Annotated in this window: 43 protein-coding genes (1 of these 43 running past the window's edge); 37 read left to right on the top strand and 6 right to left on the bottom strand. The window is 34.7% G+C overall.

Translation table 11 applies throughout. The features are described from left to right. The 3 genes from EG814_RS16950 to EG814_RS16940 form a co-directional block, all read left to right on the top strand. A protein-coding gene (locus EG814_RS16950; protein ID WP_125723086.1) for a TonB-dependent receptor crosses the window boundary here: on the top strand, nt 1-1,577 show its 3' portion. 814 nt of this gene lie to the left of the window's left edge; 1,577 of the gene's 2,391 nt are visible here — the last part of the coding sequence; its start codon lies beyond the left edge, outside the window; the stop codon is at nt 1,575-1,577. Nucleotides 1,578-1,601: 24 nt separating this feature from the next. Further along, nucleotides 1,602-2,834 (top strand): DUF4374 domain-containing protein, encoded by a 1,233-nt coding sequence (locus EG814_RS16945; protein WP_125723085.1) that lies wholly within the window; start codon nt 1,602-1,604, stop codon nt 2,832-2,834. 145 nt (nt 2,835-2,979) lie between these two features. After that, a complete protein-coding gene (locus EG814_RS16940; RefSeq protein WP_235831003.1) occupies nt 2,980-4,350 on the top strand; it encodes a PepSY-associated TM helix domain-containing protein in 1,371 nt (456 codons plus the stop codon). Nucleotides 4,351-4,438: 88 nt separating this feature from the next. Here EG814_RS16940 and EG814_RS16935 read toward each other — a convergent pair whose 3' ends face one another. Continuing rightward, nucleotides 4,439-5,374: an alpha/beta hydrolase gene (locus EG814_RS16935; RefSeq protein ID WP_125723083.1), complete on the bottom strand. Its 936-nt coding sequence runs from the start codon at nt 5,372-5,374 to the stop codon at nt 4,439-4,441. A 405-nt stretch (nt 5,375-5,779) separates the two neighbouring features. On the opposite strand from EG814_RS16935, the gene EG814_RS16930 reads away from it, so the two are divergent. From EG814_RS16930 to EG814_RS16895, 8 genes are all read left to right on the top strand, one after another. Further along, entirely contained in the window at nt 5,780-7,375 is a 1,596-nt protein-coding gene (locus EG814_RS16930) for an MFS transporter (protein WP_125723082.1), read from the top strand. 97 nt (nt 7,376-7,472) lie between these two features. Then, entirely contained in the window at nt 7,473-8,312 is an 840-nt protein-coding gene (gene kduI, locus EG814_RS16925; protein WP_125723081.1) for a 5-dehydro-4-deoxy-D-glucuronate isomerase, read from the top strand. Nucleotides 8,313-8,315: 3 nt separating this feature from the next. Next, the gene (locus EG814_RS16920) at nt 8,316-9,107 is read left to right on the top strand and encodes a gluconate 5-dehydrogenase (protein WP_125723080.1); all 792 of its coding nucleotides are present in this window, start codon (nt 8,316-8,318) and stop codon (nt 9,105-9,107) included. A 24-nt stretch (nt 9,108-9,131) separates the two neighbouring features. Next, nucleotides 9,132-10,532, top strand: a complete 1,401-nt coding sequence (gene uxaC / locus EG814_RS16915; RefSeq protein WP_125723079.1) for a glucuronate isomerase — start codon at nt 9,132-9,134, stop codon at nt 10,530-10,532. A 63-nt stretch (nt 10,533-10,595) separates the two neighbouring features. Further along, nucleotides 10,596-11,615 carry a sugar kinase gene (locus EG814_RS16910; protein WP_125723078.1) on the top strand — a complete coding sequence of 340 codons (1,020 nt, stop codon included), beginning with the start codon at nt 10,596-10,598 and terminating at the stop codon, nt 11,613-11,615. A gap of 10 nt (nt 11,616-11,625) precedes the next feature. Then, nucleotides 11,626-12,294: a bifunctional 4-hydroxy-2-oxoglutarate aldolase/2-dehydro-3-deoxy-phosphogluconate aldolase gene (locus EG814_RS16905; protein ID WP_125723077.1), complete on the top strand. Its 669-nt coding sequence runs from the start codon at nt 11,626-11,628 to the stop codon at nt 12,292-12,294. 219 nt (nt 12,295-12,513) lie between these two features. Then, a complete protein-coding gene (locus EG814_RS16900; protein WP_125723076.1) occupies nt 12,514-13,959 on the top strand; it encodes a tagaturonate reductase in 1,446 nt (481 codons plus the stop codon). Between the two features lie 216 nt (nt 13,960-14,175). Beyond that, nucleotides 14,176-15,798, top strand: coding sequence for a UxaA family hydrolase (locus tag EG814_RS16895; RefSeq protein ID WP_125723075.1), 1,623 nt, complete (start codon nt 14,176-14,178; stop codon nt 15,796-15,798). Between the two features lie 256 nt (nt 15,799-16,054). Here EG814_RS16895 and EG814_RS16890 read toward each other — a convergent pair whose 3' ends face one another. Further along, complete coding sequence (locus EG814_RS16890; protein ID WP_125723074.1) at nt 16,055-17,083, bottom strand: LacI family DNA-binding transcriptional regulator; 1,029 nt, start codon at nt 17,081-17,083, stop codon at nt 16,055-16,057. 286 nt (nt 17,084-17,369) lie between these two features. Between EG814_RS16890 and EG814_RS16885 the strand changes: the two genes are divergently transcribed. The 15 genes from EG814_RS16885 (at nt 17,370) to EG814_RS16815 (ending at nt 38,645) form a co-directional block, all read left to right on the top strand. Then, nucleotides 17,370-18,809 (top strand): glycoside hydrolase family 28 protein, encoded by a 1,440-nt coding sequence (locus EG814_RS16885; RefSeq protein ID WP_125723073.1) that lies wholly within the window; start codon nt 17,370-17,372, stop codon nt 18,807-18,809. Nucleotides 18,810-18,839: 30 nt separating this feature from the next. Beyond that, on the top strand, nt 18,840-21,968 hold the full coding sequence (locus tag EG814_RS16880) for a SusC/RagA family TonB-linked outer membrane protein (RefSeq protein WP_125723072.1): 3,129 nt from the start codon (nt 18,840-18,842) through the stop codon (nt 21,966-21,968). 12 nt (nt 21,969-21,980) lie between these two features. After that, complete coding sequence (locus EG814_RS16875; protein WP_125723071.1) at nt 21,981-23,669, top strand: RagB/SusD family nutrient uptake outer membrane protein; 1,689 nt, start codon at nt 21,981-21,983, stop codon at nt 23,667-23,669. A 97-nt stretch (nt 23,670-23,766) separates the two neighbouring features. Then, nucleotides 23,767-24,705 carry an alpha/beta hydrolase gene (locus tag EG814_RS16870; protein ID WP_125723070.1) on the top strand — a complete coding sequence of 313 codons (939 nt, stop codon included), beginning with the start codon at nt 23,767-23,769 and terminating at the stop codon, nt 24,703-24,705. Nucleotides 24,706-24,717: 12 nt separating this feature from the next. Further along, complete coding sequence (locus EG814_RS16865) at nt 24,718-25,683, top strand: DUF4861 family protein (RefSeq protein ID WP_125723069.1); 966 nt, start codon at nt 24,718-24,720, stop codon at nt 25,681-25,683. A gap of 195 nt (nt 25,684-25,878) precedes the next feature. Then, complete coding sequence (locus EG814_RS16860; protein WP_164515339.1) at nt 25,879-27,057, top strand: glycoside hydrolase family 88/105 protein; 1,179 nt, start codon at nt 25,879-25,881, stop codon at nt 27,055-27,057. A gap of 51 nt (nt 27,058-27,108) precedes the next feature. Then, a complete protein-coding gene (locus tag EG814_RS16855; RefSeq protein WP_235831002.1) occupies nt 27,109-28,335 on the top strand; it encodes a glycoside hydrolase family 88/105 protein in 1,227 nt (408 codons plus the stop codon). A gap of 246 nt (nt 28,336-28,581) precedes the next feature. After that, nucleotides 28,582-30,171, top strand: coding sequence for a glycoside hydrolase family 43 protein (locus EG814_RS16850; RefSeq protein ID WP_125723067.1), 1,590 nt, complete (start codon nt 28,582-28,584; stop codon nt 30,169-30,171). Between the two features lie 9 nt (nt 30,172-30,180). Next, complete coding sequence (pelA, locus tag EG814_RS16845; protein ID WP_235831004.1) at nt 30,181-32,178, top strand: pectate lyase; 1,998 nt, start codon at nt 30,181-30,183, stop codon at nt 32,176-32,178. Between the two features lie 113 nt (nt 32,179-32,291). Continuing rightward, nucleotides 32,292-33,641, top strand: a complete 1,350-nt coding sequence (locus tag EG814_RS16840; protein WP_125723065.1) for a glycoside hydrolase family 28 protein — start codon at nt 32,292-32,294, stop codon at nt 33,639-33,641. A gap of 391 nt (nt 33,642-34,032) precedes the next feature. Further along, nucleotides 34,033-34,776: a rhamnogalacturonan acetylesterase gene (locus EG814_RS16835; RefSeq protein ID WP_125723064.1), complete on the top strand. Its 744-nt coding sequence runs from the start codon at nt 34,033-34,035 to the stop codon at nt 34,774-34,776. A 127-nt stretch (nt 34,777-34,903) separates the two neighbouring features. Beyond that, the gene (locus tag EG814_RS16830) at nt 34,904-35,338 is read left to right on the top strand and encodes a hypothetical protein (RefSeq protein WP_125723063.1); all 435 of its coding nucleotides are present in this window, start codon (nt 34,904-34,906) and stop codon (nt 35,336-35,338) included. Between the two features lie 185 nt (nt 35,339-35,523). Beyond that, entirely contained in the window at nt 35,524-36,813 is a 1,290-nt protein-coding gene (locus tag EG814_RS16825) for a DUF4861 domain-containing protein (RefSeq protein ID WP_125723062.1), read from the top strand. A gap of 26 nt (nt 36,814-36,839) precedes the next feature. Next, entirely contained in the window at nt 36,840-38,162 is a 1,323-nt protein-coding gene (locus tag EG814_RS16820) for a rhamnogalacturonidase (RefSeq protein WP_125723061.1), read from the top strand. Nucleotides 38,163-38,468: 306 nt separating this feature from the next. Next, a complete protein-coding gene (locus EG814_RS16815; RefSeq protein ID WP_026729959.1) occupies nt 38,469-38,645 on the top strand; it encodes a histone H1 in 177 nt (58 codons plus the stop codon). A gap of 450 nt (nt 38,646-39,095) precedes the next feature. On the opposite strand, the gene EG814_RS16810 is transcribed toward EG814_RS16815, so the two are convergent. Further along, nucleotides 39,096-40,136 (bottom strand): GntR family transcriptional regulator, encoded by a 1,041-nt coding sequence (locus tag EG814_RS16810; RefSeq protein ID WP_125723060.1) that lies wholly within the window; start codon nt 40,134-40,136, stop codon nt 39,096-39,098. A gap of 388 nt (nt 40,137-40,524) precedes the next feature. Between EG814_RS16810 and rhaT the strand changes: the two genes are divergently transcribed. From rhaT to EG814_RS16770, 8 genes are all read left to right on the top strand, one after another. Next, nucleotides 40,525-41,574, top strand: coding sequence for an L-rhamnose/proton symporter RhaT (gene rhaT, locus EG814_RS16805; protein ID WP_125723059.1), 1,050 nt, complete (start codon nt 40,525-40,527; stop codon nt 41,572-41,574). Between the two features lie 27 nt (nt 41,575-41,601). Next, nucleotides 41,602-43,746: a bifunctional aldolase/short-chain dehydrogenase gene (locus EG814_RS16800; RefSeq protein WP_125723058.1), complete on the top strand. Its 2,145-nt coding sequence runs from the start codon at nt 41,602-41,604 to the stop codon at nt 43,744-43,746. Between the two features lie 491 nt (nt 43,747-44,237). Next, on the top strand, nt 44,238-45,512 hold the full coding sequence (locus EG814_RS16795) for a TIM barrel protein (protein WP_125723057.1): 1,275 nt from the start codon (nt 44,238-44,240) through the stop codon (nt 45,510-45,512). 160 nt (nt 45,513-45,672) lie between these two features. Next, entirely contained in the window at nt 45,673-47,034 is a 1,362-nt protein-coding gene (locus tag EG814_RS16790) for an FGGY-family carbohydrate kinase (protein WP_125723056.1), read from the top strand. Between the two features lie 96 nt (nt 47,035-47,130). Further along, nucleotides 47,131-47,871, top strand: a complete 741-nt coding sequence (locus EG814_RS16785; RefSeq protein WP_125723055.1) for a (Fe-S)-binding protein — start codon at nt 47,131-47,133, stop codon at nt 47,869-47,871. A gap of 297 nt (nt 47,872-48,168) precedes the next feature. Continuing rightward, nucleotides 48,169-49,572: a lactate utilization protein B gene (locus EG814_RS16780; RefSeq protein ID WP_125723054.1), complete on the top strand. Its 1,404-nt coding sequence runs from the start codon at nt 48,169-48,171 to the stop codon at nt 49,570-49,572. Further along, on the top strand, nt 49,562-50,149 hold the full coding sequence (locus EG814_RS16775; protein ID WP_125723053.1) for a LutC/YkgG family protein: 588 nt from the start codon (nt 49,562-49,564) through the stop codon (nt 50,147-50,149). The genes EG814_RS16780 and EG814_RS16775 overlap by 11 nt, the downstream gene beginning before the upstream one ends. Nucleotides 50,150-50,314: 165 nt before the next feature. Beyond that, nucleotides 50,315-51,685: a glycoside hydrolase family 27 protein gene (locus EG814_RS16770; RefSeq protein ID WP_125723052.1), complete on the top strand. Its 1,371-nt coding sequence runs from the start codon at nt 50,315-50,317 to the stop codon at nt 51,683-51,685. Between the two features lie 76 nt (nt 51,686-51,761). Here the strand turns inward: EG814_RS16770 and EG814_RS16765 are convergent, their stop codons facing one another. Both EG814_RS16765 and EG814_RS16760 read right to left on the bottom strand, forming a co-directional pair. Next, a complete protein-coding gene (locus EG814_RS16765) occupies nt 51,762-52,094 on the bottom strand; it encodes a YegP family protein (RefSeq protein ID WP_125723051.1) in 333 nt (110 codons plus the stop codon). 299 nt (nt 52,095-52,393) lie between these two features. Beyond that, nucleotides 52,394-53,143 carry a DUF1349 domain-containing protein gene (locus tag EG814_RS16760; protein WP_125723050.1) on the bottom strand — a complete coding sequence of 250 codons (750 nt, stop codon included), beginning with the start codon at nt 53,141-53,143 and terminating at the stop codon, nt 52,394-52,396. Nucleotides 53,144-53,276: 133 nt separating this feature from the next. Here EG814_RS16760 and EG814_RS16755 point away from each other — a divergent pair, with 133 nt between their 5' ends. Genes EG814_RS16755 through EG814_RS16745 form a run of 3 tightly spaced genes read left to right on the top strand, consistent with a single transcriptional unit; the run spans nt 53,277 to nt 55,793 of the window. Then, nucleotides 53,277-54,020, top strand: a complete 744-nt coding sequence (locus tag EG814_RS16755; protein WP_235831001.1) for a response regulator transcription factor — start codon at nt 53,277-53,279, stop codon at nt 54,018-54,020. Between the two features lie 35 nt (nt 54,021-54,055). Further along, the gene (locus EG814_RS16750; protein WP_125723048.1) at nt 54,056-55,180 is read left to right on the top strand and encodes an XdhC family protein; all 1,125 of its coding nucleotides are present in this window, start codon (nt 54,056-54,058) and stop codon (nt 55,178-55,180) included. Continuing rightward, a complete protein-coding gene (locus EG814_RS16745; RefSeq protein WP_235831000.1) occupies nt 55,170-55,793 on the top strand; it encodes a nucleotidyltransferase family protein in 624 nt (207 codons plus the stop codon). Before EG814_RS16750 ends, EG814_RS16745 begins: the two co-directional genes overlap by 11 nt. Before the next feature lie 231 nt (nt 55,794-56,024). Here the strand turns inward: EG814_RS16745 and EG814_RS16740 are convergent, their stop codons facing one another. After that, complete coding sequence (locus tag EG814_RS16740; RefSeq protein WP_125723046.1) at nt 56,025-57,161, bottom strand: cysteine desulfurase family protein; 1,137 nt, start codon at nt 57,159-57,161, stop codon at nt 56,025-56,027. Between the last annotated feature and the right edge of the window lie 510 nt (nt 57,162-57,671).

Genomic DNA, 57,671 nt, shown 5'->3' with positions numbered 1-57,671 from the left:
CTTTTCAAAACTATTCAGATAATAATTATTGGGTAAATGTTGAAGCAGCAGATTTGAAAACGGGCGAATATTTCCCAAATGCAAGAGTGAGAAGATTTCATGATACTTACCATAATGAAACCGTAATTGTAAATGTTGGTATTACCGGAAAAAAATATGCTGATAAATTATTAATCGGTTTTACAGGCGGACAAAATAAAGCCGATATCCAGACTGGAGCAAGAATGAAAGCTGTTTTTGGAAGCCGTTATACACAAGGAAATATCTTAATGCCAACTATTAAATATCAGGTAAAAGATTTATTTACAAAAGGTTTGAATGTGAACTTAAACGCAAACTACAATTTTGGTGAAGAGCAGACTGTAGATACAGTTTACAGAAAATACAACTGGTTTGGAGATTACATTCAGTACAGTGGTGCTGGAGGTGAGAGGAGCAGAACATTAATGAAATTAAAAGACAATAATGGTATTGTAAATGCCAATGCAACCTATAGTCTTGGTGAGCGTCATTCGTTTATGTTGAATAACACTTTTACAACTTTTGATCGTAAACAAGAAGATGAATTAGTTCCAGAATCTATAGCGTATCAGCAGCCAAGAAAAACGCAAAAAAATATTTTAGGGTTAGGATATAAATTCGATTATAATAAAAAATGGAGTACTTCTGTGTTCTTAAAAAATTACGATCTATTTACAAAATATTCAAGAAGTTATAATCCTAGCGGGAATGCGGGTGACATTGCATATCAAATATTTGAAGATAAAACTTCTACACTTGGATATGGCGCTGCATCAAGTTATTACCTAAGAGAGAACCTGCAAATAAAAGCTTCTTTTGAAAAGAGTTATCGTCTTCCAGGCTCTAGAGAACTTTTTGGTAATCCGAATGAAAACGTTGCACCAAACATCGATTTAAAGCCTGAAACTAGTTACAACTACAATTTGGGAGCAAGTTATCAAACAAGTTTCAATAAAGTAAATGCGTTGGCTTTTGATGTAAATTTCATGTATCGCGATGCTAGAGATTTTATTAGAAACACATTATTTACCAATCAAGTAGACAGTTATTCAGTAAATCTTGGTAAAATGACCAATTATGGTGTTGATGGAGAGATTAGATATTCGTACCGAAAAAGATTTACAAGTGGTATCAACTTGACCTATCAAAATCTTCGTAATATGACTAAATATGAACCAGGCGAAAACTTTGTGTCTTGGTTCTACAAAGATAGAATTCCTAACATACCTTATATGTACGGTAATGTTGATGCGACTGTATTTTTTAATGATGTGTTTAAAAAAGGCAACAACTTATCTGTTGGTTATAATTTACTATATGTTCATACTTACTATTTGTCTTGGCCTAGCATGGGAAGCAAAGACAGTAAATTAGAAATTCCACAGCAATTCAATCACGATTTAAATGCAGTATATACACTTGCAGACGGAAAGTACAATATTGCTTTTGAATGTAAAAATCTGTTCGATAATAAATTATATGATAATTTTTCATTACAAAAACCAAGTCGCGCTTTTTATATAAAATTCAGATACTTCTTTAGCAAATCAAATTAATAAATTTTTTAACACCATAATAATATGAAAAAAGGTAACAAATTAGCTTTATTCGCAGCTTTTATAGCTTTTACAACATTCTCATGCAGCAGTGATGATAATTCTGGAAACGGAACTGGAGGAGGAGAAGATACAGGTAAAACAAAATATATCATTACAGCAACTACTGGGGCAGTAGGAATTGCAGATTACTTATTGACTACTGATGATGTTTCTACAGGAACAATTAGTACAATTGGTAATGGTATTGAACAAGACGGAACTTACCGTTATTACATTACAGCACAGAATAACTTTTTTAGTTTATTGTACGGACAAGGAAATCCAGGTGCTGTAACTACTTATAATTTAACAAGTGAAGGTAAATTGCAGAAAAAATCTGATTTTCAGGCAGAAACGGTACACGTTTTTGCTGCTGTAAACAAAGATATTTTAACTGTTAAAGTTCCAAGAAGTGGTGCAGCATCTATCGCTATGATGTACAAAATTGATGCTGAAAAATCATTAATTACTGGTGAAGCACAACAAGATACTAAAAAATTAGCTGGAAACGGAGAAAGAGCCTTCTTTACATGGGCAACTCAAGTAGGAGATAAAGTATTTATGCCGTACATGAGTATTAAAGGTGACGGATTAGACAACTTTGGTACAGCTAATCCAGATAGTACTTGGGTAGCAGTTTACAATTATCCAGAACTTAAATTAGAAAAAGTAATCAAAGACAACCGTACAAGTTACTTAGGAGCTTACTTTACAAACGGATTATTCCAAGATGAAAATGGTGATGCTTACGGTTTCTCTGGTGCAATTGCTACCAGCAATGCGACTTTGACTTCTACTAAACCATCAGCGGTTGTAAAAATCAAAAAAGGAACTACAGAATTTGACAAGTCTTATTTCTTTAATGTTCAAGAGAAATCTGGAGGATACAAAATCTCTTCTACTACTTATATTTCAAAAGGAAAATTCCTATTGTTAATGTACGGAAATGCGGGTAAAAATAATGGTGCTGTAAAAATGGCAATTGCAGATGTTTACAATCAGACATTTACTTGGGTAACAAATGCGCCAGAAACATTGACTTCTGTTACTAGCCGCTACAACATTACATCAGAAGATGGTAATTCTGCGATTGTAGGTATAAATACTCCTGAAGGAAGCTGGATTTACTCAATCAACGGTACAACTGCTGTTGCAACAAAAGGTATGAAAGTTGAAGGTGGTCAAATTACTGCAATCCAAAAATTAAAATACTAATATTTTTTTGCCGTAAGTCCTTATTTTTTTATGAGGACTTACGGTTTTTTTATTTATCCTATTTATCTATCCGATTATGTTTTCTTCGTCAAAACCAAAACCTAATAACAAGAAAAAAAGTAAAAAGTCGCTTTTTAAGCGTATCATGGCTTGGCTACATTTGTGGCTTGGGTTAGCCTCTGGAATTATTGTAGTAATTGTCAGTCTTACAGGCTGTATTTATGTTTTTGAAAATGAAATAAAAGATTTTATTGAAGACTGGCGTTTTGTAAAGCCTCAGGAAAAAGCATTTTTACTTCCGTCGCAATTGGTATCGATTGCAGATAAAAAAATGAAAGACAAGAAAGCTACAAGTGTGACTTTTGGAGCAAAAGACGAAGCAGCAATTGTGGGTTATTTTGTGGAGAAAAAAGGAGAAGGTGAAAGAGGCGGAAAAGGCGAACATAAAAAAGGAGAAAGAAAAAGGGATTTTGCTAAAAATGAAAATGCCAAATCAGAAGTAAAACCGCAAGGAAAAGCCGCTGAAAAAAGGAAAGGAAAAGGAAAAGGTGAAAAACGCAAAGGCGGTAGAAGATCTGGAACTTTTATTAGCGTTTATATGAATCCGTATACGGGAGAAGTATTAAACGTAAAAACTTTTTCGAGAGGAGATTCTCCAGATTTTTTCAGATGGATTTTAAACGGGCATCGTGCATTATGGCTTCCTTATGATATTGGGAGACCAATTGTAGGAGTTGCAGTTTTAATTTTTGTCGTGCTATTAATTTCAGGTATCGTTTTATGGTGGCCTACAAAATGGATAAAATCTATAATAGATAAAAGTTTTAAAATTAAATGGGATGCCAGCTTTAAACGTGTCAATTATGATATGCATAATGTACTTGGTTTTTACAGCTGTATTTTCCTGTTTTTTATAGCCGTAACGGGTTTAGTATGGAGTTTTGGATGGTGGAGTAAATCATTATATTGGGTAACCTCTGGAGGTAAACCGCTTACAGAAAATCGCGAATCTCCAAAGTCTGATACCACTCATGTAAAAGAATTCAATATCACAACAGCCGATAAAGTTTTATTGAATATAAGAAAAGAAAATCCTCAGGCTGCTGGAATTATGATTAGCATTCCTGGGAAACCTGCAGATCCAATTGGCGCTTTTGTTTACAAAAAGAAACACACTTTTTATAACATGGACCGATACAGTTTTGATCAGCAGAGTTTGAAAGAAATCTCGATTAAAACACCTTTCTCCGGAAAGTATATCGAGGCCAATATTCCAGACAAAATCCGACGTATGAATTATGATATTCACGTAGGAAGTGTTCTTGGACTTACAGGTAAAATTATTGCATTTTTAGCGAGTTTAATTTCTGCCAGCTTACCTATTACAGGATTTATTATTTGGTGGGGAAAACAGAAATTTGGCAAAAAGAAACCTGCTCCAAAACCAAAAGCAGCAAGTAAGGCAATTCCTGTCCCTAAATTGAAAACTACAGCAGAACAAGAAGTTACTGCTTAAACATACTAAAATGGTTTTTTTAATTCCTTTTTTGTTTTTTTTTTTTTTGATAAGGGGCAAAACTTGTAAAAGTTTTGCCCATCTTTTTTTAATTATAGCCGTTTGCTTTTAGCCATTCTTCGCAATCTCTTGTCCAAAATTTGCTAGTATCAGCAACGCCTAAACCAAATCCGTGACCTCCTTTTTCATAAATGTGCAACTCTGCTGAAACACCATTTTTCTTTAAAGCCAAATAGTAATTGATGCTGTTTTCTGGTATTACGACAGTATCGTCTGTCGCGTGAATTAAAAAAGTAGGCGGTGTTTTTGAAGTAACTTTCTTTTCATTCGAAAATGAATCTATTAATTCTTTTGAAGGATTATTTCCAAGTAAATTGGTTTGTGAACCTTTATGCGTAATTTCATTTTCCATTGAAATTACAGGATAAATCAATAGCGAAAAATCGGGACGCGCGCTAACCTTAAAAGCCGACTCATATACGTTATCGTCATAATGGGTTGAGGCAGTAGAAGCCAAATGTCCTCCAGCAGAAAAGCCTAAAATCCCAATCTTATTCGCGTCGATTTTCCATTTTGATGCATTTTGCCTTACGTAGCGAATGGCTTCTTGAGCATCTTGCAACGGACCAACGTTTTTGTTTTTCATTGTTAAATCGGTCGGCATTCGGTATTTTAATACAAAAGCGGCAATTCCTAAACTATTAAACCATTCTGCAACTTTTGTTCCTTCTTTATCAAAGGCCAAATGAGTATAGCCGCCACCTGGACAAATAACAACTGCTGTCTGGTTTGGTTTTATTTCTTTCGGAATAAAAATGCTTAAAGTAGGTACAGAAACCTGGCTTGTGCTCTGCATTTTCCCCTCTTTTATAACTTCTTTTTCCTTGTAATCTGCTTTTATTTCGTCAGGAATTTTACTCCAAAGCGGGATTACTTGATTTTGTGCACTAACATTAAAAATTCCTGAAAAAAGAAGAAAGCTAAAAGTTACACTTCTTAAAGTTTGTGTTTTTGAGGTTTTCAATTTGATTATAATTAATTGTTTGACAATTGTTTATTCTAGTTTACTGAAAGAAATTAAATAACTTGACCAGAAAGAAAAATTAGAATGTAATAAACTTACAAAATATAGATTTTAGGACAATTTTACCCCATAAAAAGGATAAAATTCGCCTATTGCCTTTTAACAAATATATTGTTTAATGTGTAATTTTGTATTCTTTTTTTTATGTAATATGTTTATTTAATGACTTAAAATAATTTTTCATACAATATTATTTGGATTGTACAGATTAAAAACTATATTTGTGCAATCGATTACATTAATTTTCTTTAAAGATGCTAATTTATTGATTTTAATATTTTTAGAAAGCAGTAAATATAGTCTTTTAAGATCACCAAAATTATAAAACTATAATACCCACTTACTATGAATCAAACCGAAACTGTTGCCGCAAATCAAAGCATCAAAAGTACAGGAAAATACCGTTGGAGTATTTGTGCATTGCTGTTCTTCGCAACCACAATCAATTATCTAGATCGACAAGTTCTTTCGTTAACATGGAAAGATTTTATTGCGCCAGAATTCCATTGGACCAATAACGATTACGGAAATATTACCGCTTTATTTTCTATTTTTTATGCAGTTTCTCTTTTGTTTGCTGGCCGATTTGTAGATTGGTTAGATACTAAAAAAGGATTTCTTTGGGCAATCGGAATTTGGTCTATAGGAGCTTGTCTTCATGCATTCTGCGGAATTGCCACTTCTGGAATTATTACAGGAGAATGGTTTGTTGGGTTTCATGGCTCAAAAGAAATAATTGGTACAATAAGCGATACAGCGTTGGTAATCAATGTGAGTGTAGCTTTATTTATTTTTGCTCGTTTCGTTTTGGCTGTTGGAGAAGCAGGAAACTTTCCGGCGGCTATTAAAACTACAGCAGAATATTTTCCTAAAAAAGACAGAGCCTTTGCCACGAGTATTTTCAATGCTGGAGCAACAGTTGGAGCTTTAGCAGCGCCAATCACGATTCCTTTTATTGCAGAATCTTTTGGATGGGAAATGTCATTTATTATCATTGGAGCTTTAGGGTTTATCTGGATGGGATTCTGGATGTTTATGTATGATAAACCAGAGAAGCATACAAGAGTTACGCCAGAAGAATTAGCTTATATTCAGCAAGATGATATTGCAGATAGTAAAATTGAAGGGTATAAGCCAGAAACTGCTGCTAAAGTTTCTTTAAAAGATTGTTTTAAATACAAACAGACTTGGGCCTTTGCTTTTGGTAAATTTATGACAGATGGCGTTTGGTGGTTCTTTTTATTTTGGACACCAGCTTATTTAAGCTCAGTTTACGGAATGGATTCTACGCAAGCAGCTTTTCCTTTGTTTATATTGTATATGATTACTTTGCTTTCTATTATTGGCGGATGGCTTCCAACATATTTTGTGGAGAAAAAAGGAATGAATCCATACGAAGGAAGAATGAGAGCGATGTTGATTTTTGCTTTTTTTCCTCTATTAGCTTTAGCGGCTCAGCCGTTGGGTTATATCAGTTATTGGGTTCCCGTAATCATTATTGGTATTGCAGGTGCGGCGCATCAGTCTTGGTCTGCCAATATTTTTACAACAGTAGGAGATATGTTTCCAAAGAAAGCAATCGCAACTATTACTGGTATCGGTGGATTAGCAGGAGGTGTTGGCTCAACATTAATCAATAAAGGTTCTGGTGTATTGTTTGATTTTACACAAAGAAATTGGAGTTCAGTAAACGGCCAGCCATTATTAGAAAAATATCCACAGTTTCAAAATGCAGTATCAGAAAAGGCTTTTCTTGCTGAAAAAGGAATAGGAAGTTTAGAAGAGTTTTTAAAATCGCTTTCTGCTTCTGGAGAAAATGTAGTGAACGGAATAAACTCTGGCTATATGATTATTTTTTCTATCTGTGCAGTCTGCTATTTAACAGGATGGATAGTAATGAAAACTTTAGTTCCTAAATACCGTCCAATTACCGATCTTTAATAGTTTTTTGATAATTGAAGCATTTTTTTTCAATTCAATTATGCTATTTAAATTTAAAAATATAATTTTGTGCAATCGATTACATTAATTTAAAATTATGACAAAATATAGTTCAAGATACGCGTCAAGCCCAGAAGCTGTTAAAAAATATGATACGCAGCAATTGAGAGAAGAATTCCTGATTGATGACTTAATGCAGGAGGATGAAGTAGTATTGGTTTACTCGCATTACGACAGATACATTGCAGGTTCTGCAGTTCCTGTTAAAGGCGATTTAACTTTAGAAACTATAGATCCGCTAAAGGCACCTTATTTTTTGGAAAGAAGAGAATTAGGCATCATCAATGTTGGTGGAAGCGGTTCTGTTGTGGTTGAAGGAACAACGTATGAGTTGGGTTTTAAAGATGCTTTGTACATCGGAGCTGGAAATAAAGAAGTTGTTTTTAAAAGTGATGACAAAAACAATCCTGCTAAATTCTATTTAAATTCTGCACCAGCGCACACCACTTATCCAACTAAGAAAGTAAGTTTAGTTGAAGCGAATAAATTACAGTTAGGAACAATGGAAACAGCAAACCACCGAACTGTAAACCAAATGATTATTGGAAGTGTGGTGACAACTTGCCAATTGCAAATGGGAATGACAGAATTGAAACCAGGAAGTGTTTGGAATACAATGCCAGCGCACGTTCACGATCGTAGAATGGAAGTGTATTTTTACTTAGATATTCCGCAAGATCAGGCAGTTTGCCACTTTATGGGACAACCGCAAGAAACAAGACATATCTGGATGAACAATCATCAGGCAGTAATTTCTCCGCCTTGGTCAATTCACTCGGGTTCAGGAACCAGCAATTATACTTTTATCTGGGGAATGGCGGGTGAAAATTTAGATTATGGAGATATGGATGTTTGTAAAATCACTGATTTAAGATAAGAAATGACAAATTTATTTGATATAAAAGGAAAAGTTGCCCTTATCACAGGTTCTACACACGGACTTGGAATGGCAATGGCAAAAGGATTAGGTCAAGCCGGAGCTACGATTGTAGTAAACGGAAATTCTTCTCAAGAAAAAATTGATAACGCTGTAGCGGAATTAAAAAGTGAAGGCATTAATGCAGTTGGTTACAAATTTAATGTAACTGAAGAGCAAGAAGTGAAAACAGCGGTTCAGAAAATTGAAAGTGAAGTTGGATCAATCGATATCTTGATCAATAACGCCGGAATTATTAAAAGAATTCCATTGTTGGATATGGAGGTTTCAGATTTCAGAGAAGTGGTTGATATTGATTTAGTAAGTCCGTTTATTGTTTCTAAGCACGTTGCAAAAGGAATGATTGCAAGAAGACAAGGAAAAATCATCAACATTTGCTCTATGATGAGTGAATTGGGAAGAAATACAGTTTCTGCTTATGCTGCTGCAAAAGGAGGCTTAAAAATGCTGACTAAAAACATGGCGACAGAATGGGCAAAATACAACGTTCAAATCAACGGAATCGGACCTGGTTATTTTGCTACTGAGCAGACAAAGCCAATTCGTGTAGACGGGCATCCTTTTAATGATTTTATTATTAGCAGAACGCCAGCTGCAAAATGGGGAGATCCAAGCGATTTAGCCGGAGCAGCGATATTTTTATCATCTAAAGCAAGCGATTTTGTAAACGGTCACATTTTGTATGTTGACGGAGGAATCCTTGCGACAATCGGAAAACCTTCAAACGAAGAATAATTTTCAAATTTTATTTTAAAAGACATGAGCCAGACTTTCATCAACGATAATTTTTTATTAGAAAATAAATATGCTGAAGAGTTGTATCACAATTACTCTAAAAATCAGCCAATTATTGATTACCATAATCACTTAAATCCGCAGTTTATTGCCGAAGATAAAATCTTTGATAATATCACTCAGGTTTGGATTAACGGTGACCACTACAAATGGCGTGCAATGCGTACATTGGGAATCAACGAGCAGTTTGTAACAGGAAACGGTTCAGATAAAGATAAATTCTTAAACTGGGGAAAAACAGTTCCGTACACGATGCGTAATCCGTTATACCACTGGACACATTTAGAATTGGCTCGTTATTTTGATATTTATGATTTATTGAATGAAAAGTCAGCTGAGAAAATTTATTTAGAAACTTCAGAAAAAGTAAATTCTCCAGCGTATAGCACACAAAACCTGCTTAAAAAAGTAAACGCTGAACTGGTTTGTACGACAGAAGATCCAATCGATACATTAGAATTTCACCAGAAATTCGCAAACAATTCGACTGGAATCAAGATGAGTACGGCTTTCAGACCTGATAAAGCCATCTTAATTGCTAATGATGGATATAATGCATATCTGGACACATTAGGGGATGTGTCCGGAGTTGCAATTAACACGTACGCTGATTTGCAGTCTGCTTTGAGAAAAAGAATCGAATTCTTTAACGCAAACGGATGTAAATTAAGTGATCACGGTTTAAATCAAATTGATTTTGAAAACTTTACAGAAAGTGAAGTCAATGCTATTTTCAAAAAGAAAAGAGAAAACGGCGAACTGTCTCCAGAAGAAGTTCTAAAATTCCATAGCGCTATTTTAGTTTTCTTATCAGAAACCTATCATGAGTTTGGATGGGTACAGCAGTTTCACTTAGGTGCATTGCGTAACAACAATGCTCGTATGCACAGAATCTTAGGTCCAGATACAGGATGGGATTCTATTGGAGATTTTCCACAAGCTCAAAAATTATCTGCTTTCTTAAATGCTTTAGATAGTAAAGATAAATTGACTAAAACGATCATTTACAACTTAAATCCTGCTGATAACGAAGTTATGGCAACGATGATCGGAAATTTCAATGACGGAAGCGTTCGTGGAAAAGTACAATTTGGTTCAGGATGGTGGTTCTTAGATCAAAAAGATGGAATGACAAAACAATTGAATGCTTTGTCTAACATGGGGTTAATCAGCTGTTTTGTTGGGATGTTGACAGATTCTAGAAGTTTCTTATCGTTCCCAAGACACGAATATTTCAGACGTATTTTATGTAATCTTTTGGGAGACGAAATCAAAAGAGGAGAATTGCCAAACGATATGGAATGGATCGGAAAATTAGTTTCTGACATCTCATACAATAACGCAAAAGAGTATTTTAAATTTTAATTAAAGTTTAACCGCAAAGTTCGCAATCCCGATAGCTATCGGGAGTGACAAAATAAATATAACATGAGTAGAGTAGTTGCATTTGGAGAAATCATGCTTCGTCTTTCGACAGAGAGACATTTACGTTTTTCGCAGTCTACAGCATTTGGTGCTACATACGGAGGCGGTGAATTTAATGTTTGTGTTTCGTTGGCAAATTACGGAGTAAATGCTGAGTTTGTTACCAGACTGCCAGAAAATGAAATTGGTTTTTCGGCATTAAAAGAAATGAGAAAAATGAACGTGGAGTCGAAAAACATTGTTTACGGCGGAGAACGTTTAGGAATTTATTTCTTAGAAACTGGCGCGGGAACACGAGGAAGCAATGTGGTTTACGATCGTGCTCATAGCGCTATGTCGACTATTCAAAAAGGACAAGTTGACTGGGAAACAGTTTTAGAAGGAGCAGAATGGTTTCACTGGAGTGGTATTACGCCAGCAATTTCTCAAAGTGCTGCAGAAGCTTGTTTAGAAGCGATTAAAATCGCTCACAAAAAAGGAATTAAAATTTCTTGTGACTTAAATTACAGATCAAAATTGTGGCAGTATGGCAAAACGCCAAGCGATGTAATGCCAGAAATGCTGCAATACAGTAATGTGATTTTAGGAGATATTGATACAGCTTATTTCATGCTTGGAATTCCAAAAGTGAATCCGAATTATCAGGATGAAAAAACGCTTCCTGCGTTATATGATAAATTGTTTCAATTAATTCCGAATTTGAAGATTGCTGCAACAACGCTTCGTTATTCTGTAAGTGCTTCGCACCAAAGAATCGGCGGAATTTTATACGACGGAAAAGCAATTCATAGCGCTGCTGTTAAAGAAGTTACTCCAGTTGTAGATCGCGTAGGAAGTGGTGATGCTTTCATGGGCGGATTAATCTATGGATTATTAGAATATAACAATAACCAAAGAGCATTAGATTTTGCAGTTGCAGCTTGTTGTTTAAAACATACAATTGCTGGAGATTACAACTTGGTTTCCTTAAAAGAAGTGGAGAATATGATTGATGGTGATGGTTCTGCATTAGTATCAAGATAATAAAATAGAAATGGCAAAATATTCAAGAATTGAAGTGGCATCTCAAATGAAAGAGAACGGAATGGTTCCGCTATTTTTTCATTCGGATATCGAATTAAGTAAGAAAGTTTTAAAAGCCTGTTATGACGGAGGAGCCCGATTAATGGAATTTACAAGTCGTGGTGATTTTGCACATGAAGTTTTTGGAGCTTTAAATAAATATGCTTTAGCAGAACTTCCGGGAATGATTCTAGGTGTAGGTTCTGTTACAGATGCAGCTTCGGCTTCATTGTACATGAGTTTAGGGGCGAATTTTATTGTAACGCCCGTTTTTAGAGAAGATATAGCTATAGCTTGTAACCGCAGAAAAGTGCTTTGGTCACCAGGCTGCGGAACTTTGACAGAGATTGCAAGAGCGGAAGAATTAGGCTGCGAAATTGTAAAATTATTTCCTGCTGATATCTATGGGCCAGAATTTATCAAAGCAATAAAAGGACCTTGCCCATGGACAAACATTATGCCTACAGGAGGTGTTTATCCAACGGTTGAAAGTTTGAGTTCTTGGCTAAATGCCGGTGCGACTTGCGTTGGTTTAGGTTCGCAGTTAATCTCAAAAGATATATTAGACAATCAAGATTTCGAAGGACTTACTGTAAAAGTGAAACAGGTTCTTGACATTATAAAAGACATTAGAAAATAAGATTAAGGAGTAATCATGCCAACTCCTTATTTTATAAGTTTTTTTTAGATTTTTAGAGATTGTAATTGAGCATTACGCTTGAAAAATTTGGTCGGCCATTCCTCACAGCAGACTTTATTTTACCCAATCGAGTGTAATGTTTCATTTACAATTTTAAAGGCAGAAATAAAGGAATAAGGTTTTTAATGGTTATTTAAAACACTTTAAAGAAAATTTAAAATGAAAAAATTAAATAGAATAAATACAGGATTAGAAAAGTTACAGCCAATTAAAGTAGTTCAGTTTGGAGAAGGGAACTTTTTAAGAGCTTTTGTAGATTACGCTTTTCACAAACTAAATACTGAAGTTGATTTTAATGCCGGTATTGCAATAGTTCAGCCTTTGAAGGATGGTATGGTAAACCTGATTAATGAGCAGGACGGTTTGTATACTTTGTTTATGAACGGAATCAAAAAAGGCGAAAAAATACAAAATATTGAGTTAATTTCTAATATTGTAAAAACTGTAAACCCTTATACTGAATTTGCAAATTATTTGGCTTTGGCTAAAGAAGAAGAACTTCAGTTTATTGTTTCTAATACTACTGAAGCTGGAATTGAATTCATTGCGAGTGATACTCCAGACATGCAGCCACCCGTGTCATTTCCTGCAAAGCTGACGGTTTTATTATATGAAAGATTTAAACATTTTAATGGTAATGCCTCTAAAGGAGTTACAATAATTCCTTGTGAATTAATTGATTATAACTCTGAGACGCTTAAAAAATATATTTTACAATATGTTGATTTATGGAAATTAGAAGATGCATTTAAAACTTGGGTATCTGATGCTTGTACCTATCACAGTACTTTGGTTGACAGAATTGTTCCTGGATACCCAAGAGCTGAAATTGAAGAATACAATAGTAAATTAGATTATCAGGACAATTTAATTGTTGCTGCTGAACCTTTTTTCCTTTGGGCTATTGAAGGTGGAGATGATTTAAAAGCAAAATTACCTTTTGATAAAACAGATTTGAATGTGAAAATCGTTGATGATATACGTCCTTTTAAAATGATTAAAGTTCGTATTTTAAATGGTTCTCACACGGCAATGGTTCCTTTTTCACTTTTATATGGCAACAAATTAGTGATGGAAACAGTTAACGGAGATTTTACAGGAAAATTTGTAAATAGCGTTATTGGTGAAATTAGTGAAACTCTTGATATGGATAAAAATGAAATTACTGCCTATTGTGAGGAAGTGATGGATCGATTTAAAAATCCATTTATCAAACACGCACTTGCTGATATTGCATTAAATTCTATCTCGAAATTCAAAGTAAGAGTTTTACCTAGTTTATTAGGATATTATAATACTAACAAAAAATTGCCTGTTAATTTAACTTTCTCATTAGCGAGTTTAATTCGTTTCTATAAAGGAACATGGAACGGACAGGAATTGCCGGTTAAAGATGGTGAAGATATAGTAGCTTTCTTTAGCGGACTTTGGAAATCTGATGATTACGAGAAAATCGCTCGTTTAACATTACAAAACAAATCTTTCTGGGATGAAGATTTAACAGAAATTCCAGGTCTTACAAGAGCAATCACAATTGCTTTAGAAGAAATCGATTCAAACGGAATTGAAGCTGGTTTTGCTAAATTTCAAGAAAGAATAAAATAAATAGGATCTAAGAATTAAAATCTAATTTGATCTGCTGAAATCTTTTAATCCCGATAGCTATCGGGAGCGTGAAATACGAATCGATTTTTTCACGCAGATTCACACAGATCAAAGCAGATTTAAATAAGATTGTGAGTAAAATTGAGAAAAAAAGAATTATACTCAATTGCTTGAAAATAAAAGAAAAACAAAAAGAACAAAGAACAAAGGTTAATTATGGCAACGCAGAAAAAATTAATAAAAGTACATCCTACAGATAATGTAGCGGTGGCTTTGGTAAATCTGTCAGCTGGCGAAGTGATTGATTTTGAAGGACAATCAATTGCTGTTGAGTCTGATGTGAAAATGAAACATAAGATTGCAATGGTTCCTTTTAATGTAGGAGACAGAATCATTATGTATGGTGTTTTGGTCGGAAAAGCAAGTGCAAGAATCGAAAAAGGAGGATTGCTTTCTACTGCAAACGTAAAACACGAGAGTGATAAAGTTACAGGTAAAACTGAAACGATTGGCTGGACTGCTCCAAATGTAGATAAATGGAAAGATAGAACGTGGCAGGGCTATCATAGAGAAGATGGGCAGGTTGGAACAGAAAATGTGTGGTTGTTTTTTCCATTAGTTTTTTGTGAAAACAGAAACATCGAAATCTTAAAAGATATTTTTGAAAAAGAGTTGATGAAACCTAAAGAGAACGATTATCAGTTATTGTTGCGTTCTTTAGTAAAATCAGAAACGGGTGGAGCAGGAAATCAGGAAGCTTCAAACGATGCTAACTTGTTTAATAACATCGAAGTTAAATTCATTACGCACCAAGGTGGCTGTGGTGGAATTCGTCAGGATTCTCATAGTTTGGCTAAGCTTTTAGCAGGTTATGTAAACAATCCAAACGTAGCTGGAGCAACTGTATTGAGTTTAGGATGTCAAAATCTTCAGATTTCAATTTTCAAAGAAGCTTTAGATGCGATTAATCCAGACAGTAAAAAACCTGTTTTAATCTACGATCAGCAGTCTATTGGGACTATTGAAACGATGTTGAGTAGTGTGGTAAAAGATACTTTCGAAGCAATTAAAAAAGCAAATGATATCCAAAGACAACCAGCTCCGTTATCTAAGCTTAGAATTGGTTTAGAGTGCGGTGGATCTGATGGATTCTCTGGAATTTCTGCAAACCCAACTTTAGGAGTGTTGTCTGATAAGTTGGCAGCATTAGGAGGAACGACAATTCTTTCTGAGTTCCCAGAATTATGTGGAGTAGAGCAAGAATTAGTAAACCGTTGTGTGGATGACGAAGACGGAAAACGTTTCTTAGATTTAATGAAATGGTACGAAAAAACAGTTGTTGATGCTGGTTCAGGATTTGATATGAATCCGTCTCCGGGTAACATTAAAGACGGTTTGATTACGGACGCTATGAAATCTGCAGGAGCCGCTAAAAAAGGAGGAACATCTCCAATTGCTGGTGTTTATGATTACGGAGAGTATATTAATGAGCCAGGATTAACATTGTTATGTACGCCAGGAAATGATGTGGAGTGTACAACTGCAATGGTAGGTTCTGGAGCTAATATGGTATTGTTTACAACAGGTTTAGGAACTCCAACAGGAAATCCAATTGCGCCAGTAGTAAAAATATCTTCTAACTCAGAATTGGCAGCAAAAATGTCTGATATTATCGATATTGACACTGGTGGAATCATCAAAGGTGAAAAGTCTATCGAAGAAATGGCAGATGAAATGCTTGAAACTATTATCGATATTGCTAGTGGTACGGTAAAAACTAAAGCAGCGATTCTAAATCAAAATGATTTTATTCCTTGGAAAAGAGGAGTTTCTTTGTAGGTTATTAAACCATATAAGTTATATAAGTCCATTTAAAAGATATTTTTAGATGGACTTATTTTTTTTTTGCAAAAAAAAAGAGTATTGATTTCCTGCAAGGTTTTCAAAACCTTGTAGGTCTCCTGCGCTCAGCGGTAGAAAATGCAAAATACAATAATGAAAACTTGTTTTTGATAAAAAAAGGAAATACCTACAAGGTTTTGGAAACCTTGCAGGAAAGCTTAAAATGAACTTATATCACTTATATGGTTTAAAACTAAAAATTAGTTCTCGTAGAAGATTTACGGATGTGTAATTCTGGGGCAAGGACAACCTTTTTTTCGATTTTAATGGTGTCTGTTTTGTCTACTTGTTCTAAGAAAACGCGAGCAGACATTTTTCCCATTTCTAATGGAGACTGATCTACAGAGGTGATAGATAATTCCATGAATTTAGTAAAAGGCTCGTTACTGAAACCCGCTACGCAAAACTCATTAGGAATACTGATGTTTCTATTTTGAAGTTCTTGAATTGCGCCTAGAGCGGCGAAATCACTAGAAGAGAATATCGCGTCTGGCGGAGTCTGTAAAGCAAGTAATGCAGTTGCAGCTTCTTTTCCTGCTTCAACACTACTTTTTACGTAAATAACATATTCTTCGTTAAATTCAAGTCCGTTGTCTAATAAAGCTTGTTTGTAGCCCAAAAACCTGTTTTTAAAAATGTCTAAAGACTGATCTCCAGAAAGATGTGCAATATGTCGGCAGCCTTCATCGATTAGGTGTTTCGTAGCTAGGTAACCACCTTTAAAGTCATTAATAGTAACAGAGCTTACGCCATCAATATGTTTGCTTCTATCGAAAAATATTAGAGGTACATTTTTTTCTAATACATTTCTGAAAGCACTATCATTTTCATCTGATATGCCGGTAACCGACATCATAATGCCGTCAACTTGTGCATCTACAAGAGTATGAAGGTTTTCATTTTCTCTTTTAATGCTTTCGTGTGTCTGACAAATAATAACCTGATAGCCGTGAGGATAAAGTTCTTCTTCGATTCCTCGAATAACCGAGGCGAAAAAATTGCTGTCAATACGCGGTACAATAACTCCGATATTATTACTTCGACCGCTCTTTAAAGCAAGCGCCAATTTATTTTGCTTGTAGTTCATCGCAGCAGCAGTTTTAATAACCAACTCACGCGTCGCTTCCTTTATTTTAGGATTGTTGTTCAACGCTCTGGAAACAGTTGCAGCTGTGATGTTTAATTTTTCAGCAATATCGTAAATAGTTACTTTTTCACTCATTCAAAAAAAGTTTTCGGATTATTTTTAGACAAAAGTACATTTTTTTTCATTATGTAATAAAAATTGTTATCGATTACCATATCGCAAAACTAAAACGTTTTAGATTCTACAATGATAATAAATTATCTAATTTTTTGCATTAAATGTAATAATAATTTGTAATAAAAATTAAATATATAATTTTTTTCTAAATAAATTTGGTGTCTTAGAAGTAATTTTCTACTTTCGTGTAATCGATTACATAATTATTGATGTTTTCGCTAGTGAAACAAGAAAATCTGCGCAAATGATTACTACTAAGATCATCACAATTAAGAAGCTTCTTTTTTTAACTGCTTTCGGGCTATTTGCTACGTCTTGCGCAAGACATGCTTCTTCAGTTTCTTCAGAAAATCCATGGAAAAAGATGGATTTGGTTGTAAAGAGTATTCCGCAGACAAATTTCTCTGATAAAACATATAACATAAATGATTTTGGTGCTGTTGGAGATGGAAAAACATTAAATACAGCAGCTTTCCAAAAAACAATAAAAGAATGTGCTGCAAATGGTGGAGGAAAGGTTTTAGTGCCAAACGGAAAATATCTAACAGGTGCCATTCATTTAGAAAGTAATGTGAATCTGCATTTAGAAGATAATGCTGAGATTCTTTTCAGTATAAATCCGAAAGATTATCCAATTGTTCATACTTCTTGGGAAGGTACCGAGGTTATGAATTTTTCGCCGCTTATTTATGCAAAGAACAAAACCAATATTGCTATTACAGGAAAAGGAATTTTAAACGGTCAGGCAGATATTACAAATTGGTGGATTTGGTCTGGCGCAAAAAGTTATGGTTGGAAAAAAGGAATGCCATCTCAAAATGATCCAACAAATCGTGAAGTTTTGGTGGATATGGCCGAAAAAGGAATTCCAGTATCAGAAAGGCTTTTTGGCGAAGGACGTTATTTAAGACCAAACTTTATCGAGTTTTTTGAATGTAATATTGCCTTGATAAAAGAGGTTACCATTATTAATGCTCCTTTTTGGATTTTACATCCTATAAAAACAAACAACATGATTATAGAGGGCGTAACGGTTAACAGCCATGGCCCGAATAATGATGGCTGCGATCCAGAATATTCGCAAAATATTTTAATCAAAAACTGCACTTTTAATACGGGTGATGACTGTATTGCCATTAAAGCTGGACGCGATGGCGACGGAAGAAGAGTGGCTATGCCAAGTAAAAATATCATCGTACAAAACTGCAAAATGATCGATGGTCACGGCGGTGTTGTAATTGGAAGTGAAATTTCTGCTGGAGTAAACAATGTTTTTGTTGAAAACTGTGTGATGGACAGCCCAAATTTAGACCGTGCCATTCGTATTAAAACAAATTCAAAAAGAGGCGGAATTATCGAAGATATCTATGTTCGAAATCTTGAAGTGGGAACAGTAAAAGAATGTGTTTTAAAATTAAACATGTTTTATAATGTATATGGATCTCAGACCGGAAATTTTATTCCGACTATCAGAAATGTAAGCTTAGAGAATGTAACTGTGAAAAACGGTGGAAAATACAGCGTTTGGGCAGAAGGCTACAAAGAATCGCCAGTTGAAAATATTACGTTGAAAAATGTAAAGATTCAAAAGGTAGATTCTGTCTACTTATTAAAAAACGTAAAAAATATAAACTTTATAAATACCTATATCAATGAGAAAAAAGTAGAATCTATTAAAAACTAAACACTATCAATTAACCAAACTTTAAACCACATGAGTATTAAACAATTATCTGAGAGAAAAGATAAATACTTTGTATTTTTCTTTTTCCTGAATTTTTTACTGTGCAGTTCTATTAACGCACAGTCAACCACTATAGAAGGAAAGATTACCGACGCTACAGGTATGTCACTGCCAGGGGTAAACATTAATGAAAAGGGAACTAAAAACGGAACTTCGACAGATTTTGAAGGAAGTTTCAAAATTAATGTATCAAACAGTAAAGCAATTTTAATAATTAGTTATTTAGGTTTTCAGACACAAGAAGTAAGTGTTGCTGGAAAAACTAAAATCAATGTAAGTTTAGCAGAGCAGTCAAATGCATTGACTGAAGTAGTTGTAGTAGGATACGGTTCTGTAAAAAAGACTGACCTTACAGGATCTGTAAGCACAATTAGTGCCGCTACTATTACAGAAAGAAACACAATTAGTCCGCTAGAAGCTATTCAAGGAAGCACTCCGGGGGTTCAGATTTCATCTTCTACAGGTCGTGCCGGAGACGGATTTAAAGTAGTAATTAGAGGAAATAACTCTTTAATTGCCGATTCAAGTAATCCAAGCCAAGTGGGGTCATCACCTTTATATGTTGTAGATGGTGTGCCAATGGACGGAATTGATTTCTTAAATCCGCAGGATATTGCTAGAATGGACGTTTTAAAAGATGCTTCTTCTGCAGCAATCTACGGTTCTAGAGGTTCTAATGGGGTTGTTATTGTAACTACAAAAAGCGGAACAAGTGCCAAAGCTGGTATCAGCGTAACTTTTGATACTTCTTACGGAAATAAAACGGCGACTAGATTGCCAAATATGATGACTGGAGAACAGTGGTGGAAATTTCACCAAGTGGCTTATATGAGTGCTACACCTCAAACACAAACTCCGGCACAATTGGCGACTTTAGCAGGAAATCAAAGTCCTCTGTTGGTTTCTCGAGCTAACAGCGGTTACAATTTTGACTGGTATGATGCAGTATTAAAATCTGGAATGACAGAGAATAATTATTTAAATATTTCAGGACGTTCAGATTCTGGTTTAAGCTATAATTTAGGATTCGGAATTCAGAGCGATCGCGGTTTAATAGAAAATGACGCAACAGACAAATATTCTTTTAAATTAGGATTAAATCACAAAATCAATGATAAATTTTCTACAGGTGTAAATGTTACTATTGCGAGATTAGACAATCAATTAGGAAGTGATTTAGCTATGCAGGATGCTTTTAGATTGAGTCCATTAATGTCTCCATGGGCTGTAGATGCAGCAGGAAACGAACAAGTTGGTAAATTATTTTTTCTTCCTGGTAAGTTAACCTATCCTGATGGTTCTTGGGCTATCAATAAAACATCAACGGTAAACCCGTTAATGGAAATTGCCAATTCTTCGCAAACAGAAAAAACATGGCAAACGGTTGGTAATACTTACTTCCAGTATCAGGCGTTAAAGTGGCTTTCTTTTAAAACTACTTTTGCAGCGGGAATTATGGATACAAAAAATTCAAAAGCATATACTGCTCAGACCAATGCAGGTGTAACTTTAAATGGAAAAAACTCTGCGACTCTAGAGAATGTAAGCAATTTCAATTATACTTGGGATAATCAGATCGACATGAAGCACACTTTCAATGAAGTTCATGATTTTAGTTTACTATTGCTTCAAAGTTTATATTCAAACACAGATGAGTTTTCATCTTTATATTCAAATAATCAGCCTTTTAATGTAGGGACAGACAATATGGGTTCTGGTGTTCAGACAAGTTATGTTGTAAAATCATCTTTTGCAAAAAACACTTTAAACTCGTATGCAGTTCGTTTAAACTATGCATTTAAAGATAAATATTTAATTACTGCTTCTACAAGATGGGACGGTTCTTCTGTACTTTCTGAAGGAAATAAATGGCAGAGTTTCCCTTCTATAGCTTTGGGATGGAAATTAAGCAAAGAATCATTTTTAGAAAATAGTTCTTTCGTTTCCGATTTAAAACTGCGTGCGAGTTTAGGTTACACAGGAAATGATAATGTGGCGCCTTATACTTCTCAAGCCTTATTAAACCAGCAGACATTTTATGCAGCTGGAGCTAATGTTGTTTCAGGATGGCAATCAGAGAATTTAGCAAACGCTAATTTAACTTGGGAAAAAACAAGAGAATACAATTTAGGTCTTGATTTCGGATTCTTAAAAAACAGAATCTCAGGAACAATCGACGTGTATGACAGATTATCAGAAGACTTAATCTACAAACAGCAATTACCTTTAGAATCAGGATGGAAAAATACTTTTGCAAATGTTGGTTCTGTTAGCAACAAAGGTGTGGAAGTTTTATTGACAACAAAAAATATTAAAAGCGGAAAAGTAAGCTGGGAAACTACTTTTACCTTCACTAAAAACGTAAATAAATTAGAGTCTATTTACAATCAAGACAAAGTAAGTGATATTGGTAATAAATTGATACTTGGTGCACCATTGAATCCGAACTACAATTATGTTTATGATGGAGTTTGGCAGGAAAGCGAAGCGGCAGCTGCGGCTTCTTACGGAATGGCGCCAGGTCAGGCAAGACCAAAAGACTTAAATGGTGACGGTAAATTTAATCCGGATGACAGAACTGTAATTGGTAACCCGAATCCAGAATGGCAGGGAAGTTTTTACTCTAGATTAAATGTAGGGCAATTCGATTTTAACTTCTCAGTAATTACAAGTCAGGGACAAACCGTTTTGAGTACTTTTCACCAAAACTTTGCTGATGTGAGCGATAGAGGACGCCAGAAATTAGCGATGGATTATTTTATTCCAACTAATGGAACAGGAATCGAAGCAAATGCCAATAATACTAACCCAAGACCAGGACCAGTTGCAACGGGAGCTGGAGCATATTGGACTTCATTATTCGGCTACTACAGAGATGCTTCTTATGTGAAAATTAAAAATATATCTTTAGGTTATACACTAGATGCTGAATTTTTGAAAAAGCTAAAAATTTCAAATTTCAGAATTTATGTAAACGTTTTAGATCCGTTTGTGTTTACAGATTTTGATGGATATGATCCAGAATGGGCTGCTTCACCTTTTGGTGTAAACCGTCCGGCAGCTGTAACTACACAATTGGGATTAAGTGTTAAATTTTAATAAAGATATCAAATGAAAAAAATATTAGTAATGATAGGAATAATTGCAGCAGCGGTAAGCTCTTGCAGTGATTATATTGAAGAAGATAGCCGCTCGTATGTGCCTGCGGATGAAACATATAAAACAGCATCAGGATTTCAGTTATTAGTGAATACCAATTATGCGTGGCTAAAAGGAATTTACGGAAAAAATCCGTGGCTTTTTGAAGCGGGAACCGATATGTATGCCGAAGGAAGAACTCCAGAACCAGCAGGTTTGAGCCAGTATACGCTTTTAATACCATCATCAGATAATGTGGCAGATTTGTATAGTTCATGTTATCAGTTAATTCAATCAGTTAATAAAACTATTTATTATTCTGCAATTACAGAACAGACACCAAATCTTAACACATTAGTAGGAGAGGCAAGATTTTTACGAGCAAATGCCTATTTCTTATTAGTTCAGACATATGGCGGTGTGCCAATTGTAAATGAGAATATTACAAGTCCAGTTTTATTTTTTACAAGAAACACTGCAGAAGAAGTATATACTCAAATCATATCAGATTTAGATTTTGCTTTGGCTAATGCAGGAACTGCTGCTTACAGTACAGCTGGAAAAGTAAATAAAAGAGCCGTAAACGATTTATTAGCAAAAGTGTACTTAACAAGAGGATACGAAAGTTTTGCAAAAGCTGATGATTTTTCAAAAGCGGCTACCTATGCAGATGCTGCAATTGCAGGGCAAGCGCTAAATATTCCTTTTGGCCAATTATTTGTTACAACGGGAACTGGTACTGATAACGATTTGAATGCAGAAACAATTTTTTCTGTACAATATGATAAAGCTTCAGTAAGCACAAATCCAACAGAGTTGGGTAATAATCAGTTTTACTATTTCAGCTCTTATCTAGGAGGAGCAGAAACAGGAGCGCCGTTAAGAAGTTATAACTTATGCCCAACAGATTATGCTTTAGGTCTATATGAAAAAGGCGATGAAAGATGGAATGCTACTTTCATGACTGAAATTTTGGAAGGGCCAGAAACAGTAAACGGAGTTACAAAAACAATTCTATATTATCCGTATTACAGAAGTTCAAATCCAGCTTCATTAAAAGTGAGACATTTTTACGAACCAAAATGGTTTACGCCTGCAGATAAAGAAGCTTATATGACAACTAATGCTTCTAGATTAGCTTCTACATTTGTTTATCATCCTTGGGGAGAATATTCTGCAGCACATACCTTAATTAAAAACTTGGATTGCTATACTATTCCAGTTAAAAAGTTTGATGATGCAAATCCAACAACTCCATCAAGTACAGGGCCAGTTAGTACAAGAGATATCATTGTTTCTAGACTTGGAGAAACCTATTTGATTGCGGCCGAAGCTTATTTAAAAGCAGGAAATCCAGGAACAGGATTAGCGCGTTTAAACGAAGTAAGAAGAAGAGCAGGTGTTGCCAATGCAACTGCAGCCCAATTTAATATCGATTTTATTTTAGATGAAAGAGGTAGAGAGCTATTGGGAGAATACAAACGTTGGTTCGACTTAAAACGCACAGGAACTTTGGTTGCAAGAGCTTCTGCTCATAATTATAGAATTAAAGAAGCAAATTTTGTTGGTATAGACGGTCAGCTTAAGATTTTAAGACCAATACCACAAACTGCTTTAGATTTAAATCAGAATAAAGATTTCCCTCAAAATCCTGGTTATTAGTAATTTGTTAGTTTTTTGAGAACTATGTTTTTTGAAGTAGTTAAAAAGGAGTTTGACTAGTCGAACTCCTTTCTTAACTAAAAAGTAAAGATTAAAAATGCGAAAATTTAAATTAATCTTAGTGTTGTTTTTTAATGTCATTGTAATGCAAAGCCAGCAGTACAACGTAGATACGTCGTATACCATTAAAAGCACTTATGCTAAATTAATTAAGAAATACCCCTTTATCACCATTCCCGAAATAAAAGCAAATTCAGACGTAACAGAAACATTCGATTTAGTTTACAATAAAAAGCAAGATCGAACTTTACATTTTGATGCTTTCATTCATACAAAAAAGAAAAAAAATCCAGCAGTTATTCTAATTCACGGTGGCGGATGGAGATCAGGAAATAAAAGTCAGATGCAGTTTATAGGAAAAGAAATTGCAGCAAAAGGCTATTCTTGTTTTGCAATCGAATACCGATTGTCATTAGAAGCAAAATATCCAGAAGGCGTTATTGATGTGAAGAATGCGATAAAATTTATTAAAGACAATGCGGTAAAATTCAATGTAGATCCAAACAAAATTGCGGTTTTAGGCTGTTCTTCAGGAGGCCAAATGGCAGCTTTGATTGGTACAACAAATGAGAATCCGCTTTTTGAAGATAAAAATTTTAAAAGCCGTTCATCTTCAAAAGTCCATGCCGTAATTGATGTAGACGGAGTTCTGGCATTCAAGCATCCAGAATCTTCAGAAGGAGATATGGCAGCATTTTGGTTGGGAGGAAAATCAGATGAAATACCTGAAAATTGGAAAAATGCTTCGGCGCTAAGCCATACAGACAAAAATACACCGCCTGTATTATACATCTGCAGTAGTATTCCGAGATTTCATGCGGGGAGAGATGATATGATTAAGATTTTGAATGAAAATAAAATTTACAATGAAGTGCATACAATTTCAGATTCTCCGCATTCCTTTTGGTTTTACGATCCTTGGTTTACACAGACAATTTCGTACAGCGTACGATTTCTAAATACAATTTTTAAATAATTAGCATACAAAATGAAAGCAAAAATCACTACAGCAATTTTATTTTTCGCGGGTTTAACTGCCATAAATGCGCAGAAATATGATATCAAAACTAATAAAACCTACGCCGAAATATCTGCAAAAACAGACGGAAAATGGGAAGGAAGAAAGTATAAAGGCGGTACTGTGTTTAAAAATGTGGACCGATTAAAACTGGCTCCAGAGCATACAGATCATTCTTTTGATATCCGTTATGAAGGGCCGGGATGGGAAAACAACAGAATTGGCTATCGTTTGTATTTAGACTGGAGAAATGCGATTGATATTTTCGGAAAAAAGACATCAGAAAATATTTTGCCGCTTGTTGGGCAAGACGGATTTGATTCTTACCATAACATGAGTGATTGGGGAGCTGATATCTTAAAAGCTGGAAAAGGAATTGGAATTGGTTCTATCGATCGTTATTTGAACAATGAAAAATTACACTTTAGAGAAGTAGATTCGACTATTGCAACAGTATCTAATAAATCGAAAGAATCTGTAGTAAAAGTAAATTATTATGGATGGAAAACAGCTTCAGACAAAATTGATTTTATTTCAGAACTGACGATTAAACCAGACCAGTTATATACGCAGCATACTATTAAAGCTTCGCAGGCAATACAAGGAATTTGTACTGGAATTGTAAAACAAAAAACGGCTGAATTGCTTAAAAAAGAAAGCAAGAATAAAAAATGGGCGTATTTAGCCACTTACGGAGAACAATCTTTGGTTCCAGATAAGTTAGGAATGGCAATTTTTTATGAAATTAGTACTATCGAAAATATCGCAGATACAAATTTAGATTATCTTTTAGTTTTTAAACCAACTACAAAAGCGGTAACCTTTTACCTTTTAGGAGCTTGGGAACAAGAGGTAAACGGAATAAAAACTAAAGAAGAATTTGCTAAATATTTAGATAAACAATTGGAAGTACTGAATAAAAAAGGGAAGATGTAAGTTGTTTTTGCTACAGATTAAATGATTAAAAAGATTTACAAATTTAAATCTGCTGGATCTGCTATCCCGATAGCTATCGTGAGAGTGAAAAATATTTAGCGCATTGAAAAAAAGAGTATAAATTAAGGAGCAGGAAAAATCAAAATAATCCATTAATCTGTGGCAAAAAAAGATATAAATATGAAGTGTAAAATAATGGCTGTAATATTATTTATGTTTTTTCATGTTTTTGCAATCTCGCAAAATCAGGCTGATGCAACTGTTATTTCTAAAGATTTGAAATGGTCAGAAAGAATGGCACTTTCTATTATGAAACGTCATCCAAAAGCTTGGCAGATTGATCATAACGAAAAACCAAAATGGGATTATAAAATAGGTTTGGCGATGTTGTCTTTTCAAAAATTATATAAAAAGACCAACAATGCGATTTATTTTGAATACGCAAAAGGTTATGCAGAATCGACAATTAATGAGTCAGGAGAAATCTTGAATTACAAATTGGAAGATTACAATATTGATAACATCAACGCAGGAAAAATACTTTTTGATCTTTACGATTCGACTAAAGATCAGCGTTATCTAACGGCTTTGCAAACGCTAAGAAAACAGTTAGAAACCCATCCAAGAACCAATTCGGGTGGATTTTGGCACAAAAAGATTTATCCCTATCAGATGTGGTTAGACGGATTGTATATGGGTGAACCGTTTTATGCGCGTTACACAGCCGAATTCGAAAACAATAAAGCCTTTGATGATATTGCAAAACAGTTTGAAGAAATCCATAAACACACTTTAGATCCTAAAACGGGACTTCTTTTTCATGTTTGGGATGAAAGCAAACAAATGGCTTGGGCGAACAAAACAACAGGAACGTCACCCAATTTTTGGTCACGATCTATTGGCTGGTACATGATGGCTTTGGTAGATGTTTTAGATTATATGCCGAAAGAACATCCAAAAAGAAAAGAGCTGATTTCGTATTTAAATGCTATTTCAAAAGCAGTTTTAAAATACCAAGACAAATCTGGATTATGGTATCAGGTAACAGATGCGGGAAATAAAAAAGGGAATTACTTGGAAGCTTCGGGATCTGAAATGTTTGTTTACGCTTTCGCGAAAGGAGCAAACAAAGGATATTTACCCAAAAGCTATAGAAAAGCAGCAATGAAAGGTTTTGATGGCATTATAAATAAATTAATCACCATTGATCCCGATGGCGAATTGCACATAACACAGGTTTGTGCTAGCGCAGGTTTAGGTGGAAATCCGTACAGAGATGGTTCATACGAGTATTATATAAACGAAAAAATAAAAGTCGATAATTCACACGGATTAGGGCCATTTATTTTAGCGGCATTGGAATTAGATAATTAGATAATTATAGAAATAGATATTAGAAAATAGTAGAATTAAATATATTTTGAAATGAAGAATAGTAGAAAGCAAAGTTACTTAATGTCAGTTTTACTGATATGTGTAATGACGATTACGAGTTGTAAAGTGACTTCACAAGAGCCAGCAAAGCAGGATATTGTAATTGGAAAGAATCTGAAATGGTCTGATAAAATGGCCTTGACCTTGATGAAACGCCATCCAGAATCGTATATGCTAGACGATGCTAAAAAGCCAAAGTGGGATTATGTTCACGCTTTAGTGCTGCATTCGATCGAAGAATTGTATAAAAAAAATCCTGATCCTAGATACAAAGCCTATATTCGCGGTTATGTAGATAATTTAGTTCAAGAAGACGGTGAAATTAAAACTTACGAATTTGATAAATTTAATATAGATTTGGTGGTGCCTGGTCGTCTTTTGTTTGACATTTACGCAGAATCAAAACAAGATAAATATTTAAAGGCTTTACAGCAGATACGCAAACAATTGGCAGAACAGCCAAGAACAGCAAGTGGCGGATTCTGGCACAAACAAATTTATCCAAACCAAATGTGGTTAGACGGTTTGTATATGGGCGAACCATTTTATGCACAATACACGATGACGTTTGAAAACGGAAAAAGTCTAGATGATATAGCGAAACAATTTGAGCTAATCCAGCTTCATGCAACAGATCCTAAAACTGGATTATTGTACCACGGATGGGACGAGAGCAAGCAAATGCCTTGGGCAAACAAAGAAACAGGAAACTCTCCAAATTTCTGGTCTAGAGCATTAGGTTGGTACGCAATGGCATTGGTTGACGTTTTAGATTATTTTCCAAAAGAACACCCAAAACACAAAGACTTGGTTAAATATTTAAATAATGTTTCTGAAGCTTTACTAAAATACCAAGATAAATCATCTGGTTTGTGGTACCAAGTTACAGACAAAGGCGGTGAAAAAGGAAACTACTTAGAAGCTTCTGGTTCTGCAATGTTTTCATACGCTTTTGCAAAAGGAGCAAACAAGGGCTATTTGCCAGCTAAATTTAAAAAAGCAGCCAACAAAGCTTTTGACGGATTAACGACAGTATTAATCAAAAAAGTAGATGCCGATGGCGGAATCACTTTAACAAATTGTTGTCAAGTAGCAGGTTTAGGTGGAAATCCTTACCGTGATGGTTCTTACGAATATTACGTAAACGAAAGAAAAAAAGACAACGACCCAAAAGCAACAGGTCCATTTATTCTAGCTGCTTTAGAGCTTAATAGATAATTTTAGTTTGCCACGAATTACACAAATTTCCACAAATTAGTCTTCGACTTCGTGACAAAAAAATTAGTGCAATTAGTGTAATTCGTGGCAAAAAAACTTTGCGTCTTAGCGACTTTGTGGCAAAAAAACAAACAGAGCCTCTCTTATGCAACAAAAAGCTTTGTGTCTTAGCGCCTTAGTGGCAAACAAAAAAAACTTAGCGAGCCTCTGCGTAACTCTTAGCGTGCGGTAAAAAACAATACAACAATGAAAAATATAAAAATCATCCTTTTTCTTCTTTCCATTTTCTATTTTCAGAAAAATACAGCACAAGTATGGACATCAGATAATGGAGACGGAACGTATACCAACCCGATTCTGCATGCCGATTATTCAGATCCAGATGTTGTTCGCGTAGGCGATGATTATTATATGACCGCTTCTTCTTTTAATTGTATTCCAGGATTGCCCATTCTACATTCTAAAGATTTGGTCAATTGGAAAATTATAGGTCATGCATTGGTAAAACAGCCGCCGTTTGAAACGTACGATAAAGTACAGCACGGAAATGGAGTTTGGGCGCCAAGTATTACGTATCATAAAAATGAATTTTACATTTATTATCCAGACCCCGATTTTGGAATTTATATGATTAAAGCAAAAAAAGCCGAAGGACCTTGGTCTGAACCGTTTTTAGTAAAAGCAGGAAAAGGATTGATAGATCCTAGTCCGCTTTGGGATACAGATGGCAAAGCGTACCTCACGCATGCTTTTGCCGGCAGTCGCGCACAGATTAAAAGTTTATTGGTTGTTTGTACGATGAATCCAGAAGGAACTGTTGTAAACAACGACGAAGTAATAGTAATTGACGGGCATAAGGATGAAGAAACAATAGAAGGCCCTAAATTTTACAAACGAAACGGCTATTACTACATTTTTGCCCCTGCAGGAGGTGTTCCAACAGGATGGCAGACTATTTTAAGATCGAAAAATGTTTTCGGACCTTACGAAAAGAAAAAGGTTCTAGAACAAGGTTCGACCGCAATAAATGGTCCGCATCAAGGAGCTTGGGTTACGACTCAAACAGGAGAAGATTGGTTTTTCCATTTTCAGGATAAAGATGCTTATGGAAGAATTGTGCATCTTCAGCCAATGAAATGGGTAAATGATTGGCCAGTAATGGGAGAGGATTTTGATAAAAACGGAATTGGAGAACCTGTTACCACTTATAAAAAACCAAATGTCGGTAAAAAATATCCGATAGAAACTCCAGCAGAATCGGATGAATTTAATTCGCCAAAATTAGGATTGCAATGGCAGTGGCAGGCAAACAAACAGATCAATTGGGGATTTCCAACAAGTTTAGGTTATCTCAATTTGTTTTGCAATACGACTTCTCAGAATATCTTTAATTCACCAAATTTATTATTGCAAAAATTTCCGGCAGAAGAATTTACGGCTACAACAAAACTGACTTTTAATTCGAGATTAAATAAAGAATCAACAGGTTTAATTGTAATGGGATTAGACTATAGTTTTTTATGCTTTAAAAATGTCGAGGGAAAATTATATCTAAGTCAGAAAACGGGAACTTTTGATAAAACAGTTTCAGAAACAGAAACAGCACCAATAAAAATAGAAAACAATACCATTTATCTTAGAGTGAAAATTTCGAAAGGAGGAATGTGTAGTTTCTTTTATAGCCTAGACGATAAAAATTATCAAAAAATCGGAAAAGATTTTAAAGCCAAAGAAGGAAAATGGATTGGCGCCAAAGTCGGACTTTTTGCTTTAGGTGAAGAAGTGAAAAACGATTCTGGAAATGTTGAAGTAGATTGGTTTAGAATAACGAAATAAAAAGTAATGATGCATTTGAAAAAACTAATAATTCTTTTTTTATGTCTTTGCAGTTTTGCTGTACAATCTCAAAATGAATACAAAAGATGGTCAGATATTATTCGTAAGAGTGATGCATCTTGGTTTGCTTCGGCGGAAGCCAAAAAAATAGCAGAAAATGTTCTCTTGTATCAAAGAGATATTGGAGGATGGCCAAAAAACATTCAAATGCAGCAGGAACTAACCGAGAAGCAGAAAAAAGATTTAATTGCACTTAAAAAAACAGATGCAGAAACCACAACCGACAATGGAGCAACTTGTCAGGAAATGCTTTTCATGTCCAGAATGTATGCGCAGGTCAAAGACGAACGCTATGCAACATCTTTCTTAAAAGGACTAAATTATCTTCTCGAAGCGCAATATGCAAATGGCGGATGGCCACAGTTTTATCCTTTAAAGAAAGGCTATTACACCCATATTACCTACAACGACGATTCGATGGTAAATATCCTGAATGTGATTAGAAACATTGGAGACGAAACCGATTATTACAGTATAAAACCTTCAAAAGAAATTGTTGAAAAGTGTAAAAAATCTTTCGAAAAAGGCATCGATTGCATCTTAAAAACACAATATAAACAAAACGGAGTTTTAACCGCTTGGTGCGCACAGCATGACGAAATTACTTTGGCTCCAGCAAATGCAAGAGCTTTTGAACTGGCTTCTTTAAGCGGGTACGAATCGGCAAAAATTGTTTTGCTTTTAATGTCTATCGAAAAACCTTCTCCAGAAATTGTTACGGCTGTAAAAAACGCTGTCGCGTGGTTTGAAAAAACAAAAATTACCAATTTACAAGAAAAAAGAGTGTTGAATGATGCTGGAAAAATTAACGACAAAAAGATGATTCCAACTCAAAACGCAGCACCGCTTTGGGCTAGATTTATGGATTTAGAAACCAATGAACCTTTCTTTTGTGATCGTGACGGAATTAAAAAGAAATCTCTAGATCAAATTGGTGCAGAACGAAGAAATGGCTATTCCTGGTATACGGATGCTCCAAAAGAAGTTTTGAAAAAATTTCCAGACTGGGCAGTTAAAAATGGAACAAGAGTTGGAGCTTCAGAAAAGAAAATTGTAAATTATATTACCGTAGCCCAAGACGGTTCTGGAGATTATACCAAAATACAAGATGCCGTTTATGCGACACCAGCATTTCCGTATGAGAAAGTGACCATTTATATAAAAAACGGAATTTATAATGAAAAAGTTCGAATTCCAGAATGGAATACCAACGTCGTTTTAAAAGGTGAAAGTAAAGAGAACACGATTATTACTTTTGATGACAATTTCTCCAAAATTGGCTTAGGAAGAAATAGTACTTTTTATACTTATACGCTTTTAGTAGAAGGTGATGATTGTTCCGTTTCAAATTTAACCATTAAAAATACTTCGGGAGAACGAGGTCAAGCGATTGCATTATCGGTAGTAGCAAATCGCGTCAAAGTCAGCAATTGTAAGCTTTTGGGCAATCAGGATACTTTGTACTTATCGGGAAAAGATGCCAAACAGTATTTTAAAGATTGTTATATCGAAGGAACAACCGATTTCATATTTGGGGGAGCAACCGCTTTATTTGAAAATTGTACTATTCACAGCATAAAAAGTTCGTACATCACTGCAGCCTCAACGCCAGAAGGAACTCCGTTTGGATTCGTTTTTAAAGACTGCAAGCTCACCGCAAATCCAGAAGCAAAGGACGTTTATTTAGGAAGGCCTTGGCGTATTTATGCTAAAACAGTTTTTATTAATTGCGAAATGGGCAAACAGATTAAACCAGAAGGTTGGGAAAACTGGTCAAAACCCGAAGCAGAAAAAAAAGCATTTTATGCAGAATACAATTGTAGCGGAGAAGGTTTTCAGCCATCAAAAAGAGTAAACTGGTCGCATCAGCTTTCAAAAAAAGAAGTTGCACAATATTCAATCGAAAACATTCTTAAAGACAAAATCGCAAAATGGTATTTTTTGTAAAGGTTCTGAGGTTCTAAGGAGCTAAGATGCAAAGGTTTTTTATAAAGCCTTAGAACCTCAGTACCTCAGTACCTCAGTATCTCAGTACCTCAGAACCTCAGAACCTAAAAAAAATGAAATATCTATTCCTTTTATTCTTCACTTGGGCTTCATTTGCTCAGAATACAGATTTTCCGTCGACTACAGCAGATTCTATTGTAAAACGAATTCAGCTTCCGATGATAACATCCTATCGGATTAATGTTTTAACATTGGGCGCAAAAGGAGATTCTATTACAGACAATAAAAAGGCTTTTGATAAAGCAATGGCCTTGTGTAAAAAGAATAAAGGCGGAATCATTATCGTTCCAAAAGGAATTTATAAAATCAACGGGCCTATACATTTTGTAAGCAATGTAAATCTTAGAATTGAAAAAGGAGCAAAGATAAAATTTAGTGACAATCCGAAAGATTATCTTCCAATGGTTTTAACAAGTTGGGAAGGAACAATGCTCTACAATTACAGTCCGCTTATTTATGCTAATAACTGTACTGATATTGCCATTTCTGGCGAAGGAACGATAGATGGAGAAGGAGGAAAAACATGGAAAACATTTAAAGCAAAAGAAGGTGCAGGCAAAAATCTAAGCCGCGAAATGAATCATAACAATACTCCTTTAAGCGAAAGAAAATTTGGCGAAGGCTATTTTTTAAGACCGCAAATGATTCAATTTCTCAATTGTAAAAATATCTTGGTTGAAAATGTTAGAATAGAAAATTCGCCATTTTGGTGTCTCCATCTTTTAAAATCAGAAAGTATAACCGTTCGCGGTATAAGTTATAAATCGCTCAACCATAATAACGACGGTATTGATCCTGAATATGCAAAAGACGTTTTAATTGAAAATGTCAATTTTGACAATGGTGATGATAACGTAGCCATAAAAGCAGGAAGAGATCACGAAGGAAGAGCCAATACCGCAACGCCAAGTCAAAATATCGTCATCAGAAACTGTAATTTTAAAGGTTTGCATGGTGTTGTAATTGGCAGCGAAATGTCTGCAGGCGTGCAGAATGTTTTTGTAGAAAATTGTAAAACTGTAGGTTATTTAAAAAGAGGTATTTATTTAAAAACCAATGCCGATCGAGGTGGTTATATTAAAAATATATTTGTAAATAACATTCAATTAGATCAAGTAGAAGATTGCCTTTACATTACAGCAAATTATCACGGAGAAGGCAAAGGTTATCAATCGGATATATCAAATGTACATTTTTCGAATATCACTTGTAACAAAGCATCAGAATCAGGAATTGTAATTCAAGGATTTCAAGACAAAAAAATCAGAAACATAACTTTGAAAAACATAGAAATTAAACAAGCCAAAAATGCGCTGTCCAACGAAAATGCTGAAAATGTTCTCATGACAGATGTTTTTATAGGACAAAGAGCAAGTGTGCCAACGGCTGTGTCGAAACATTAGTTTTTTTTAGTTTAGGGGCAAAGGTTCAAAGTGACAAAGGAGCAAAGGTTTTTACGAACCGAATTGAATTTTAGAGACGCACTGCAGTGTGTCTAACGTTTTTTTTTTTTGGGTTCAAAGGTTCAAAGTGACAGAGAGACAAAGGTTTTTACGAACCGAATTGTAGAGACGCACCGCAGTCTAACGATTTGTTTTTTTGGTTCAAAGGTTCAAAGTGACAGAGAGACAAAGGTTTTTACGAATCGAATTGTAGAGATGCACTGCAGTGCGTCTAACACAAAAATTTAAGCTTAAAAGGAAACTTTGCGCCTTTGCGTCTTTGCGAGATTAAAAAGAAAAACTTGGCGCACTTTGCGGTTAGAAAACACAACGCATCTAACATATTAAAAAAATGAAAAAATACATTCTTCTAACTCTACTAGTTACTTCTGTAGCTTTCGCACAAAAAACGACATTATATTGCATTGGCGATTCGACAATGGCGAACAAAAAAGATCCAGAAAAAAATCCAGAATACGGGTGGGCGCAAGTTTTGCAGCCTTACTTTACAGATAATATACTAGTAGTAAACAAAGCAGTAAACGGACGCAGTACCAAAAGTTTTATTGCAGAAAAGCGTTGGGATTCTATTTATGGCCAACTCAAAAAAGGAGATTATGTTTTTATCGAGTTCGGGCATAATGACCAAAAAATTGAAGACCCAGCACGTTATACCAATCCACATACTGCTTATAGATACAACCTTATCAAATTTGTAAAAGAAAGCAGAGAAAAAGGAGCTATTCCAATCTTGTTAACTTCTATAGCGAGACGTAACTTTAATGAGAAAGGAGTTTTGGTTCCTACACATGGAGATTATCCGTTAGAAACAAGATTAGTTGCGCAGGAATATCAAGTTCCATTTATAGATTTAGAATATTATACCGAATTGTTGGAACAATCTTATGGACCAGAAAATTCAAAAAAACTGCATTTGCATTTTAAAGCTGGCGAGAATTTGTATTATGACAAAGATAAAGCAGACGATACGCATCTTTCATTATTGGGCGCCACTAAGATAGCCGAATTGGTAATTAGCCAGATCAAAAGTTCAAGTGATAAATCTCTGCAGCAGCTTCAAAAAAACATTCGATAGATAAATTAAAGTCAGACTCATCATAAAAAATTAAAAATACCTTATAATGTTTGTTTTATGGCATTTTGGGGACTTTTGCTATTATTTACTACTTTAAATTTGCTGTGTTTCTAAAAAAAAAGTAGTAATGCAGAAGGAAAAAGTTTTAGTTTTTGATAGCAAAGACACTTTCTTAAAAATGTTCAAAAGAAGGTTTAAAGAAAATTTTGATTTTATTGAAGAATCATTTTTTGATAAGAAAGAGAAAGAATTTGACCGTATTGTCTATGTAATATACAATCATAGCGAATTGCTTAATTTTTTATCGAATGGTAAAAGAGGAACCAATATTTTGGTTTGCCTATTCAATGTTCAGTTTTATAGAAGCTTGTCATTTTTAGAAGAAACCAATAATTTGATTTTATTTGATGAGTTAAAAACAAGAACTGAAATTGTAGTAGAATTAAAAAATTTCTTTAGCAGTAAGTTGGATCAAAAACAAGAGGAAAAATCTTTTAAACCTTCACAAATTTCTCAGAAAAAATTTCAGGACTACTACAGAGCAATGTACTTTTTAATGTAATTAATTTTTTCATATTTTTCGTGAGCGCATTTCATAAAAATGCCGCTTTTAAAGCAGGATAAATGTTGTTCGTTATCCTGCTTTTTTATTGTTCACTTATTGTTTTGAATAAAGTTTTTCGATTTTAAGTGTTATTATAACAATTAAAACCCTTAAATTGTTCACATAAAAAAAGAATAATCAGAATGAAAAAAAGAGTATTATTTTATCTTCCAATTACTTTAGCAACAGCTTTATTAATGAGCTGTAAAGTTTCTCAAAATGTATCAGAAAAAACAATCGTTTTAAAAAACAGCAGTTCATTGGCGCTCTCGCAAAAAGCAATTTCTATTAAAAGAAAGGACTTACGAGAAAAGAATATAAAAGGAACATTTCCTATTCTGCTTTTTAAAACAGATACCATTCCTGCGCAGACAAATGATCTTAATGGAGATGGAAAATGGGATGAACTTTTCTTTACAGCTGATTTTTTGCCAAATGAAGAAAAAAACATTCAATTAAAATGGTCAGAAACTGATCCGAAATTTACGATAAAAACTAGTGTTCGTTTTGGAAAACGAGAAGGAAAAGATCTTCCTGTTCATCCAGATACACAGGAAGTTTTAATGGCAAATCAGGTTCATAAAAAATTAGGATATCAAAAATATCAGACCGATGGGCCAACATGGGAAAATGATAAAGTTGGTTTTAGACATTACCTAGACGGAAGAAACTGTAAGGATGTTTTTGGTAAAAAACTTCCAGGAATAACTCCAGAAGATGTCGGAATAAATAGTAAAGGTGCCGTTGAAGACAATTATCACGTGATGTTAGATTGGGGAAGAGATGTTTTTCCTGTGGGAAGTTCTTCTGGTTTAGGTGGTTTTGCTTTATTAGTTGATAATAAAATTAATAGACTTGGAATTTTAGGAAATGACACGATTAATAATATAGAAAAAACAACTTTCAAAATCGTAGCAGAAGGCCCTGTGAAGTCAGTCCTGAGTTATTATTATGAAAATTGGAAAGCTTCTGATAACTTATATAAAGCGAAAGAAACAACTTCGATTTGGCCGGGAATGTATGCTTATAAAAATACCGTGTCTATCAATGGTATTAAAGGAAATGAAACATTTTTAGCCGCGCTTTCCAATCTTAATAATAAAAATCCGCTTCAAGTTATCGAAGCCGGTGACTGGGTTTGTTTGATTCTGCATGACCGTCTTACTTATGACCGTCAATGGATTTTAGGTTCGGCTATTTTAGTGCCTAAAAATATTTATGAGGGCTATATAGAAGCTCCTAAAACAGGGCAGCTGACAGATTCGTACTTGGCAAAATTAAAAATAGAAAACAATAAAGAAATTAGCTACTATGCTGTTGCTGCATGGGAATTAAGCGCAGACAAAGGTTTTGAAGATTCTGCTTTTTTCACCAATTATGTGACAAATTTAGCCAAACAGCTTTCTGCAAAAGTTACGGTTGACATTAAATAATTTAAAAACTTCAAACGGTTATGCAGATGAAAAAGATTCTAGTTCTTGCAACCCTTATAAGCAGTTTAAACCTTTCTTTTTCGCAGCAAAACACAGTTTCTTTTCCTGACGGAAGTCCGATAAGTAGCTGGTTTAAAAACGATGAGAAGTTGCAATTGAAAGATTTAGGAAAACAGTATCGTATAACAGATTTCGAGGTTAAGGAAGATAGTGTATTAATTCAGACCAAGAACATTCAAGCTGTAATTGACAAAGCCTCGTTAAATGGTGGAGGTGTAATTGTAGTTCCTAGTGGCGTTTTCTTGAGCGGTGCTTTATTCTTCAAGCCCAAAACAGCTTTGTATTTAGAGAAAGGAGCTGTTTTAAAGGGGTCAGATGCAATTGCGGATTATCCTATAAGACCATCGAGAATAGAAGGACAAAATCTGGATTATTTTCCTGCTTTGGTAAATGCTTATGGCGTGGATCACTTTTCTATTTCTGGAGAAGGAACTATAAACGGAAATGGTAAAAAGTTTTGGGAAGCTTTTTGGAAAAGACGTAGCGAAAACCCCGATTGTACAAATCTTGAAGTGTCCAGACCTAGATTAATTTTTGTATGGAATTGCAATGATGTCCAGTTTCAGGATGTAAAATTGATTAATTCTGGTTTTTGGACGAATCATTTTTATAAATGCAAAAATGTAAAATTGCTGAATCTTTATATTTTCTCGCCGCATATTGGAATCAAAGCTCCTAGTACAGATGCCGTGGATCTTGATGTTTGCGAAAATGTTTTAATAAAAAACTGTTATATGTCGGTTAATGATGATGCCGTCGCTTTAAAAGGAGGCAAAGGACCTTATGCAGACAAAGACGAAAATAACGGACCCAATAAAAATATCATAATAGAGGATTGCACTTTTGGATTTTGTCATTCGGCATTGACCAATGGAAGCGAAGCAATTCATAACCGGAATGTAATTTTTAGAAACAGCAAGATAAATGGAGCTTCTCGATTGCTTTGGCTGAAAATGAGACCTGACACGCCGCAGCGCTACGAATATATTTTGCTTGAAAATATTCAAGGTGAGGCAGAAACGGGTCTGGCTATTTTTGCGTGGCGTCAGTTTTATGATCTAAAAGACCGTAAAGATATTCCGTTGTCTTATGGAGATCATATTACTTTGAACAATATCAATCTTAAATGCACCAATTTTTATGGTGTAGAGAAAGATCCGAATGTGAGATTGAGCAATTTTAAATTTGAAAATCTGAATATAGAATCGGTAAAAATGAAGATTGATAAAAGTATTATTAATGGGATTACTTTCGAGAATGTTTACCTCAATAAGACTTTAATAGAGTAATTTTATGCTATTTAAAGCTATTTTTCTATATGAAAATTAACAAATACAATGATTTTATGCTATAATTTTAGCTAAAAATGGTAAGATTTAGATACTTTCTACAAAGCTTTAAAATAAGCTTTTAAAAAAAATGGGCGAATAAGTATTTGATTGTTAATGTATTGTGTTTGCAGGGTTTTTGAAAACAAAGCAAGTCAATTTATTGTAAAGAAAATGAATGAAAAACGTCATTAAATTTAACAGCAAAATTGTTGTAACTATCACACAAACTTTTATTTTTGTGGCTTAATTTAACAATATATAAGCATGAAAGATTTATTAGTAAAAATCAACGCCGAAATTGACACATTCAAAGCAGAAGCTGAATCTTTAACTGAGAAAGGTATCAAGGCTGCAGGACCAAGAGCACGTAAAGCTACTTTAGAAATTGAAAAACTTTTAAAAGAGTTCAGAAAAGTTTCTATCGAAGAATCAAAAAAATAATACAACTAAAACCTCGTCAATCGGCGAGGTTTTTTTATGTGTTTTTTTTTCGCCACGAATTCACGAATTTTTTATATATGATTCGGGAATTGGTGGCGGATATATTTGTGTTTTTTTCGCCACGAATTGCACAAATTTTTCTTGAATGGTTTTACCACAAATTACACAAATTAGCGCAAATTTTATTGGATAGCTTTTTTGCGTCTGTCAGGCTGAGCGTCCCAAAACTTCGGAAGAAGACTTATGCGGTTAGTTTTTCTGCCACGAATTCACGAATTTTTATATATAATTCGTGAATTCGTGGCGAATAGAATAGATTGGTGTTTTTGTGGCGAATCGCACGAATTGAAGTCGAGAAAATTCGTGAATTCGTGGCGAAAAAACTTTGTGTCTTTGAACCTTAGTGGCAAAAAAAACCTTAGCGCCTCAGTATCTTAGAACCTTAGTACCTTAAATAGAATTTCGATCTATAAAATTAAAAGGCACTTTTACCTGACCTTTTTCTTTATTCAAGATCATTCTGGCAGCAGTTTCTCCCATTACATTAAAATCGGTTGACATTACGGTAATGCCTAATAATTCTTTTAGAGGTGTATCATTATAAGAAATAACGCCAATCTCTTTTCCTAAAACAAATTCTTCATCGCGAATCTGTTTCATTAAATTCACTAAATCAGATTCTTCGATTGTAATAAATAGATCACCTTTTTTAAGGATCATATCATCATAAACCTCACTTAGAATTTCAAAATTGATTTCGTGCTCGACACAAAATTTTCTAAATCCGTGTAGAATTCGTCTCGGATACGGATAAACCGCTTTGTCTGGATAAACAAGAATTAAACGTTTGTATTTTGTTATTTTAGAAAGTCCTTCTTTTAGCGCATTATAAATATCATTTTCAAAATCCTGATAAATTTTGATTACGTTATCGCCAGTTCCTAATTTGATATTGTCTAAAATAACCAGTTTTTCTTGCGGAATATTATTAATTGCGTTTACCACATTGTCTGTAAAGCTTAAATGTTTTAGCTCGTCTGTTTTAAAATGCGTTGTAATCACGTAATAATCGTAAGCACCTTCAAACTTGTCTAATATATTTAAGAATAAAGTTTCATCGCAGTGGTAAATTTGAAGATCAACGTGTGCATTAGCACCCAAAGTATCAATAAAACAGCTGTATGTTTTCATTTTATACGAGCTCAATTTATTGGTTAGAAACAAGATATTAACTTTAGATTCTAGCTTTGTTCGAGTAATATAATAGCCTTTTCCTCTAATAGAAGAAATGATTTTTCGCTCTTTTAAAATATTATAAGCTTTCTCGACAGTATCGCGTGACATATAAAACTCTTCACTGAAACTATTTATAGAAGGAATTTTTTGATTGATTTTCAAATTTCCGTTAGCGATGTTCTGAAGAATAGAGTCAACAATCTGCTTGTATTTGGGAACTCGAGAATCTTCGTCGATTTTAATAAGTTTAATCATGTTCATTTTGAGAAAATTTGCTTCGTATTGCACCGAAACCCATTTTAATTCTAAATAATTCACAAAAATCTTTTCTTTCGAAAGAATCTGTGTAGGCAGAATTATTTTAGATATTTAAAAAGAGAATTTGTTAAGGCTTGTAATCTTTTTTTTATAATTCCTAAATTTTAACCCGAATGCGGAATCAATAATTGCGAAATCGATTGCTAAAATAGCCATTTTAAATTTATTTACCCAATAATTACAAGCCGTTATTTCTAATAATCCTTAGTTTTAACAAAAATTACGAAATCCGTAAAGGATAGTACAGGACAGTTTTCTTTTTGACATTCTCTTATTTTACAAAACCAAATTGCTATCTAACAAACCAAAAACTAAAATTTATTAAATGGAATCATTATTAGGAATCATTTTTCATTCTATCGGAGGATTTTCTTCAGGTAGTTTTTATATGCCTTTTAAAAAAGTGAAGGACTGGGCTTGGGAAAGCTATTGGCTCGTAGGAGGATTTTTCTCTTGGCTAATTGTTCCGCCAATCGCAGCTTATTTAACGATTCCAAATTTTGGTGAAATTATAGCAACAGCTTCTCCTTCAATAAAAGCCTTTACCTATTCAATGGGATTAATCTGGGGAATCGGCGGACTTACTTATGGTCTTGGAGTTCGTTACCTAGGAATGTCTTTGGGGAATTCTATAACACTTGGATTTTGCTCTGCATTTGGTGCATTAGTTCCTTCAATTTATTATGATTTTGTTCCGACAGAAGGAAAAATTTCATTTTCTGACATGCTTTCTAATTCAGGTGGACAGTTAGTTTTACTAGGAGTGGTCGTATATCTTATAGGTATTGCTATTTCTGGAAAAGCAGGAATGCTGAAAGAGAAAGATTTTGCAACGGGTCACGAAGATAAAGACAAAGATTTCAATCTAGTAAAAGGATTAATTGTAGCAGTGATATCTGGAATTTTAAGTTCCTTTTTTAACTACGGAATCGAGGCTGGAAAACCTATGGCAGAGCAAGCTATACTAAATGGTTCTAATCCGCTATTTCAAAACAATGTGACTTATGTGGTTTTGCTTTGGGGGGGGCTTACAACCAACTTTATCTGGTGTCTTTACTTAAATTTTAAAAATAAAACTATTGGTGATTATACCAATAAGTCTACTCCGATAACTAAAAATGTATTGTTTTCTGCACTGGCTGGAACCATGTGGTTTTTGCAGTTTTTCTTTTACGGAATGGGAGAGAGCAAATTAGGTAACGGTGCAAGTTCGTGGATTTTGCACATGGCAACCATTATCCTTACAGCAAATTTCTGGGGATTTTATTTGAAAGAATGGACTGGAGTTTCTAAAAAGACTTTAAGAACTTTTTTCTGGGGAATTGGTCTGATAATGCTTGCAATCGTTTTGGTAGGAATTGGTAACTCATTATAAATAAATACAAGAATAATAAAATAGTATATGTCGAATACAAAAACAATTAATAATATGAATTTTAAGCACGTAAGCTACCTTTGGGATGAAGCTAAGGCAGCAGCATTGGCAGGTGATGAAGTAGCGCTTTTTATTTATCGTTCTAACTTGTTAGGAGCTGATTTAAGATTGACCAACTACGGCGGTGGAAACACTTCTGTAAAAATTACAGACAAAGATCCTCTTACAGGAGAATCTTCTGAAGTAATGTGGATTAAAGGTTCTGGTGGTGATATCGGTACTTTGACAAAATCAGGTTGTGCGGCTTTGTATTTAGACAGACTTCGTAATCTTGAAAATGTTTACAGAGGTATTGAGTTTGAAGACGAAATGGTAGAATTGTTCAATCACTGTATTTTCGATTTGGCTTCAAAAGCGCCTTCAATCGATACGCCTTTACATGGTTTTCTTCCATTCAAACATATTGATCATTTACATCCAGATGCGGCAATTGCTATCGCTGCGGCGAAAGATGGGAAGCAAATCACAGAAGAATTATTCAACGGAGAAATCGGTTGGGTAGGCTGGCAGCGTCCAGGATTTGATCTTGGTCTTCAGTTGAGAGCTTGTTTAGAAGAAGCAGCCCAAAAAGGTAAAAAACTTCGCGGAATCATGTTAGGTTCTCACGGTTTATTTACTTGGGGTGATACTGCGTTCGATAGTTATATCAATACGTTGGAAGTAATCGAGAAATGCGCTTCTTACTTAGAAGATAACTATGGAAAAAAACGTCCAGTTTTTGGAGGTAAAAAAATAGACAGCCTTCCAGAAGCAGACCGTAAATTGAAAGCAGCAAAAGTAGCTCCAATCTTAAGAGGTTTCTGTTCGTCAGAACGTCAAATGATCGGACATTATACTGATGACGCAAGAGTTTTAGAATTCATTAATTCTAATGATCTTTCAAAATTAGCTCCATTAGGGACTTCTTGTCCAGATCACTTTTTAAGAACTAAAATCAGTCCATTGGTTTTAGAATTGGATCCAAACGAAGATTTATCTGATGTTGCGGCTGTTAAAGCAAAATTAACACCTGCATTTGAAGCTTACCGTGCAATGTACAAAGACTATTACAATGCTTGTAAAAAGTCGAATTCGCCAGCAATGCGTGACCCGAATCCAGTTGTAATTTTATATCCTGGTGTTGGTATGTTCACATTTGCTAAAGATAAAACAATGGCGCGTTTAGCATCTGAATATTATATCAATGCTGTAAATGTAATGAAAGGTGCAGAAGCAGTTTCTGAATATACTTCTTTACCGCACCAAGAAGCTTTTGATATTGAATATTGGTTATTGGAAGAAGCTAAATTACAGCGTATGCCAAAACCAAAAGCCTTGTCTGGAAGAGTGGCGTTGATCACAGGTTCTGCAGGCGGAATTGGAAAAGCTATCGCTAAAAAATTCGCTCAAGAAGGTGCTTGTGTAGTTATCAATGATATTAACGAAGAGCGTTTGCAAGGAGCGACAGCTGAGTTTACTAAAGCATTTGGTAAAGATGCCGTTTCTAGCACTTTATTGAATGTTACAGATGAAAAAAGTACAGAATTAGCATTAGACGAAGCTTGTTTAGCTTTTGGAGGTGTTGATATTGTGGTAAATAATGCTGGAATCAGTATTTCTAAATCGATCGCAGAACACACTTTGGAAGAGTGGGATAGATTATACGATATCTTGGTTAAAGGACAATTTATTGTTTCTAAAGCCGGAATCGAAGTAATGCGCAAACAAGGTTTTGGAGGAGATATTGTAAATATCGTTTCTAAAAACGCAGTAGTTGCAGGTCCGAACAATCCTGGTTATGGTTCGGCAAAAGCTGCACAGGCGCACCTTACACGTTTAATGGCTGCTGAATTAGGAGCAGATAAAATTCGTGTAAACACAGTAAATCCTGATGCCGTAATTTCAGACTCAAACATTTGGTCTGGCGGATGGGCAGAAGGTCGTGCAAAAGCATACGGAGTTACAGTTGAAGAACTTCCGGCTTACTATGCAAAACGTACGTTATTAAACGAAATCATATTGCCAGATGATATTGCCAACGCATGTTATGCTTTTGTTGGAGGTTTACTAGGTAAATCTACAGGAAACGCATTAAACGTAGATGGTGGCGTAGGCATGGGCTTTTATAGATAAAGATTGTTTAGGTTTTTTATATAAGTTTGTTTAAGCAAAAGTGGTTTTTTGTGGTCTAGCGTTCGAATTCTTTCGAACGTTAGATTTTTTTAGACATAGCGCTTTTCAGCTTTATAAAAATCAAAAAAAAGTGAAGTAAAACAAGAGTTTAGATTGTATAAATTTAATGTTTAGTAAAAGTTTTAGCCACAGATTATAAGGATTAGAATGATTTAAAAAATCTGCTCAATCTGCAATCCCGATAGCTATCGGGAGCGGGAGAAAATTTGAACACATAGAAAAATAGAATGCAGATAACGCGGATTCGCTATCGCGAAAACGCTGATTGACGCAGATTTTACAATTAAAGATAAAAAATCCGTATTAATCCGCGTTTTCGCGATAGCGAATCCGTTTTATCAGCGTTCCATTTAAGGGAACAATGTGTTAAAAAACTATACTAAAAATATAAAATTATATATCTTGTAAACTCTATTAAAATATCAATAACTATGTTAATCGGATCAAACCACATCGAATCTCATAACGAGGATTTATTAAAAAAACACCAGAACAAATTAGTTTTTACGGCATCAGAAATTAATGAAACAGAAGCGATTATTCAAAAACTAATCGACTTTCAAATTGCCATTCCATCTTGGGCTTTAGGAACAGGAGGGACAAGATTTGGACGTTTTGCTGGCGGAGGAGAACCTCGCTCTTTAGAAGAAAAAATTGAAGATGTTGGTTTGCTTCATAAACTAAACAATGCTTCTGGAGCAATTTCATTACATATTCCGTGGGATATTCCAACAAACTACAATGAAATTAAAACATTAGCAGCACAGCACGGATTAAAATTCGATGCCATGAATTCGAATACTTTTCAGGATCAGGCAAATGCTGAGCACACTTATAAATACGGTTCTTTACAAAACGTAAACAAAGCGGTTCGTAAACAGGCAATCGCACACAATATTGAAGTTATTAAACACGGAATCGAATTAGGATCTGAGTCTTTAACCGTTTGGTTAGCTGATGGTTCTAATTTTCCCGGACAATTAAACTTTAGAAAAGCTTATCAAAATACATTAGAAAGTTTAGAAGAAATCTACGATGCATTGCCTTCAAACTGGAAATTATTTTTAGAATACAAATGTGCTGAGCCTAACTTTTATTCTACGACTGTAGCAGATTGGGGGCAGTCTTATTCGTATGTTAAAAAGTTAGGCGACAAAGCGCAGACATTAGTAGATTTAGGGCACCATCTTCCAAATGCTAATATCGAGCAGATTGTTTCTATTTTATTGATGGAAAACAAATTAGGAGGATTCCACTTTAACGACTCGAAATATGGTGATGACGATTTAACAGCTGGAGCATTAAAACCTTATCAATTATTCTTGATTTTCAATGAATTGGTAGAAGGAATGGATGCAAGAGGAATGAATCACGCCAAAGATTTAGGCTGGATGATCGACGCTTCTCACAACATTAAAGATCCTTTAGAAGATTTATTGCAGTCTGTAGAAGCCATTATGATTGCTTATGCTCAGGCACTTTCTGTTGATAGAAAAGCTTTAGAGCAGGCACAAGAAGAAAATGATGTTGTAAAAGCGCAGGAAATTCTTCAAAATGCTTTCCGTACAGATGTTCGCGCATTAGTGGCTGAAGCTCGTCTTCGTTCAGGTGCGGCATTAAATCCGGTAGCATTATATCGTTCGCTTCAGGTTAGAGGAACTTTGATTGACGAAAGAGGTTTAAAAACAGTAGCAACGGGATTATAATTTAAGTTATTTAAGTTAAAAGTTATGAGTTCTGAGTTCTGAGTTAAAAGTTGAAGATCACCTTAATAATATTAAACTCAAAAGCACAAACTCACAACATGTATTTGTATAACTCATAACTCATAACTCATAACCCTCAACCCATAACTCATAACCCATAATGAATGTAGTTGCGATTTTTGATATTGGTAAAACAAACAAAAAGGTTTTTTTATTTAACGAAAATTATAAAATTGTCTGGGAGAAATCGGTAAATCTAGAGGAAACCACAGACGACGACGGATTTCCGTGTGAAGATATCGAAGTACTGAAAAATTGGATTTTAGATCGATTATCTGAAATAAAAGAACTGAAAGAGTATGTTTTAAAAGCCATCAATTTCAGCACTTACGGAGCCAGTTTCGTATACATTGACGAAAACGGAAAAGTTTTAACTCCTCTGTATAATTATTTAAAAGAGTATCCAGAGGAATTAAAATCTGAATTCTACGAAAAATACAAAGGAGAAAAGAAGTTTGCAGTAAAAACCGCTTCTCCAGTTTTGGGCAGTTTAAATTCGGGAATGCAGATTTACCGATTAAAAGAACAAAAGCCTGAAATCTTCGAAAAAGTAAAATACTGTCTGCACTTGCCGCAGTTTTTAAGTTTTCTTTTAACGAATGAAGCCTACGCCGATATTACCAGTATTGGCTGTCATACGAATTTATGGAATTTCAAAAAAATGAGATATCATAAATGGCTGAAAGAAGAAAATATTGCAGAAAAAATACCTCCAATACATTTTGGTAAAGACATTATCATGACCCGCGAAAACTTAGCGGTTGGAGTTGGTTTACACGATAGTTCATCGGCGATTATTCCGTATACGATCAACTTTACGGAGCCATTTGTATTGTTGTCTACAGGAACTTGGAGTATTTCTTTAAATCCGTTCAACAACAAACCGCTGACTTTTGACGAACTGCAGAATGACTGTCTTTGCTATATGCAGTATACGGAGAAGCCAGTAAAAGCAGCTCGTTTATTTGCGGGAAATGAACACGAAGTGCAGACCAAATGTTTGGCGCAGCATTTTAATGTTCCGGTTGATACTTACAAAGAAGTGTATTTTGATAAAAAAATTGTGGCCAATTTGAGAGCGCTTAATTTTCAAATTATCTATCCAAAAAAATACAATTTTGATATTCTGAAAGAATGTCCTTTTCAAAAAAGGGATCTTTCCCACTATAAAGATTACGAAACAGCTTACCATCAATTAATGCTAGATTTGGTAGAACAGCAGGTTTTTTCGACCAATTTGGTGATTCACAACAGTCCGGTAAAAAAGATTTTTGTGGATGGAGGTTTCAGTAAAAATTCTATTTATATGAATTTATTGGCAGAAGCTTTTCCAGATGTTGAGGTTTATGCGGCTTCTATGGCGCAGGCGAGCGCGTTGGGTGCAGCATTGGCCATTCATGATAACTGGAATCCAAAACCAATTCAGAATGATTTAATTGATTTGAAATTCTATAAACATTAGGTAAAAACGGTGGGTATGTTGTAAATTTGCGGTATAAACGTATTTTTTACATTTTTACAGTACACGCCTAATGAACAACACACTAAATACTACAATATGAAAATTGGACTTTTTATACCTTGTTATGTCGACCAATTTTATCCAAAAGTAGGAATCGCAACCTACGAATTACTTCAAAAATTAGGCTGTGAGGTAGAATTCCCAATGGGACAAACCTGCTGCGGACAGCCAATGGCCAATAGTGGTTACGCGCATTTAACAAAAGGATGTGACGCCAATTTTATTGCCAATTTTTCTGGATTTGATTATATCGTCTGTCCTTCTGGAAGCTGTGTTTTGCATGTAAAAGACCATTTGCATGACGAAAAACAAGAAGAGAAGGCAACAGCAATTCGAAATACGGTTTATGAACTTACTGAGTTTATAACCGACGTTTTAAAAGTAGATCACATTAACGGAAGATTTCCGTTTAAAGTGGGAATGCACGTAAGCTGTCACGGTCAGCGCGGATTAAAGCTTTCGCAAATGTCAGAGTTAAATGCACCATTTTTTTCTAAACCAGAACAATTATTGCATAGCATTAAAGATTTGGATTTGGTGGCTTTAACTAGAAAAGACGAATGCTGTGGCTTTGGAGGTACGTTTTGCGTTACCGAAGAAGCTATTTCTGTAAAAATGGGTCAAGATCGTATTAAAGATCACGAAAGCCATAATGTGGATTTTATTACCGGTGGAGATATGTCTTGCTTAATGCACTTAGATGGAATTCTAAAAAGACAAAAAAGCAGAATCAAAACCATTCACATCGCTGAAATATTAAATTCACTAGAAAATTAGAAATAAAAGTGAATGTGCTTTTTAACCGCAAAGCACGCAAAGGTTTTTACGCGAAGAACGCAAAGCTTTTTTGAGAATCATTAAAATGAAAAGTTCACAAAGCTTTATCTGCACAAAGCTTTGCGAACTTAATATCTAGGTTTTGCTTAGTCTCGCAATTAAAATAGTCTTAGCGTACTTTGCGTTAAAAAATTACCGCAAAGTACGCTAAGATTAAAAATTCGCTTTGCAAACCTTGTGGTTAAATAAAGATAGCAATAATAAACATTTCAAAAATTGACTTTTAAATAGTTAAAAATGTCTTCAGAAAAAGTAATATCACATAGCGAAGCTTCAACCAAATTTAACAAAGATGTAGAACGTGTCAATTGGCATGATGAAACACTTTGGTTTGTTCGTGCTAAAAGAGATAAATCTGCACACCAAATTGAAGATTGGGAATTGCTTCGCGAAACCGCATCTCAAATAAAATTTAATGTTCTTTCTAATATTCACGACTATTTAGTCGAATTCGAAGCCAATGCGCAGCGAAACGGAATCATTGTGCATTGGGCAGCCGATGCCAAAGAACACAACGAAATAGTGCATTCTATCATGGCAAAACATGAGGTTAAGCAAATGGTGAAATCCAAATCAATGCTTACAGAAGAATGCCATTTAAATGATTATTTAGCCGAAAAAGGAATAGAAGTAATTGATTCTGATTTAGGAGAATATATTGTACAGCTTCGAAAAGAACCGCCAAGTCATATTGTACTTCCAGCGATTCACTTAAAAAAAGAAGATGTAAGCGAAACTTTCCATGAACATTTAGGAACAGAAAAAGGAAATTTCAATCCGCAATATTTGACAGAATCTGCGCGCCAGAGTTTGAGGAATACTTTTTTAACTAGAAAAGTAGCTTTGACTGGAGTGAATTTTGCGGTTGCAGAAACGGGCGAATTTGTGGTTTGCACCAACGAAGGAAATGCCGATATGGGTGCGCACTTAGCAGACGTTCATATTGCCTGTATGGGATTTGAGAAATTGATTCCGAAAAGAGAACATTTAGGCGTTTTCTTGAGATTATTGGCAAGAAGTGCAACAGGACAGCCGATTACCACTTTTTCGAGCCATTTTAAAAAGCCAAGAGACGGGAAAGAAATGCACATCGTAATTGTAGACAACGGAAGAAGTACGCAATTAGGAAGAGAAGATTTTAGAAATTCACTAAAATGTATTCGTTGTGGTGCCTGTATGAATACTTGTCCAGTATATAGACGAAGTGGCGGACACAGTTATCACAATGCGGTTGCAGGACCAATTGGTTCTATTTTGGCACCAAATCTAGATATGAGCAAAAATGCCGATTTGCCTTTTGCAAGTACACTTTGCGGTTCGTGTACCAACGTTTGTCCTGTAAAAATTGATATTCACGACCAATTATACAAATGGCGTCAGGTTTTGGTTAAGGAAGGGCATACGCCTAAAGCAAAAACGGTAGCAATGAAAACCATGGCAACAGTTTTGGCAAATCCGACGGTATTTAATATTGCTGGAAAATCAGGACGATTTGTAATGAAGAATATTCCAGGAATGGTCAATAATAAGATGAATAAATGGTACGATCAGCGCGAAATGCCAGATGTTCCAGAAGAGTCTTTTAGAGAATGGTACAAGAAAAATTCGAGAGAATCTAAAGAGAATAAGAATGAGCAGTAAAAGCGAAATTTTAAAAAGAATAAAACTGAATCAGCCCGATTTGGTTTCAGAATTGCCAGATCTAAATCTTTTAGGTTCAGAACAATTTGACGTATTAGAAACTTATAAAACCGTTTTGAAAGGCATTGGTGGCGATCCAGTTGAAGTGGCCGATTATAACGAAATCATCAATTACATCAAATCTAATTATAATCTGGAGAAAAGAGTAATTACTACGCTTCCAGAGCTTTCAGAAATTGCTTCTTTAGACTGGAAAAACGTAGATCCGCATTCACTGCAAAATGTGGAATTAACGGTTGTAAAAGCTCATTTTGGAGTAGCAGAAAACAGCGGACTTTGGGTAACCGATGATATTTTAGGACAGCGTGTAGCGCCATTTATTGCACAATATTTAGCGATTATTGTTCATAAAAGTGATCTTGTTCCAACAATGCAGCAAGCGTATCAAAGAATCGGAAACAAGGAATACGGTTTTGGAACTTTTATTGCAGGTCCGTCCAAAACTGCTGATATTGAGCAGTCTTTGGTTCTCGGAGCTCATGGAGCAAGAGGGTTGATTGTGTTTTTATTGGATTGAAAATTCTAAAAATATAAATTATATGGAATGCAGAAAACGAAACTTTTCTGCATTTTTTGTTTACATTAAATTTGTAATTCATTGATAGAAATAATAAAAAAAGAATCATCGTACGTTTTTTTTAGTACTTTTAAAGTGTATAACTTACACTTAACCACGCTTACAATGAAAATTACAAACTTATTTACAATGGCGATAGGAGCATTTCTGCTGTCAACATTAGGAAATGCTCAAACCAAAGCATTTCAAAAAGAAGAATTCAAACAATGGGCTCAGACGCCGCCAATGGGCTGGAACAGCTGGGATTGTTACGGACCAACGGTTGAAGAACACGAAGTAAAAGCCAATGCCGATTATATGGCAAAAGAGCTGAAGAAATTCGGCTGGGAGTATATCGTAGTCGACATTCGATGGTTTGTAGAAAATGACAAAGCGGGAGGTTACAATCAGACCGATCCGCGTTATGTAATCGACCAGTACGGAAGATATTTGCCCGCCGTTAACCGATTTCCGTCAGCAAAAGACGGTCAAGGTTTTAAGCCTTTAGCCGATTATATTCATAAAAAAGGACTAAAATTCGGAATCCATATCATGCGTGGTATTCCTAAAAAAGCCGTTGAAGATAAACTGGCCATAAAAGGCACAAACGGAATTACAGCAGATCAGGTTTATTCTACCGCCTTGCAATGCGAATGGTTGAGAGACAATTATACCGTTGTGGCAGACAAACCTGGAGCGCAGGAATATTATGATTCTATTTTCGAATTGTACGCACAATGGGGAGTAGATTTTATTAAAATTGATGATTTGTCGAGACCTTATCACGAAGGCGAAATCAACTTAATTAGAAATGCGATCGACAAATGCGGACGCAAAATTGTTTTAAGCACTTCGCCAGGAGAAACACCAATTTCAGCTGCAGCTCACGTGAGCACACATGCCAATATGTGGCGTATGGTTGATGATGTTTGGGATACTTGGCCTCATATTACCCATTTGATGGATGTGGCGCAAAAATGGTATCCGTACATTGCACCGGGAACTTGGCCAGACTGCGATATGATTCCGTTAGGACGTATTTCCATAAGAGGAGAAAGAGGCGAGGATAGAATGACGCGTTTGACCAAAGACGAACAATATACTTTGATTACCTTTTTTAATATCTTGAAATCGCCATTGTTTTTTGGAGGAGATTTACCAAGTAACGATGCTTTCACTTTATCATTATTGACCAATAAAGAGGTTGTAAAAATGCATAATGAAAGCAGTAATGTAAAACAGCTTTTTCAGAAAGAGGGGAAAATTGCCGTGACATCAAAAAATGCAAAAGACGGCAGCGTTTATCTGGCTTTATTCAATATTTCGGATAACGCTTCACAGAAAGTTTCTGTAAATCTTTCGGAATTGGGGATTTCTAGTTCAGTTGAAGTTTTAAACATGTGGACGGGCGAAAAATCAAAAGTAACTTCAAAAGAAATAACAGCCGATTTAAAACCTCATAGTTCTGTTTTGTATCAGTTGAAGACTAAAAAATAGATAAAGAGAATCTAGTAAATGAAAAAGCTGTTTCTAAATCAATAGAAACAGCTTTTTTTATAATATAAAATGGCAATTAAGCCGTTTGATCGTCAATTGTAGCATCAGGAGCATTTTTCTTAACAGATTCAATTCCGTTTTCTCTAGCCGATGTACTTTCATACATTTCGCTATGACCGATAATTTGACCGTTTCCAGCTTTTAAATTGAAATATGGTTTGCCGCTTTTAGATTCTAATCTATCATAACGGTCATCGTCTGGTGCATTTTTTTTAACAGATTCAATTCCGTTGCTGCAGGCTGCTTTTGTTGTATAACCTTCACTTGTTAAAATGGTCTGGCCATTACCAGCTTTTAAATTGAATTGAAACTCTCCATTAGCTCTGGTAGTAATTACAAATTTTCCCATGTAGTTTATTTTTAAAGTTAGGTAATAATATTATTTTGCTATTGATAAAAATACAAAACTTAGTAATATAAATCAGACATCGGTTTAAAAAAATGATTAACTAAAGGTAAATTTCAAAATTCCAAAATTGAAATTCCAAATTCCAAATTCCAAAAAAAGAGCGCAGCGATTTTTTTAGAAAAATCTAAAATCTAAAATCTAAAATCTAAAATCTAAAATCTAAAATCTAAAATCTAAAATCTAAAATCTAAAATCTAAAATCTAAAATCTAAAATCTAAAATCTAAAATCTAAAATTATTTAAATTCCTAAACGAAAATCAGCAACACTTTTTTCTTCTAAACTGATTTCTTCAAAAATACTTTGAGTACCTTTTTCCTTAGGACATTGTGTGCTAATTCCCATCCAGATTTCTTTTGGATAGTTGTTTTTATACAAACGAACCATTTGCCAATTCTTTTTGTCTAACGAATAATAACTAGCCACCGTTTTAGTGTCTGAAGAGATTTTCATGTAAACGGAAGGTTCTTTTACCACATCATGATTGTTATCATCAGAAGTGCCCATTGTGCGAACCGTTACAATTCTATGATTGCCTCTTTCGTCCTGTTCAAAACAAAACTTCTGATAAAAATTATCATTCACATAAATATATAAAACCCCAGCATTGTACAAACCTGTTTTTGTAAACTCCGGAGTAACTTTCGCGGTAAGCGTAAAAGGTTTTGTGTTGTCTACTTTAGACAAAAGCATTGGTGCAGTTGTATTGGATAATTTTCCGTCTGGATCAGAAAAATAATCCGTTTTTTCGCCCGCTTTAAAAACGATTTTTTCATTTGCTTCCGTTTTTATCAGCGTATCGGCACCGTTAACCGCTTTTGTAAAATGGATAGAAGATAATTTAATATCGCAAGGCGAACCGTTTACAAAGGCTGAGTCTGTTTTTGTTTCTTGTTTCATGGCTGTTTTTGCAGTTTCGCTTTTATTATTGCAGCTTGTTAAAGCAGAAAGGCTAAGAATAATAATGGCATTGTAAAAAAATGTTTTCATAGATTATTTTTTTGGGATAGAAAGTAATATTTTTAATTTTTCAAAAATAAAATTGCTTTTCAAAAAGGGCAATACGTAAAATTAACCAATTGACTTTTAAATGCCACAGAATTCTTCCGTCGAAAACCAATTAATGACTACCTTTTTAGAACAGAAATTTGAGATTGGAGAATCAAATGATATCGAAATGTACAAGCAGTTTGTGCGCAATTATGTCAAAATAGAACAATGTGTAGCTGTTTTATCCGATTATCAGCTAGACAAAAGTTATATTTATTCGGGAAGTTTTGGCTCTGTTTTCGGACTTCCAAATGAAGATTCTGAAATTGATTCTGCTTTTGAAGAATGTATTTTTACTAAAATCAATTCAGACGATTTGATCGAAAGACACGTTTTGGAACTTAATTTTTATCAGTTTTTAAAAGAAATTCCGAAAGAAGAATACAGCAATTACAGCACCTTCAGCAGACTTCGAATGAAGGATTCTAATGATAAAATTAGTTATATCAATCACCGAACTATTTATTTGAATACGTTCAATAACGGAAGCATTTCCCTTGCCTTATGTTTGTATCTGCCATCAACAGATTTACAGTCTCGAACTGGAATTGATGGAAAGATTTTTAATATAAAAACGGGCGAAATAATTGAATCTGAAAAATATAAAAACAATACAGAAAATATACTTTCGAAAAGAGAAAGAGAAGTTTTGACCAGCGTTGCAAAAGGAAATAAAAGCGAACAGATTGCATTAGAAATGCATATTTCAGTTTATACAGTAAGACGTCATAGACAGAATATTATAGAAAAATTAAAAGTCACCAATACTGCCGAAGCTGTGCAGACGGCTTTTGTTATGGGAATTATTTCCCTTTAAAAGAATTCCTTATTTTTGTTTGGAAGATATTTAATATGAAGGAAATCAGCGAAATTCTAAAAGCATATTCTGAAGCTAAGAAAGCAGGAAAAAAAACATCTTTGGCTACCGTAGTTAAAGTCGAAGGTTCGTCCTACAGACAGCCTGGCGCGCGTATGCTCGTTACAGAAGACGGTTTGCTGACAGGCGCTATAAGCGGAGGATGTCTTGAAGGAGATGCGTTGCGAAAAGCACTTCTTTCCATCCATCAAAAACAAAATAAACTGGTAACTTATAATACAGGCAACGAAGATGATGCTGAAGTAGGCTTACAACTCGGATGCAACGGAATTGTTCATATTCTTTTTGAATACATTAACGACGACGAAGAAAATAATCCCATTCAGCTTTTACAGCAATTAGAGTTAGAAAGAAAAGAAGCCGTAATTGTCACGGTTTTCTCTTTAAAGAGAAATGCTTTTCAAATAGGAACAACTTTGTTTTTCAGAAAAGACAGTCCGATTTTAAATCATAACAACGAAGTTTTAAATTTAATTTCGGATGTAAAAGAAGTTTTGAAAAGCAAAGCTTCTGTAGTAAAGAAACTTCAGGAAGAAAACGACAGCGAAGCTTTAATAGAATACATAAAACCATCTATTTCACTGGTAATTGCGGGAGCAGGAAACGATATTCAGCCACTCGTAAAACTGGCAGCTGTTTTAGGATGGAAAATAAGCATTGGCGAAGGTCGTGCAACACATGCAACAGTAAAACGCTTTCCTAAAGCGAGCCAGGTTTCAGTTTTAAAACCCGAACAATTTCTAGATAACATAACAATCGACGATCAGACTTATTTTGTTTTGATGACGCATAATTACAAATACGATCTGGCGGTTTTAAAATCGTTACTGCAGACCAATTGCCATTACATTGGAATTCTGGGGCCAAAGTCAAAATTCAGCCAAATGCTCGACGATCTTTCGTTAGAAGGAATTGCCCTAAACGAAGAACAATTAAGCCGAATTCATAGTCCAGTTGGTTTAGATATTGGAGCAGAAACTTCTGAGGAAATTGCGTTGTCCATTATTTCAGAAATTAAAGCGGTAGCATCTGCCAGAATAGGAACATCTTTAAAATACAAATCGGGAAAAATACACGATGAAGTTTATTATGAAGAATAAATTTCGACATAAAACAGGCATTATCATCTTGGCTGCTGGAAATTCTTCCAGATTAGGCAGACCCAAACAGCTATTAGAATACAAAGAATCGACACTTTTGAAAAACACCATTTCAGAAGCTTTAAAAGTTGAAAATTCGTTTGTAATTGTCGTAACAGGTTCTAATCATAATTTAATCGAAAAAGAGCTTTATTCGTTTGAAATAGCGTTTTCTTTCAATCCCGACTGGGAAACCGGAATGTCTTCTTCCATTGTAAAAGGTATTACAGATTTATTATTCCAAAATCCAGATTGCGAGCAATGCATTCTAACAGTTTGCGATCAGCCTTTTGTAACAAATTCTATTTTTGAGAATTTAATCAGCGAATCTCAGAAAAACCAAAAAGGAATTGCCGCTTCAGCTTACGCCGATACTTTAGGAACACCAGTTTTATTTCACCAAAAATACTTCCAAGAACTCCAAGAATTAAAAGGGCAGGAAGGAGCCAAAAAACTCCTAAAAAAATATACTGACGATGTAGTTTCTGTTCCTTTCGAAAAAGGAAATATTGATATCGACACCGAAGAAGATTATTTGAAGTTTCTTTTTAAGAGAGACAAAGAAACAGAGTGACAAAGGAGCAAAGGGGTTTTGCCACGAAGACACTAAGGCGCAAAGATTATTTTTAAGATTGAATTACGTTTAGTTTTGATTAAAAACTTTGCGACTTCGCGACTTTGCGCGATTAAAAAAACTTAGTGCCTTAGTACCTTTGTGGCAAAAAAAGAAAACTTTGTGAGATTAAAAAACTTAGTGTCTTAGCGCCTTCGTGGCAAAATCAAATAGCGACTTAGTAAAAAAAACTCACACACGTAACCGTCTAGCCAATTCCAAAACCCGTTCAATAGCAACATCAATTTCCTCAGCAGTAGTAAATCTCCCCAAACTAAAGCGAATCGAACTCAAAGCCTCCTCATCAGACAATCCCATAGCTTTCAGTACATGCGAAGGCTCAGACGTTACAGCCGAACAAGAAGCACCATTCGAAACCGAAATATTCCCCAAACCTAAAATCAGCTGTTCTGAATTTACACCCGGAAAACAGATATTTGAAGTGTTGTAAATTCTATTTTCTATATTTCCATTTACAAAAGCGCCTTCAAATTTCAATAAGCCATTTTCTAATTTATCTCGCAATAGTTTTATTCTATTTTGATTTTCATCTAATTCATTTGCAACTATTTCACACGCTTTACCTAAACCGATAATTCCTGTAGTATTAAGAGTACCACTTCGTAGTTTTCGCTGTTGATTTCCGCCAAGAATCTGCGTGGATAATTTAATTTTCGCTTTCGCCGAAACATATAAAGCACCAATACCTTTCGGACCATAAAATTTATGAGCAGACAAAGCCAAAAGATCAATTCCGAGTTCTTTTACATCAATTTGAATTTTCCCTACAGCCTGTGTCGCATCGCACATAAAAAGCACATTTTTAGTTTTTAAAATTTTAGAAATAGCACTGATATCTTGTATGGTTCCTGTTTCATTGTTAGAAAACATTCCAATGAAAACCAGAGTGTTATTAGTGATTATGTCTTCTAAAAGTTGAAGATCTAAAATCCCATCTGATGCAGTTGGAAGATACGTTACTTCAAAACCAATACTTTCCATAAAACGACAGGTTTCTAGAACAGCTTTATGTTCCGTTTGAAGTGTAACAATATGTTTTCGATTTTGATCAGCAAGACCTTTTATCGCCAGATTAATAGCCTCGGTAGCGCCCGAAGTAAAAATGATTTCATCAGCATCAGCATTTAGTAAATCTGCCGTCTGCCATGCCGCATTTTCTACAGCTTCCTGAACCGTTAAACCCGCAATATGCGAAGCAGTCGAATTAGCATAAAATTCAGTAAAATACGGAAGCATAGCATTCAAAACCCTATCATCAACTCGGGTTGTGGCATTATTATCCAGATAAATGGTTTCGTTGTGTGACATAATTTGTAAAAATACAATTTTATAATCGCGCAAAGTCGCAGAGACGCAAAGTTTTTTTAAACCATATAAGTGATATAAGTTTAATTAAGGGATAATTTGTTTCTCGCAGATTCTGCAGATAGAGCCGATTTCTTTAGAATGTTTTAAGAATCTGCGAAATCTTTTAACGCAACAATAATCTGCTTTATCTGCCAAATCTGCGAGAAAAAAACTTTGCATAATAAATCTCAGAAAGAAGAGGCGCAAAGTTTTTTAAACCATATAAGTGATATAAGTTTAAGTACGGGATATTTTTGTTTCTCGCAGATTCTGCAGATGGAGCAGATTTCTTTAGTATATTTTAAAATATGCAAAATCTTTTAACGCAACAATAATCTGCTTTATCTGCCAAATCTGCGAAAAAAAACTTTGCATAATAAATCTCAGAAAGAAGAGGCGCAAAGTTTTTTAAACCATATAAGTGATATAAGTTTAAGTACGGGATATTTTTGTTTCTCGCAGATTCTGCAG

Source organism: Flavobacterium ustbae, assembly GCF_003946915.1.
Classification (GTDB): Bacteria; Bacteroidota; Bacteroidia; order Flavobacteriales; family Flavobacteriaceae; genus Flavobacterium; species Flavobacterium ustbae.
The sequence above is the reverse complement of the archived record's forward strand: the minus strand, read 5'-3'. Positions and strand labels throughout refer to the sequence as shown.

Excerpts from the sequence above, each read along its gene's own strand:
- EG814_RS16945 (WP_125723085.1), top strand. The coding sequence starts at position 1,602 with ATGAAAAAAGGTAACAAATTAGCTTTATTCGCAGCTTTTATAGCTTTT.
- EG814_RS16940 (WP_235831003.1), top strand. The coding sequence starts at position 2,980 with ATGGCTTGGCTACATTTGTGGCTTGGGTTAGCCTCTGGAATTATTGTA.
- EG814_RS16930 (WP_125723082.1), top strand. The coding sequence starts at position 5,780 with ATGAATCAAACCGAAACTGTTGCCGCAAATCAAAGCATCAAAAGTACA.
- kduI (WP_125723081.1), top strand. The coding sequence starts at position 7,473 with ATGACAAAATATAGTTCAAGATACGCGTCAAGCCCAGAAGCTGTTAAA.
- EG814_RS16920 (WP_125723080.1), top strand. The coding sequence starts at position 8,316 with ATGACAAATTTATTTGATATAAAAGGAAAAGTTGCCCTTATCACAGGT.
- uxaC (WP_125723079.1), top strand. The coding sequence starts at position 9,132 with ATGAGCCAGACTTTCATCAACGATAATTTTTTATTAGAAAATAAATAT.
- EG814_RS16910 (WP_125723078.1), top strand. The coding sequence starts at position 10,596 with ATGAGTAGAGTAGTTGCATTTGGAGAAATCATGCTTCGTCTTTCGACA.
- EG814_RS16905 (WP_125723077.1), top strand. The coding sequence starts at position 11,626 with ATGGCAAAATATTCAAGAATTGAAGTGGCATCTCAAATGAAAGAGAAC.
- EG814_RS16900 (WP_125723076.1), top strand. The coding sequence starts at position 12,514 with ATGAAAAAATTAAATAGAATAAATACAGGATTAGAAAAGTTACAGCCA.
- EG814_RS16895 (WP_125723075.1), top strand. The coding sequence starts at position 14,176 with ATGGCAACGCAGAAAAAATTAATAAAAGTACATCCTACAGATAATGTA.
- EG814_RS16890 (WP_125723074.1), bottom strand. The coding sequence starts at position 17,083 with ATGAGTGAAAAAGTAACTATTTACGATATTGCTGAAAAATTAAACATC.
- EG814_RS16885 (WP_125723073.1), top strand. The coding sequence starts at position 17,370 with ATGATTACTACTAAGATCATCACAATTAAGAAGCTTCTTTTTTTAACT.
- EG814_RS16880 (WP_125723072.1), top strand. The coding sequence starts at position 18,840 with ATGAGTATTAAACAATTATCTGAGAGAAAAGATAAATACTTTGTATTT.
- EG814_RS16875 (WP_125723071.1), top strand. The coding sequence starts at position 21,981 with ATGAAAAAAATATTAGTAATGATAGGAATAATTGCAGCAGCGGTAAGC.
- EG814_RS16870 (WP_125723070.1), top strand. The coding sequence starts at position 23,767 with ATGCGAAAATTTAAATTAATCTTAGTGTTGTTTTTTAATGTCATTGTA.
- EG814_RS16865 (WP_125723069.1), top strand. The coding sequence starts at position 24,718 with ATGAAAGCAAAAATCACTACAGCAATTTTATTTTTCGCGGGTTTAACT.
- EG814_RS16860 (WP_164515339.1), top strand. The coding sequence starts at position 25,879 with ATGGCTGTAATATTATTTATGTTTTTTCATGTTTTTGCAATCTCGCAA.
- EG814_RS16855 (WP_235831002.1), top strand. The coding sequence starts at position 27,109 with ATGAAGAATAGTAGAAAGCAAAGTTACTTAATGTCAGTTTTACTGATA.
- EG814_RS16850 (WP_125723067.1), top strand. The coding sequence starts at position 28,582 with ATGAAAAATATAAAAATCATCCTTTTTCTTCTTTCCATTTTCTATTTT.
- pelA (WP_235831004.1), top strand. The coding sequence starts at position 30,181 with ATGCATTTGAAAAAACTAATAATTCTTTTTTTATGTCTTTGCAGTTTT.
- EG814_RS16840 (WP_125723065.1), top strand. The coding sequence starts at position 32,292 with ATGAAATATCTATTCCTTTTATTCTTCACTTGGGCTTCATTTGCTCAG.
- EG814_RS16835 (WP_125723064.1), top strand. The coding sequence starts at position 34,033 with ATGAAAAAATACATTCTTCTAACTCTACTAGTTACTTCTGTAGCTTTC.
- EG814_RS16830 (WP_125723063.1), top strand. The coding sequence starts at position 34,904 with ATGCAGAAGGAAAAAGTTTTAGTTTTTGATAGCAAAGACACTTTCTTA.
- EG814_RS16825 (WP_125723062.1), top strand. The coding sequence starts at position 35,524 with ATGAAAAAAAGAGTATTATTTTATCTTCCAATTACTTTAGCAACAGCT.
- EG814_RS16820 (WP_125723061.1), top strand. The coding sequence starts at position 36,840 with ATGAAAAAGATTCTAGTTCTTGCAACCCTTATAAGCAGTTTAAACCTT.
- EG814_RS16815 (WP_026729959.1), top strand. The coding sequence starts at position 38,469 with ATGAAAGATTTATTAGTAAAAATCAACGCCGAAATTGACACATTCAAA.
- EG814_RS16810 (WP_125723060.1), bottom strand. The coding sequence starts at position 40,136 with ATGATTAAACTTATTAAAATCGACGAAGATTCTCGAGTTCCCAAATAC.
- rhaT (WP_125723059.1), top strand. The coding sequence starts at position 40,525 with ATGGAATCATTATTAGGAATCATTTTTCATTCTATCGGAGGATTTTCT.
- EG814_RS16800 (WP_125723058.1), top strand. The coding sequence starts at position 41,602 with ATGTCGAATACAAAAACAATTAATAATATGAATTTTAAGCACGTAAGC.
- EG814_RS16795 (WP_125723057.1), top strand. The coding sequence starts at position 44,238 with ATGTTAATCGGATCAAACCACATCGAATCTCATAACGAGGATTTATTA.
- EG814_RS16790 (WP_125723056.1), top strand. The coding sequence starts at position 45,673 with ATGAATGTAGTTGCGATTTTTGATATTGGTAAAACAAACAAAAAGGTT.
- EG814_RS16785 (WP_125723055.1), top strand. The coding sequence starts at position 47,131 with ATGAAAATTGGACTTTTTATACCTTGTTATGTCGACCAATTTTATCCA.
- EG814_RS16780 (WP_125723054.1), top strand. The coding sequence starts at position 48,169 with ATGTCTTCAGAAAAAGTAATATCACATAGCGAAGCTTCAACCAAATTT.
- EG814_RS16775 (WP_125723053.1), top strand. The coding sequence starts at position 49,562 with ATGAGCAGTAAAAGCGAAATTTTAAAAAGAATAAAACTGAATCAGCCC.
- EG814_RS16770 (WP_125723052.1), top strand. The coding sequence starts at position 50,315 with ATGAAAATTACAAACTTATTTACAATGGCGATAGGAGCATTTCTGCTG.
- EG814_RS16765 (WP_125723051.1), bottom strand. The coding sequence starts at position 52,094 with ATGGGAAAATTTGTAATTACTACCAGAGCTAATGGAGAGTTTCAATTC.
- EG814_RS16760 (WP_125723050.1), bottom strand. The coding sequence starts at position 53,143 with ATGAAAACATTTTTTTACAATGCCATTATTATTCTTAGCCTTTCTGCT.
- EG814_RS16755 (WP_235831001.1), top strand. The coding sequence starts at position 53,277 with ATGACTACCTTTTTAGAACAGAAATTTGAGATTGGAGAATCAAATGAT.
- EG814_RS16750 (WP_125723048.1), top strand. The coding sequence starts at position 54,056 with ATGAAGGAAATCAGCGAAATTCTAAAAGCATATTCTGAAGCTAAGAAA.
- EG814_RS16745 (WP_235831000.1), top strand. The coding sequence starts at position 55,170 with ATGAAGAATAAATTTCGACATAAAACAGGCATTATCATCTTGGCTGCT.
- EG814_RS16740 (WP_125723046.1), bottom strand. The coding sequence starts at position 57,161 with ATGTCACACAACGAAACCATTTATCTGGATAATAATGCCACAACCCGA.